The organism is Coprococcus sp. HPP0074 (assembly GCF_964238105.1).
In the GTDB taxonomy this organism is placed as follows: domain Bacteria; phylum Bacillota; class Clostridia; order Lachnospirales; family Lachnospiraceae; genus Faecalimonas; species Faecalimonas umbilicata.
In genome coordinates this window covers 57672-115342 of record NZ_CAXSKS010000009.1, presented here as the reverse complement: position 1 = coordinate 115342, position 57671 = coordinate 57672, and the positions used below count along the sequence as shown (strand labels likewise).

At 41.2% G+C, this 57671-nt stretch carries 44 protein-coding genes and 1 pseudogene (2 of these 45 cut by a window edge); 36 read left to right on the top strand and 9 right to left on the bottom strand.

Annotated features, from left to right (window positions below; translation table 11 throughout):
• The 8 genes from ACESPO_RS11910 to ACESPO_RS11875 all read left to right on the top strand — a co-directional run.
• Positions 1-246, top strand: partial view of a cation-translocating P-type ATPase gene (locus tag ACESPO_RS11910; protein WP_009263807.1) — the end only. The gene continues 2355 nt to the left of window position 1, outside the view; the window shows 246 of its 2601 coding nt (coding positions 2356-2601); its start codon lies off the left edge, out of view; its stop codon occupies positions 244-246.
• 11 nt (positions 247-257) lie between these two features.
• Entirely contained in the window at positions 258-1451 is a 1194-nt protein-coding gene (locus ACESPO_RS11905; RefSeq protein ID WP_008977641.1) for an AI-2E family transporter, read from the top strand.
• On the top strand, positions 1429-2373 hold the full coding sequence (locus tag ACESPO_RS11900) for a leucine-rich repeat domain-containing protein (RefSeq protein ID WP_270457562.1): 945 nt from the start codon (positions 1429-1431) through the stop codon (positions 2371-2373). Before ACESPO_RS11905 ends, ACESPO_RS11900 begins: the two co-directional genes overlap by 23 nt.
• A gap of 47 nt (positions 2374-2420) precedes the next feature.
• Complete coding sequence (locus ACESPO_RS11895) at positions 2421-3785, top strand: vWA domain-containing protein (RefSeq protein WP_336304499.1); 1365 nt, start codon at positions 2421-2423, stop codon at positions 3783-3785.
• Positions 3775-5289, top strand: a complete 1515-nt coding sequence (locus ACESPO_RS11890; protein WP_336304500.1) for an ATP-binding protein — start codon at positions 3775-3777, stop codon at positions 5287-5289. The genes ACESPO_RS11895 and ACESPO_RS11890 overlap by 11 nt, the downstream gene beginning before the upstream one ends.
• Before the next feature lie 62 nt (positions 5290-5351).
• Positions 5352-5939: a nucleoside recognition domain-containing protein gene (locus ACESPO_RS11885; protein ID WP_009263802.1), complete on the top strand. Its 588-nt coding sequence runs from the start codon at positions 5352-5354 to the stop codon at positions 5937-5939.
• A 115-nt stretch (positions 5940-6054) separates the two neighbouring features.
• A complete protein-coding gene (locus ACESPO_RS11880; protein WP_008977636.1) occupies positions 6055-6231 on the top strand; it encodes a ribbon-helix-helix domain-containing protein in 177 nt (58 codons plus the stop codon).
• 52 nt (positions 6232-6283) lie between these two features.
• The gene (locus ACESPO_RS11875; protein ID WP_008977635.1) at positions 6284-6817 is read left to right on the top strand and encodes a spore maturation protein; all 534 of its coding nucleotides are present in this window, start codon (positions 6284-6286) and stop codon (positions 6815-6817) included.
• Between the two features lie 128 nt (positions 6818-6945).
• Here ACESPO_RS11875 and ACESPO_RS11870 read toward each other — a convergent pair whose 3' ends face one another.
• Together ACESPO_RS11870 and ACESPO_RS11865 are read right to left on the bottom strand one after the other, a co-directional pair.
• Positions 6946-7719: a DUF4474 domain-containing protein gene (locus ACESPO_RS11870; protein ID WP_499788884.1), complete on the bottom strand. Its 774-nt coding sequence runs from the start codon at positions 7717-7719 to the stop codon at positions 6946-6948.
• Between the two features lie 161 nt (positions 7720-7880).
• The gene (locus ACESPO_RS11865; protein WP_435387663.1) at positions 7881-9650 is read right to left on the bottom strand and encodes a DUF885 domain-containing protein; all 1770 of its coding nucleotides are present in this window, start codon (positions 9648-9650) and stop codon (positions 7881-7883) included.
• Positions 9651-9727: 77 nt separating this feature from the next.
• Between ACESPO_RS11865 and ACESPO_RS11860 the strand changes: the two genes are divergently transcribed.
• From ACESPO_RS11860 to ACESPO_RS11830, 7 genes are all read left to right on the top strand, one after another.
• Positions 9728-11293 (top strand): trypsin-like peptidase domain-containing protein, encoded by a 1566-nt coding sequence (locus ACESPO_RS11860; protein WP_336304502.1) that lies wholly within the window; start codon positions 9728-9730, stop codon positions 11291-11293.
• A 21-nt stretch (positions 11294-11314) separates the two neighbouring features.
• Positions 11315-12106, top strand: coding sequence for a PP2C family protein-serine/threonine phosphatase (locus ACESPO_RS11855; protein ID WP_499788883.1), 792 nt, complete (start codon positions 11315-11317; stop codon positions 12104-12106).
• A 60-nt stretch (positions 12107-12166) separates the two neighbouring features.
• Positions 12167-13870: a serine/threonine protein kinase gene (locus tag ACESPO_RS11850; RefSeq protein WP_336304504.1), complete on the top strand. Its 1704-nt coding sequence runs from the start codon at positions 12167-12169 to the stop codon at positions 13868-13870.
• Positions 13849-14133 carry a hypothetical protein gene (locus ACESPO_RS11845; RefSeq protein ID WP_016439923.1) on the top strand — a complete coding sequence of 95 codons (285 nt, stop codon included), beginning with the start codon at positions 13849-13851 and terminating at the stop codon, positions 14131-14133. Before ACESPO_RS11850 ends, ACESPO_RS11845 begins: the two co-directional genes overlap by 22 nt.
• Complete coding sequence (locus ACESPO_RS11840) at positions 14130-19250, top strand: Ig-like domain repeat protein (RefSeq protein WP_336304505.1); 5121 nt, start codon at positions 14130-14132, stop codon at positions 19248-19250. Before ACESPO_RS11845 ends, ACESPO_RS11840 begins: the two co-directional genes overlap by 4 nt.
• Positions 19251-19767: 517 nt before the next feature.
• Positions 19768-21699, top strand: a complete 1932-nt coding sequence (metG, locus tag ACESPO_RS11835) for a methionine--tRNA ligase (protein ID WP_081636862.1) — start codon at positions 19768-19770, stop codon at positions 21697-21699.
• Positions 21700-21763: 64 nt separating this feature from the next.
• Complete coding sequence (locus ACESPO_RS11830) at positions 21764-22750, top strand: diaminopimelate dehydrogenase (RefSeq protein WP_009263792.1); 987 nt, start codon at positions 21764-21766, stop codon at positions 22748-22750.
• A gap of 150 nt (positions 22751-22900) precedes the next feature.
• Here the strand turns inward: ACESPO_RS11830 and ACESPO_RS11825 are convergent, their stop codons facing one another.
• Positions 22901-23191: a hypothetical protein gene (locus ACESPO_RS11825; protein WP_008977623.1), complete on the bottom strand. Its 291-nt coding sequence runs from the start codon at positions 23189-23191 to the stop codon at positions 22901-22903.
• A gap of 159 nt (positions 23192-23350) precedes the next feature.
• On the opposite strand from ACESPO_RS11825, the gene ACESPO_RS11820 reads away from it, so the two are divergent.
• From ACESPO_RS11820 to ACESPO_RS11800, 5 genes are all read left to right on the top strand, one after another.
• On the top strand, positions 23351-24112 hold the full coding sequence (locus ACESPO_RS11820; protein ID WP_008977622.1) for a TatD family hydrolase: 762 nt from the start codon (positions 23351-23353) through the stop codon (positions 24110-24112).
• A 10-nt stretch (positions 24113-24122) separates the two neighbouring features.
• Positions 24123-25019, top strand: coding sequence for a 16S rRNA (adenine(1518)-N(6)/adenine(1519)-N(6))-dimethyltransferase RsmA (rsmA, locus tag ACESPO_RS11815; RefSeq protein WP_117578227.1), 897 nt, complete (start codon positions 24123-24125; stop codon positions 25017-25019).
• Positions 25020-25055: 36 nt separating this feature from the next.
• On the top strand, positions 25056-25736 hold the full coding sequence (locus ACESPO_RS11810) for a TIGR00266 family protein (protein WP_336304506.1): 681 nt from the start codon (positions 25056-25058) through the stop codon (positions 25734-25736).
• A gap of 161 nt (positions 25737-25897) precedes the next feature.
• Positions 25898-27268, top strand: a complete 1371-nt coding sequence (locus ACESPO_RS11805; protein WP_009263787.1) for a citrate/2-methylcitrate synthase — start codon at positions 25898-25900, stop codon at positions 27266-27268.
• A 27-nt stretch (positions 27269-27295) separates the two neighbouring features.
• On the top strand, positions 27296-28240 hold the full coding sequence (locus ACESPO_RS11800; RefSeq protein WP_336304507.1) for an alpha/beta fold hydrolase: 945 nt from the start codon (positions 27296-27298) through the stop codon (positions 28238-28240).
• A 1083-nt stretch (positions 28241-29323) separates the two neighbouring features.
• On the opposite strand, the gene ACESPO_RS11795 is transcribed toward ACESPO_RS11800, so the two are convergent.
• Positions 29324-30217, bottom strand: a complete 894-nt coding sequence (locus ACESPO_RS11795) for an AraC family transcriptional regulator (protein ID WP_016439916.1) — start codon at positions 30215-30217, stop codon at positions 29324-29326.
• A gap of 130 nt (positions 30218-30347) precedes the next feature.
• Here ACESPO_RS11795 and ACESPO_RS11790 point away from each other — a divergent pair, with 130 nt between their 5' ends.
• The 6 genes and pseudogenes from ACESPO_RS11790 (at position 30348) to ACESPO_RS11765 (ending at position 40406) form a co-directional block, all read left to right on the top strand.
• Complete coding sequence (locus ACESPO_RS11790; protein WP_016439915.1) at positions 30348-32003, top strand: glycoside hydrolase family 13 protein; 1656 nt, start codon at positions 30348-30350, stop codon at positions 32001-32003.
• Positions 32004-32038: 35 nt separating this feature from the next.
• Positions 32039-32572 (top strand): annotated as a pseudogene (locus ACESPO_RS11785) (ABC transporter substrate-binding protein); the annotation flags it as partial.
• A gap of 637 nt (positions 32573-33209) precedes the next feature.
• Positions 33210-33905, top strand: a complete 696-nt coding sequence (locus tag ACESPO_RS11780; protein WP_009263781.1) for a response regulator transcription factor — start codon at positions 33210-33212, stop codon at positions 33903-33905.
• A gap of 65 nt (positions 33906-33970) precedes the next feature.
• Positions 33971-36580, top strand: a complete 2610-nt coding sequence (locus ACESPO_RS11775; RefSeq protein WP_270666157.1) for a sensor histidine kinase — start codon at positions 33971-33973, stop codon at positions 36578-36580.
• Between the two features lie 171 nt (positions 36581-36751).
• Positions 36752-37888 (top strand): class I SAM-dependent methyltransferase, encoded by a 1137-nt coding sequence (locus ACESPO_RS11770; RefSeq protein WP_117577812.1) that lies wholly within the window; start codon positions 36752-36754, stop codon positions 37886-37888.
• 13 nt (positions 37889-37901) lie between these two features.
• Positions 37902-40406 carry a hypothetical protein gene (locus tag ACESPO_RS11765; protein ID WP_009263778.1) on the top strand — a complete coding sequence of 835 codons (2505 nt, stop codon included), beginning with the start codon at positions 37902-37904 and terminating at the stop codon, positions 40404-40406.
• A 197-nt stretch (positions 40407-40603) separates the two neighbouring features.
• On the opposite strand, the gene ACESPO_RS11760 is transcribed toward ACESPO_RS11765, so the two are convergent.
• Positions 40604-41089 (bottom strand): QueT transporter family protein, encoded by a 486-nt coding sequence (locus ACESPO_RS11760; protein ID WP_008977612.1) that lies wholly within the window; start codon positions 41087-41089, stop codon positions 40604-40606.
• Between the two features lie 1023 nt (positions 41090-42112).
• Here ACESPO_RS11760 and asnS point away from each other — a divergent pair.
• The 5 genes from asnS to ACESPO_RS11735 all read left to right on the top strand — a co-directional run bounded on the left by asnS (position 42113) and on the right by ACESPO_RS11735 (position 48057).
• Complete coding sequence (asnS, locus tag ACESPO_RS11755; RefSeq protein WP_116440925.1) at positions 42113-43504, top strand: asparagine--tRNA ligase; 1392 nt, start codon at positions 42113-42115, stop codon at positions 43502-43504.
• Between the two features lie 84 nt (positions 43505-43588).
• The gene (vanR, locus tag ACESPO_RS11750) at positions 43589-44281 is read left to right on the top strand and encodes a VanR-ABDEGLN family response regulator transcription factor (RefSeq protein WP_320852906.1); all 693 of its coding nucleotides are present in this window, start codon (positions 43589-43591) and stop codon (positions 44279-44281) included.
• A complete protein-coding gene (locus tag ACESPO_RS11745; protein ID WP_336304509.1) occupies positions 44271-45407 on the top strand; it encodes a sensor histidine kinase in 1137 nt (378 codons plus the stop codon). Before vanR ends, ACESPO_RS11745 begins: the two co-directional genes overlap by 11 nt.
• A gap of 4 nt (positions 45408-45411) precedes the next feature.
• Positions 45412-46473: a metallophosphoesterase family protein gene (locus tag ACESPO_RS11740; protein ID WP_336304510.1), complete on the top strand. Its 1062-nt coding sequence runs from the start codon at positions 45412-45414 to the stop codon at positions 46471-46473.
• Positions 46474-48057 carry an ATP-binding protein gene (locus tag ACESPO_RS11735; RefSeq protein WP_336304511.1) on the top strand — a complete coding sequence of 528 codons (1584 nt, stop codon included), beginning with the start codon at positions 46474-46476 and terminating at the stop codon, positions 48055-48057.
• 187 nt (positions 48058-48244) lie between these two features.
• Here the strand turns inward: ACESPO_RS11735 and ACESPO_RS11730 are convergent, their stop codons facing one another.
• From ACESPO_RS11730 to murC, 4 genes are all read right to left on the bottom strand, one after another.
• A complete protein-coding gene (locus ACESPO_RS11730; RefSeq protein ID WP_008977604.1) occupies positions 48245-49429 on the bottom strand; it encodes a ribose-phosphate pyrophosphokinase in 1185 nt (394 codons plus the stop codon).
• Complete coding sequence (locus ACESPO_RS11725; RefSeq protein ID WP_009263773.1) at positions 49402-50424, bottom strand: ATP-binding protein; 1023 nt, start codon at positions 50422-50424, stop codon at positions 49402-49404. Before ACESPO_RS11725 ends, ACESPO_RS11730 begins: the two co-directional genes overlap by 28 nt.
• A gap of 16 nt (positions 50425-50440) precedes the next feature.
• Positions 50441-51547: a DnaD domain protein gene (locus ACESPO_RS11720; RefSeq protein ID WP_009263772.1), complete on the bottom strand. Its 1107-nt coding sequence runs from the start codon at positions 51545-51547 to the stop codon at positions 50441-50443.
• 147 nt (positions 51548-51694) lie between these two features.
• Positions 51695-53074 carry a UDP-N-acetylmuramate--L-alanine ligase gene (gene murC, locus ACESPO_RS11715; RefSeq protein WP_009263771.1) on the bottom strand — a complete coding sequence of 460 codons (1380 nt, stop codon included), beginning with the start codon at positions 53072-53074 and terminating at the stop codon, positions 51695-51697.
• A gap of 219 nt (positions 53075-53293) precedes the next feature.
• Between murC and ACESPO_RS11710 the strand changes: the two genes are divergently transcribed.
• The 5 genes from ACESPO_RS11710 to ACESPO_RS11690 form a co-directional block, all read left to right on the top strand.
• Entirely contained in the window at positions 53294-54562 is a 1269-nt protein-coding gene (locus ACESPO_RS11710) for a glucose-1-phosphate adenylyltransferase (protein ID WP_499788882.1), read from the top strand.
• Between the two features lie 2 nt (positions 54563-54564).
• Positions 54565-55683 carry a glucose-1-phosphate adenylyltransferase subunit GlgD gene (gene glgD / locus ACESPO_RS11705; protein ID WP_009263770.1) on the top strand — a complete coding sequence of 373 codons (1119 nt, stop codon included), beginning with the start codon at positions 54565-54567 and terminating at the stop codon, positions 55681-55683.
• 23 nt (positions 55684-55706) lie between these two features.
• Positions 55707-55985 (top strand): septation regulator SpoVG, encoded by a 279-nt coding sequence (spoVG, locus tag ACESPO_RS11700; RefSeq protein ID WP_008977598.1) that lies wholly within the window; start codon positions 55707-55709, stop codon positions 55983-55985.
• 179 nt (positions 55986-56164) lie between these two features.
• Positions 56165-56848, top strand: a complete 684-nt coding sequence (locus ACESPO_RS11695; RefSeq protein ID WP_336304512.1) for an RluA family pseudouridine synthase — start codon at positions 56165-56167, stop codon at positions 56846-56848.
• Between the two features lie 95 nt (positions 56849-56943).
• On the top strand, positions 56944-57671 hold the 5' portion of the coding sequence (locus tag ACESPO_RS11690; protein WP_270457541.1) for an AI-2E family transporter. The gene runs 325 nt beyond the window's last position; only the first 728 of its 1053 coding nucleotides appear in the window; its start codon is at positions 56944-56946; the stop codon falls past the right edge of the window.

The window sequence follows — 57671 nt, the reverse complement described above, 5'->3', positions numbered from 1 at the left end:
GTTCATGGATTTAACTGTAAATCAGACAGACCGGTTCTCTTTAAGAAAAAAATGTGGAACAATATTTATCTGATCGGGGCATTCCTTCTCGGATTAGTATTGATTACAAGTGTACTGATGATTCCGGCACTGCACTCTGTATTTAAAGTATCTACATTGACCATCCAGCAGTTACTGATCGTATATGGTCTTGCAGCTGCAAACCTTCCGATCATTCAGTTATTAAAATGCTTCCGTAAGAAATAGAAGGGGGTTCAATGAACTTAAATAACGAATCAATCAAAAAAATCCGCGGACTGATCCTTTTCACAGCGTTGATCGTGATCGGTCTGTGGAAGTATGAAATTGTTCTGGATGCGGTTCATTTTTTGTTTAGCATTGCTTTTCCATTTATTTTGGGAGGTGCGATCGCATTCATACTAAATGTTCCGATGAATTTTATGGAGAAAGTATTTTTCTCCAATCAATGGGCAAAGAATAACAAGATTGTGCAGAAAATCAAGAAACCGTGTAGTTTAGTCTTGTCGATTATGCTTGTACTTGGTATTATCTTTGTTGTAATCTTCGTTGTATTTCCGCAGCTAGGAAAAACAATTTTAATGCTGGGAGAAAGCATTCAGGTATTTATACCGAAGCTTGAGCTGTGGGCAGAAGATTTATTTCAAAATAATACGGGAATCATCGAGTGGATTGAGACGATGGAGTTTGACTGGGATAAGATGATCCAAGGCGGAATTGATTTTCTCAGAAATGGAGCAGGAAGTGTCTTAAATACAACTTTTGCAGCGGCAAAAAGTATTGTCAGTGGATTGACAACATTCTTTATTTCAGCGGTATTTGCATGTTATATCCTACTTCAGAAAAAGAAGCTGACAGTTCAGATCCAGAAGGTGCTGTATGCATTTTTGCCGGAGAAAAAGGTTAGTACTGTTCTTGATATTTGTTCACTGACTTACCGGACATTTTCCAATTTCCTTACCGGGCAGTGTATGGAAGCGGTTATTTTAGGAACAATGTTTTTTATCAGCATGAGTATTCTGAGAATGCCATATGCACTGTTGATCGGTGTGTTAATCGCATTTACAGCTTTGATCCCGATTTTTGGGGCGTTTATCGGATGTGTGATCGGTACATTTCTAATTCTGATGGTCAACCCAATGCAGGCGATCGGTTTTATAGTCTTATTCTTAGTCTTACAGCAGGTGGAGGGAAATCTGATCTATCCGCACGTTGTTGGAGGATCTGTAGGCCTTCCTTCCATGTGGGTGCTTGTTGCAGTCAGTCTTGGAGGAAGTCTGATGGGACTTGTAGGAATGCTGATCTTTATCCCGATGGTTTCTGTGATCTATACATTGTTCAGAGGATATGTGTATGAGAGATTGAGAAAGAAAAATATCACAGTGTTCGAGAAGAAAGAGGAAAAGGAACATGGAACAGAGACAGAAGAATAAGGAATTTGAAATAAAAGTCAACGGAGACAGCGCAATTATTTTGCGCTGTTTTTCGTATGGAGAGAGTGCGGTGATTCCGCGGGAAATTGATGGATACAGGGTGACGGAGATTGCACCGTATGCATTTTCGTCACATATGGACCATCCGCCGGAGGAGGAAACCGGGCAGGATGCGTTGTGTGGAGAACGGTTGGAGGAAATTGTTTTGCCGGATACGATCGAGAAAATCGGTCGGTATGCGTTTTATAATTGTAGAAATTTAAAACGATTGAAGTTTTCTACAGATATTCGAGATATTGGGGCAGGGGCATTTACCGGATGTCATCAGATTGAAAAAATGGATGTGACGGTGGTTCCCGAAAAAAGGTCGTGCTTCCGGGAACTGCTCATTGAGATCGGAGAGGAACAAGAAGTCATGTATCACTGCCCGGATGGAGATGCAAAGCTGATCTTTCCGGAATATTTTGAGGAGGCAGTGGAAAATACTCCGGCGAGGATCCTCGTCACAAAGACGCACGGAAGTGGGATGTGGTATCGAAATTGTATCGTGAAGAATGAATTGCAATTTGACCAGTATGATAAGCGGTTTGCGTGGGCGGTGGAAAATGAGCAGGAAGAAGTTGTGGTGGCACTTGCATTTGCACGACTTTTGTATCCGTACCGGCTTGCGGAGGATGCAAAGGAACAGTATGAGGGGTACTTAAAATCTCATGTGGAAAATGTGTCAGAGTATCTTTTGAAGAAAAAAGATATGAAACTTCTCACATATTATGTGGAACATTGTATTGACAATGTGGATAACCTTCGTGTATTAATAGACATGGTGGGGATAACCGGGGAGGCATCGATGATGAGCTATCTGATGGAGCAGTATCATCAGAGATTTGCTGTAACAGAGAAAAAGAAGAAGTTTGAATTATAGAAGGAAGAAAGATAAGAAAAGCAATGATAAAAAGAGAGGAGGAAGCGATGAATATTATACAGAAACAGCAGCAAAGAGAACTGGAAAAGATTGAGATCTGCATGGATATCTGGAAGCAGGCGAGAAATGAACTGTATTTGTCGATGCGATTTCTTGATGTGTCTTTGAGTCGATTTTTCTTTTTGCCGGAGACGAATATAACAGGGATGGGGACAGATGGATTTGGCATTTATTTTTATCCGGATGCATTGATCTACCTGTATAAAAAGGATCGGATCTATATTAATCGAGCCTATCTTCATATAGTATTTCATTGTCTGTTTGGACATTTGACGATTCCGAAAACTGTAGATACCGCTTTGTGGGATCTTGCGGCAGATATTGCGGTGGAGTCGATCATTGACGGACTTTCTGTACGCGCAGTCAGAAGATATGTTTCGCCATATCGGAAAAAAGTGTATCAGAGTCTGCGGGAAAAGATGAAGGTGCTGACAGTCGCAGGAATTTATCAAGTGTTGGAAGAAAAAGAGGCGGGAAGAGAAGAAGATACATGGATTGGAGAAGCTGATTTTGAAAAACTGCGAGGAGAGTTTTTTGTGGATGATCATCAGCTTTGGAATCAGGAAATTCCGCCGCAGAAAATGATGGAACGGCAGAAAGAGTGGAAAGAGGAAAACGAGAAGCTTCAGACGAAAATGGAGACGTTTGCAAAAGAAGCATCAGAAGATGCAGAGGCACTTGCAGAGCAGGTGCGCGTAGAAAATCGGACACGATATGATTATAAAAAATTTTTGAGAAAATTTTCAGTACTAAAAGAGGAAATACAGGTAGATCCAGATACCTTTGATTATATATTTTATCACTATGGAATGGAGATGTTCGGAAATGTACCATTGATCGAACCACAGGAGACGAAGGAAGTGCATAAAGTCGAGGACTTTGTCATTGCCGTTGATACATCGATGTCGTGCAAAGAAGAGCTGATCCGAAAATTTTTAGAGCAGACATACAGTGTGTTAAGTGAGTCGGAGAGCTTTTTCAGAAAAATCTGTGTGCATATCATCCAGTGTGATGATAAAGTACAGTCAGATGTAGTGATCCATAATCAGGAAGAGATGGAACGCTATATGGAGCAGTTTGAGATACATGGATTTGGCGGCACTGATTTTCGCCCTGTGTTCGGTTATGTCAATAAGTTGATTGCAAAGAAAGCGTTTCGAAGACTCCGTGGTCTGATTTATTTTACAGATGGATATGGAACATTCCCGGCGAAAAAGCCGTTGTATGAAACTGCGTTCGTATTTTTAAAAGAGGATTACAGTGATGTGGACGTGCCGGCGTGGGCGATGAAACTGATACTGGAGCCAGAACAATTAAGAAGAACAGAAGGTGAGATGGAATATGGATATTAAGAGAGCAAAGGAAGAAATCAAAGATTCAATCGAAGCATATTTGCTGAAAGATGCATATGGAGAATATGAGATCCCGGTGATGAGACAGCGACCGATATTTCTTTTAGGAGCACCGGGAATCGGAAAAACACAGATTATGGAACAGGTTGCGAGAGAATGTGGGATCGGGCTGGTGGCGTATACAATCACGCACCATACAAGACAGAGTGCGATTGGATTACCGCTGATCTCAAAAAATGAGTATGGGGGAAAAGCGTATTCGGTTACAGAATATACAATGAGTGAGATCATTGCATCGGTGTATAAAAAGATAGAAGAAACAGGGCTTTCAGAAGGAATTTTATTTATCGATGAGATCAACTGTGTGTCGGAGACACTTGCTCCGGCAATGCTTCAGTTTCTGCAGTATAAGACGTTTGGAAATCATGAAGTACCAAAAGGCTGGGTGATTGTGGCAGCGGGGAATCCGCCGGAGTATAACAAGTCCGTCAGAGAATTTGATGTGGTGACGATGGACCGCGTGAAGAAAATCGAGGTGGAAGCAGATTTTTCGGTTTGGAAAGAGTATGCTTACCATCAGGGGATTCACCCGGCAGTGATTTCTTATCTGACAAACAGACAAAATTATTTTTACAAGATGGAACATACAGTAGATGGCTCCTTCTTCGCAACACCAAGAGGATGGGAAGATCTGTCAAGGCTGATCCAAGTGTATGAAAAACTGGGGAAAAAAGTAGACAGAGATGTGGTCGGTTCCTATATTCAGTTTCCGGAGATTGCAAAGGATTTTGCAAATTATCTGGAGCTGTATTACCGCTATGAGGCAGATTATCAGGTTGAACAGGTGATGGAAGGAAAGATTCCGGAAATCTTGTTGAAAAAGATTTCCCATGCATCTTTTGATGAAAAGCTAAGTGTGATCAGCCTGCTCCTTGCGCGTGTCACAGAAGTTTTCCGCAAAGTATTTGGGCAGGAAGCTTATGTTTCTATGCTGTTTGAGAAGTTAAAACAATACAAAGATGTGCTTGGTCAGAAAAAGGAAGCAGTGGAGGCATTCCGGGAAATTTTAGAAGAAACTTGTGAGGAACAGAAGGAAAAAGAACGTGCAAAACTGCTCACAAAAACGGAAAAGATTGTTTATCGAAAAGGGATCGAGAAATTGGAACTGTATCTGAAGGTATTGGAGGAGGAGCAGATTTCTGATGGAGAGGATGCATTTGAGAAAATCCGCGGACTTTTTGCAGAAGAGCGCGGTGCTTATGAAAAGCTGGAGGAATCTGCGGGACAGAAACTGGAGTATGCATTTGACTTTATGGATATTGCCTTTGGAGCCAGTCAGGAAATGACAATCTTTATCACGGAACTAAATATGAATGCTTACAGTGTAAAGTTCCTTCAGGAATACCAGTGCGATAGATATTATCAATACAACAAGCAGCTTGTGTTTGATGAGATTGACAGAAATATCCGGAACCGGATCGAGCGGGTGGAGATGCAGCTTTAGAGAATATAAGAGTTCCCCCGGACATAGAGTATATTTATAAAATAAATATGGGGGAGAAAAAGTTGTTAAATGATCTTTGGGCAGGAATGATACTTGTAGGAATTATCTATGGAGCGTTGACAGGGAGGATGGCAGATGTCACGAACGCGGCGCTGGACTCTTCCAAGGAAGCAGTGACACTTTGTATTACAATGCTTGGAGTAATGTCTTTTTGGGTAGGGCTTATGGAAATTGCACAGCGGTCAGGGCTGATCGCTGCAGCATCGCGAAAACTACAGCCTGTGGTACATTTTCTGTTTCCAGACGTGCCAGAAGGACACGAAGCAAATAGACATATTACAACAAATATCATTGCAAACATCCTGGGGCTTGGATGGGCAGCAACGCCGGCAGGACTGATGGCGATGAAGAGTCTTCAGGAAGTCAATCCAAACAAGGACAAAAGCATTGCGAGCAGAGATATGTGTACGTTTTTGATTTTAAATATTTCTTCTTTGCAGCTCATTCCAATCAATATCATTGCCTATCGGAGTCAGTATGGAAGTGTAAATCCGGCAGGGATTGTCGGGGCGGGGATTGTGGCGACGCTGGTCAGTACGGTAGTCGGAGTAGCATTTGCAATGGCGATGAGGAAAAGGAAGCGCGTGTAGGAAAAGAGATTTTGTCATCCTGGTGTGTTTTTTGAAATACCAAAACATATTTTAGACTTGATTTTTTGTAATACATATATTATGATTATTGTAATACAAAAAAGGAGATGAGATTATGGGAAAACCAGGAAGACCAAAGGGGAGTGACAATAAGGAGAAGATCTGTTCTCTACGCCTGGATGAACAGACGTTAAAGCGCCTGAATGCTTACTGTGAGCGCCTGAAAGTGGCAAAGTCAGAGGTGATCCGGGAGGCAATCGAGCGGATTTTGGAGGAAGATCAGTATAAATAGTTTTCCGTTTTCATAAGATGATAAGAGCCTATTTATGAAAACGGAGGAGTAGATGAAGTTCTTACTATATCTGAGTGATTTTATCGTACCTTTTGTGATTTTCTATATCGTCGGTTTTGGAATTTTGATGAAGACAAATGTCTATGAGCATTTTATAAAGGGTGCGAGAAAGGGATTTTTTACTGTTATTAAGATTATGCCTACATTGATCGGGCTGATGGTTGCGGTAGGAGTATTGAGAGCTTCTGGATTTTTAGATTTTTTTGCGGAAGTGGTCAGTAGGTTTGTGGTACATATCGGATTTCCGGTACAGCTCGTACCGCTTACGATCGTCAGGATGTTTTCTTCCTCAGCAGCTACAGGGCTGGTACTGGACATCTTTAAGGAATATGGAACAGATTCGTACATTGGGCTTGTGGCATCTATCATGATGAGCTGCACGGAGACAATCTTTTATACGATGTCTGTGTATTTTATGACAGCGAATATCAAAAAGACAAGATACACACTGGCGGGAGCGCTTTTGGCGACATTTGCAGGAATTGCAGTAAGTGTACTGCTTGCATCGGGGATGTATGCCGGGTAATGATTTTCTGACAGACTGAACCGGAGAGTAGGAAAGCTCTCCGGTTCCGTAAGGAAATTCTCGTAGAATTCAGTGTATTTTGTTATCGGGTATATCGTAAAATTCAGTGTTTTCGTTATGTGGAACTGTCAGCTTCTGATGCGGCATAGATACCGGAACATAGAAGGATGAGAAGTGTGCAGATAGATTAGTTTATCTGTGGTATTGTCAAAAGGGGGCGTAAGGAAAGAATACAGATGACAGTGGAAAGCGTTTTGCCATTTGACTGCATTCTCTTTAAACTGCGAGGATCGTGTATGATAATTGGGGGATTCGTTGACGGAAGGAAAGAGGAAAGAAATCGTAAGTTTGCGAATCGTAAGCTCGCATTCGGAATAACCTGCTTCCAGTAAGCCGTGAATGAATCTTTGCAGCATGAATGTATCCGGAAAGGTAACAGATACTTTTAATTGAGAGTCTGCGGAAACAGGACATCGTCCAATTTGGAATCCGCTTAGTCGCCAGTGTCGTTTGCTGAGCTGAAAAGTGGACAGGTCTTCTTCCAGAAGCTCTAAGGAAAGAGGAAGAAATTCAGATTCTGCTATACTAAAAAATCGGGTTGTAGTTCTGTTTTGGGGAGAGACAATGTGGTCAGCACAATATAGTCCGATCTCTCCGCCAAAATAGATTCCATATTGACCTTTTTTCAACTTGATCAGACATGTTTTTTCGTTATAGTCAAAGTAGATCAGAAGAGCATCCTGAAGAGAAAGATCGCGGATGGCAGTATCAGCAGGACGGCGGCAGGTTTTTGGGAGCCACGCGTCCTCTCGATAGGTAAAGAGATCATGTAGAGGCAGATAGGACAAATCATATGGATGGAGCAAGTTCTGCAAAAGAGCCGATTTCTTTTCAGAGGGCATTCTTTGGATCTGAAGAATCAGCTTTTTCCTTTTGTGATAATTCAAAAGGAAGAGAAGAAAGAGCAGCAATAGGAATACTGGTAAGAAAGACATAAAAACCTCCTTGGAAATATCTTATTGTATTGTATGCCACAGAGGAGTCGGATGTGTGACAGGGCAGCTTATCTATCAACCGCATATTTAGAAACAATATCAAATGGGGCAGGTCCGACATCGAGAACTGCACGGTGAAAGTTTTTCTGGGAGAATTCATCTCCGTCTATTTTCATCGCTTTCTTTTTCAATTCCATAAATTCAAGATAGCCAACATAATATTTCAAGTAATTTCCCGGATCAGATAGGATCAAATTATATATTTCCTGGATAGCATCGGTATCTTTGATTCCATAATCAGAGAAAAAGCGTACAGTATCGGGTACCGACCATCCATCGTAATGGATTCCAATATCTGCGGCAGCATAGAGTCCAAGTGTCAGAGAACCATTTTTTTGAAACAGCGCAGCCTGGTCTTTTGGCAGCGGACTCAGATAGTAGGAGCACATCTCGGCATAAGTTGCCCATCCTTCCACATAACCGCTAAAATTAAAAATGCTGCGGAGAGGTTCTGTATTTTTTTCAGCAAAATAAGTTGTTTGATACAAGTGTCCGGGATAGCCTTCGTGTGCAAGTGTCGTAAATAGTTTTAGGGTATCGACATTGCGTGATTGGTTGATGTAGATTACATTTTCTGACTGGTCGTCAATGGCGGGAACCATATAAAATGCAGGGCTCAGATAAGGTTCCATAGCATTGGGAACATATTTCACTTGAGCAGTTACGTCCGGAGGAGCAGGAAAGGCAGCAGAAGATTTTTGTTCCAGCAATGTCAAAATCTGTTCTGGCTGATTCCGATCAATCTGGTTTTGCAGAAAAATATCTGACTTGTCTGGAGGTGCTTCGGCAGAGACAGGACGCGAGGCAAGTTCAGGATCTTTGGACAGCAATGTCTGAATAGACAAAAGATCAGAGGAAATCTGGTCATGGATTAATTTTTTTATTTCGGATACCGAGCGAGGTGAGCCGGTATCTCTTTCTACGACATAGCTATAGTATTCTTTTCCATTCGGAAAATAACAGACTCCCTTTTTATTTTTTCCACTGCCGCGCAGTTCTAGAAGGGCATCGATCAGTGACTCATAAGCCGGAACGACAGCATTTGCAATCATTTCTTGATTTTTCTTTTGATAATTCCTTTTTACAGTAGAAGAAAGTCCAGGTATCTTGGAAAGCCGTTCATCAAAAGTTGTGAGCAGATAATTGGAATCTTTCATGTCGACAAAGGAACTACATTGGTCGACCACAGCATCTACGGTGCTGTCCGGGATAAATAGACCACTATCTGCCTTCTCCTTTTCGAAGGAGATCAGAGAGTTGAAGTAATCCGGGGTACAGGATAAGAGTGAGAGATATGTATCGACATCTTTTATATCATGAAATGGATATTCCGCTAACAGTACCGGGAGCTGTGCCTGAATTCCGGTAATCTCTCCTAATGGTTCCTCGTATAAGAGATAGGGAGCGCCTTTTTGGGCAGTCTGCAAATAAGATTTGAGAATATCGTAGGTGAGTTTATTTTCGTCTGTGAGATCTTCATAGTGATAATGGGACAAAGCAGAAAGACTGTTTTCTAGAGATGCCATCATTCCGGTCGTATTTGTGGAAAAAGATCCGTATGTAACCGGAGCCTGGACGATATCGTAGGCAGATGGATCTTTCAATGTGTAATGTAGTCCAATAGTATTTGCAGCCACATCCTGCCGGAATAGTTCAAGAGTAAATTGACGGAAAGCGGTGTTAGTGTCGGAAGATGCTCGAATAGAAGAGCAGCCGGAGAAGAGTAAAGAGGACGATAAGAGCAGTGCAGTAAATGAAGTAAGATATTTGTTTTTCATAGATACTCCAAAGACATTTTTAACAGTTTATGAGAAAGAAGCGGGAAAAAGACATGGATTCAGAGGAGATGGTGTATATGACAAAAGAAGTGAAAAAGCTGTTGCTTGTAATCTGGATGACAGTTGTGGCAGTGTGCTGTCTTCCGACGATAACTGTGGCAGAAGAGGGAGCAGCAAAATCAGATGAAAGAGAGGAAATGATTTCGGATGCCGTTCTTCCGGTAGCAGTTGGTTATCGAAACGACAGTGGGGAAGTGTCCTATTATCTCAATGGGACTTCTTTTCTGATCAACGAGCAAGCAGTTCTTACGAATAAGCATGTGGCGGTTCCAGATGAGATACTTTTGGAAAAAATTATGGAAGAGCATGCGCTGAACGAATTGCCGGAGAAAGATGAAAGGTTGGGAATCTACGTAATGACAGGAAAAAATATGTTTGTTCCTGCAAAGATTCATGCAAGTGTGCAGAGTGATCGGATGGATTTTGCAGTTTTGCAGTTGTCGTCGAAGTTATACGACAGAGAGAGTTTGACATTAGGGGAAGGAGTGCCGCCGGAAGAAGGAAACCCTATTACGTTTGTCGGCTGTTCTGGGGAGGGATACCGGGAAAAGATTTTGGAGAAAATTCCACAGATATCAGAGCGAGGAGAGGTTATCCGTCTTAGTGAATCGGAGGAGGTACCAGATGGAGAGAATGATAAAGTCATCGAACATAATATTCCACTATATGGAGCAGGGGCTGGAAGCCCGCTTCTAAATGCCAACAGGGAAGTTGTGGGAATTAATGTGTTCCAGGAGGGGATGGTGCCATATGCAGTGCAGATCTATCATATCAGAAAGGCATTGGATACATTTGAAATTCCTTATAAAAAGCCGGAAACAATGGCGGAGGGAGAAAAGCAAACAGAGAAGCATACAGAGAAGCATACAGAGCAGGCAGAAAAAGAGCGAAAAAGATTTAGTAAAAAAATAGATTCACTGGAAAATAGAGAGAACCAAAACGGAGGAGAAACCGGGAGAACAGGGGTGATGCTGGCTGTTTTCGGAGGAATAGTAGGGATCGGAGGAATGGCAGCCATGATTTGGATGTCAGTGCATACAAATCAGAAAAAACATGCAGAGAAGAACGGAGCAAGAATGCAACATACATACCAACAGATGCAGACATCAAAAAGGCAGGTACGACAAGTGGATGGAAGGACAGAAAGCAGATATTCGCCTGGAAGAAGGAAAAGAGAAGAAGAGAGAGAATGGAATATGGAGGAATATATGATGGCAAGTGAAGGCGTGGGAGAAACAACATTGCTAAATGCAGCGGGAGGAGAAACAACAGTACTTCACAATGCAGAGTTTGCATATTTGCTTCGAAAGGATACAGGAGAGAGAATCCTGATCAATACGCAGCCATTTTTGATTGGAAAGGAGCAGAGGAAAGTCAATTACTGTATCCGGGATAATACATCGGTCAGCAGATGTCACGCAAAAATCAGCAAGCAAGGGTGGCAGTATTATATCGAGGATCAAAATTCGACAAATGGAACTTATGTAGAGGGAAAGGCATTACACCCATACCAGGAAACTGCTCTGTCAGACAATGTGACAATCCGTCTGTCGGATGAGGTGTTTGAATTTCATTTCATGTAAAAATAGAGAGGAGAAGGGTTTATGAAATTGTTGAGTGCAGCGTGCAGCGATAGAGGAATTAAAAAGAAGATCAATCAGGATTCCTTGCTAGTTCGGTCAGCAATGACAAAAGAAGGAGAAATCTTATTGGCGGCGGTCTGTGATGGAATGGGCGGACTGGAAAAAGGGGAAGTGGCAAGCGGAGAAGTGATCCGGGCGCTTGCAAGATGGTTTGAAGAAACACTTCCATTACTTCTTTCTGGGGGGCAGGAGAAAAAGGGAGTGGGAGAAAGGAGAAAAAGAGCGATTGCGAAAAGTCTGGAAAGCTTGATACAGGAGGAAAACCAGATGATTTCTGTCTACGGAAAAGAAAAGAATCTTCTGCTTGGGACGACAGTTTCGGCAGTCCTGTTGATTGCCGGATGGTATTTGATCGTACATGTTGGAGATTCTCGTGTTTATGGGCTTACAGAAGACGTGCAGCAGCTGACAAAAGACCAGACTTATGTGCAGAGAGAAATTGATGCAGGAAGACTGACAAAAGAGCAGGCAAGACAACATCCCCGGAGAAATGTACTGTTGCAGTGCGTTGGAGTGCAGGAGAAAATTACTCCGGAATGGAAGTCGGGAGTATATTATCCGGGAATGGGATTTTTAGTTTGCTCGGATGGATTTTGCAATCAATTGCTGGATGGAGAGCTTGAGGAAAGGTTTTGCAGGAATTACTTGAGAGCAGAATGGGAGATGGAAGAAAACTTGAAAGAAGTTATAGAACAGAATAAAAGACGGATGGAGACGGATAATCTTTCCGCGATTTGGATTTCTGTTCAATAGGGCATCGGTAATAGGAGAGGGAGCAGCAAAGGTAAAAAAGAAATGGAAAGGAGGAGGCAGATGCTTGAGAACGGTATGATTGTAGATGGAAAATACAAAATTTTAAATAAAATCGGCAAGGGAGGGATGAGCACAGTTTACCTTGCAATGAATGAGAGAGCAAATCGACAGTGGGCGATCAAGGAAATTCAAAAGAAAGGGAATCGATATTATCGGACGATGCGGGAGGAACTTCTGGCAGAGACGGATATTCTCAAAAGACTGGATCATCCCAATCTTCCTAAGATTGCAGATGTTCTGGAATACAAAGATATATTTCTGATCGTGATGGACTACATCGAAGGAAGACCGCTCAGCCTGACATTGCAGGAGCAAGGGGCACAATCTCAGGAAGTGGTAGTTGCATGGGCAAAACAACTCTGTGATGTACTGGAATATCTGCATTCCCGAAAACCACCGATTATTTATCGAGATATGAAGCCTGCAAATATTATGCTGCGGCCAGATGGAAGAGTGATGCTGATTGATTTTGGAACTGCGAGGGAATATAAGGAAGAACATGTGGAGGATACAATCTGCCTTGGAACGGTTGGATATGCGGCGCCGGAACAGTTTGGGGGAAATGGGCAGACAGATGCAAGAACAGACATTTTTTGTCTGGGAAGGACCTTGTATCATCTTTTAACTGGTCATAACCCATGTATGCCACCCTATGAGATATATCCGATCCGGCATTGGAATCCACAGTTGTCTTCTGGATTAGAAGAAATTATCTGGAAGTGTGTACAAAATGATCCGCAGGAACGGTACCAGTCCTGCGCAGAATTATTGTATGCATTGGAACATTATAGGGAATTTGATGTTGAATGCAAGAGACAGCAGCAGAAGAAGTGGCGGATTTTTGTCTGTTCAGCAGTTTGTACATTGGCATTTGCAGCGGGGGCTGTGGGGTTTCGCTGCGCAGAAGAGAAGACAGTCAGGAACAGTTATGAGCGAGTGATGAAAGAAGCATCGTCTTCAGTGACAAGAGAAAAACAGATTGCGAATTATCGAAAAGCAATCGCATTGAATCCGAGAAAGGCAGATGCATATGAGTTGTTATTGGAAAAGGTATTCCTGACTGATGACAATTTCTCTCAGGAGGAAGCGGCGATGATGCTGGAAATTTTGCAGCAAAGAGGAATGAATAAAAAGGACTATTTAAGTGTTCTGGAGTCGGAGCAGAATGCATATGGGAAAGTAGCTTTTCGGATTGGGATAGCCTATTTCTACTATTATGAAGGAGAGGGAAATAAACAGTTATCCGGGAGGTGGTTTGTGGATGCCGCCAAGTCAGAGACGCTGGAAGAACATCAGAGAGTGCGTGCAAAGATGCTGGGGAAAATTGCAGGATATTATGCACAATTAAATCGAAATGATCGGGCGGGGGACAGCAAGGTTACTTACCGGGAATACTGGGAAGATCTTACAGAATTGACAAAAGGAAATATCGTGGCGATTGATAATGAAAAAACTGCGCTTGTGATGTACCAGGAATTGGTGTATCAAATTGGTCAGAATGCAGATAAATTTTATGCAGAAGGAGTTAAAAGAGAAGAAATGAGCGAACAGCTTGAAAAAGTAAAAGAGAGGCTGCGGACAGATCTGACGATACAGAATAGAGGAGCGCAAAAGAAAATAGAGAAGAAAAAGGAGGAACTGGTAAAAAATATTTCATGGGCAGAAGAAGAGGTGAAGACAATATGTACGATCAGGAACAGATAATTCAGATATACCGTCAGGGCTTTTTCATCTGTGCAGGTTTATCTGTAGTTGGAGGAATCATGACAACGATATTTTTTTTGAAATTTGGGATTCGGAGAATCATCGCAGTACGCACAGGATATGAGGCGAGGAAAGAAATCAGAAGGATCGAAGAAGAAAATCGTAAAAAAGAAACAAAAACAAGTGATGTGTTTGTGTTGAAAAAGAATGTGATGATGGTTCATACGAATGAAGTGATAGAAAGGGACGGTGGAAGAAGTTGAGAGAATCTTGGGGAAGAGTCAGAAAATGGGTACAGATTATCATGATGCTTACAGGTCCGGTTGTGTTGGCGATAGCCCTGTGTAATGTTACCTCCGAGAAACTTTGGCAGGCGAGGGCGGAAGAAGTGCAGCAGATAAAAAAGGAGAAGGGATTAAATGGCGAAAATTCAGTCAGAAGGGCAGTCGCGCTTGAAAAAATTCAGTGGGAAAAGGCAGAGAAGGTCTATGATGGGAAAAGGGAAGCGGTGCTCACAGGATATTATCAGGAGAAAAAAGAAGAAAATAGAGTAACGGTCGAGGTGCAATTAGAGGGAAGCAATGTAAAAACTTACACGGAAGCGGTTATTCAGAAAGTGATCAAACAGCCTCAAAATTATGAGCTGGCAGAGTGTGAGCAAAAGAAAATATCCGGTATTCATATGAAAGTCATTCCTAAAAATTTGTATTTGCAGGTAGAAGATCATTCTGTGGATTATGGAGTGACAATGGAAACCTTGGAAGCAGATCTGAGAAAACATGGGAAAGTATTTATCAAGGAAGGTATCTTACAAGAAGATTTAGAGAAAGTAATGCTTCCAGAAGTAATTTTGCGGGATCCGTATCCGGAATTAAAAATTGGATCTTATGATAATTGTCTGATTCCGGAACTAAAAAGGGAAGATGGGAAACTTGCAAATCCTTTCGAAGGGGTTGTGCAGGGAAATTACTGTATGAAAGTGGCGCAGGAAGAAGATTATGGAACACTGGAGGTTCTTCCTCAGAAATTGGAAGAGGCAGAAGATGTGATTTCAGTGGAGCATAGAGCGGGGATATTTCAGAAGGAAGAAGGGAAGAATATATATGTCAGAGGAACTAGAGGGGATACCGGAGAACCGGTGAAAGTAAAATTGCATATCCGGGAAGAGTCATCTTTTGCACAGAGATATGACGAAGTGTGGGTGAGGATCAAAGAAGAGGGAGGAGTGTTTGTAAATGCCACGAAAGAAGGTATTGTTTTTGAAGAGCAGCAGGAGGGAGTGCAGCGAAGGACTGGAGAATGGTATTTAAAGGATAGCAGAGACGGTTCAGGGAAGACAGTCACAGAAGTGGCGGATGGTCTTGTATTTGTCATTGACAGCGAAGCACCGGAGGTTATTTTTCATAGATTATCCTTGGAAAAGAACAAGATTGGTGGGGAAGAACGGGGATTGAACTTTGGCACATATCAAAATACTTCTTATGCAGAGAAAGTTTCTGTCGAAGATCAGAACAGTCTGGATGAGAGAGGAAGCGGAGTTGACAGATGGTCTTATGCGGTCTGGAATGTGAAAAAAGATCAGAAACTTACAAAAAATCTTGTGGAGAAGCTAACCATATCAGGGGAGCTTCAGTGGAATCCAGTAGAAGAAGAGACATGTGAGATTCTTATCGGTATAGAAAACCAAGGAAAAGTAAAAGAAGGAAATTATGTCCTACTTGTGAGGGTGGAAGATCAAGTGCAGAATCAAGCGGTGTTTTTGTCGGACGGAATAGTTGTGGATCTGAAACAACCAAAAGTGACTCTTAGGGGAATCGACTCAGAGAAATATTATACAGAAGATATTCCATTTTCGATTACCGTAGAAGATTTTCATTTGAAAAATCAAAAAATTACTTCCGGAATTAAAGAAATCTGTGTCGCATTGTCGTGTGATGGGACGGAATGCTTTTGCGAGACAGAACAGATTCGGGAGAATTTTCCGAAATCCGGCACTGAGGTGGAGAAGACATTACAGGAATTGCAGACAGAGGCAAAGGTTTCCAGAGAAAAAATAATACAAGCTTCCAGGCATAACAGTAATGATGTAAAACTTTCTGTGACGGTGTCCGACCATGCGGGAAATCAGACTGTGGCAGAAGAAAGGCTGAAAATTGATACAGTCGCGCCGCAAATTATAGTGGCTTACGATAATAATGACAAAAAAAATGGAAATTATTTTCAAGAAGAAAGAACAGCACAAATTTTATATCAGGATAAAAATTTTGAACAGAAAAATGTCACATTTGATGTAGGTGTCGGCAAAAAACAACAGAAAAATGTAAGGGTACAAGATTTGGAAAAAGAGTTTGGGATCCTGGCAGAGTGGAGAAGACAAGAGGGCAAAGAGGGAGAATGCCTATATTTGAAGTTTCAAAAAGAGCAGGAATACAGAATCAGACCGCATTGCAAAGACCGCGCAGGAAATGTGGAGCAGAGAGTGGACTATGGGGATTCTGAGGCTCCAGAGCAGTTTGTAATCGACACGACGGATCCTGTGGCAGAAATTCGATATTACTGCGATGGAGAGGAGATTCTTTTATCAGAGGAAGTTGGTCGGAGAAGCTTTACAGACAAAGCAATTGAGGCGAAGATTGTAATTTGTGAGCGGAATTTTTCTTTTCCGGAAACATTTTCAGAAGAACAGAGTCAAATGGAGCTTTCTGTAAAAGCAGAAGGAATGCAGGAAGGGGAATATCCTCAGGAAGTAGAGGGCGGATACTTCCAGCAGGCAGCAAAGAGGAAAAATTGGAAAAAGATAGATACAGATACATACACTGCAACATTTTTGTTTGAAAAAGATGCAAATTATATCGCAGAGTTTACGTATATGGATCTGGCAGGAAGGAAAGTCAGCATTGCTCCGAGAAGATTCACAGTGGATCAGACGGCTCCGAAAGGAGAAATTGTTGTGGATGGGCAGAAAAATTCAGCAGAATCATGGAGAACTGTTTCTTTTAGTTTGTTCCAAAGAGATGCTTATCAGATTCAGATTACGGGAGAAGATGTTACAGCCGGGGTGGCTTCCGTAAAATATTACTGTTCGAAACGTCCGCTTTCGGAAGAAGATGTAAAGAATTTACCATCAAAAGAATGGGTGAAAGGAGATGCATTTGCAGTAAATCCGGACCAACAGTGTATCGTGTATGGAAAAGTGGAAGATCTGGCAGGAAATATCTGCTTTTTATACCCGATAAGTGGAATGATTACGGAATGCTCAGAGCCAAAGATCAAAATGACATTGGAAGGGGAAAAATCCGGTGGGGTTTATCGAGGAGATGTGACAGTAAAGATAGAAGCGGAAGATCTACAGGCAGGGGATACATATTCAGGAATTCAACAAGTTTTCTACCATGTGGCAGCAGAAGAAAATGTACAGGCAGATAAGGAGGAAATTTTATTTCAAAAAGAAGATCATCAGACACGAGGAAAGGCAAGATGGGAAGGAGCAGTTGTCATTCCGGCGGAGGTGTTCAACAGCAATGATGTGAGGGTTCAAGTAACGGTAAAGGATTTTGCCGGAAACGAGAAGACAGAGAACAAAGAAAAGATAGCAATAGACATCACACCGCCGATCCTTCACGTTCAATATGATGATCAGATGCCTGTAAACGGAAACTATTACAGGAAGGCACGGAAAGCGACCATCACTGTTCACGAGAGAAATTTTGATGAAAAGACTTTGAAAATTCAGGCAGGCAGTTCGGAAGGAAGGCAACCGATCAGTGGGGAATGGACCAGGCAGGAAGGCGGAAAAAATACGGATCAGGATACATATGTATGTACAATGCTATTTCGGGAAGATGGGGTATACAAGCTTTCGCTTAATTGCACAGACAAGGCGGGAAACCAGACTATATATGAAAATGATGATGTGTTTGTGATTGATCAGACTGCTCCTGTTATCCGGGTTTCGTATCAGGAACAGACGGAAAGGACAAAGGGATATTATCATAAACCTCGGACTGCAGTGATCTCGATTCAGGAGAAAAATTTCCGACCGGAAGATGTAGCGATCAAAATCACAGCAGTTCTTGATGGGGAGGAGCAAAAGGCGCCGGAAATAGGGATGTTTACATCAGAGGGAGTAGACAGTGAAACATCTTCCCAAAATAGAGAAAGAGAAGCAGTACACCGTGCAACCATTTTATATGACAAAGATGGGACATATACATTTAATGTTTCTTACACAGATCTTGCGGGAAATATGGCAAAAGAGTATCCGGAAGATCGATTTACCATTGATCGGACAAGTCCGTCTGTAGAAATCTTTGGAGTGGAGAACAAGTCTGCAAATAATGATATAGTTGCACCTCAGATTCGTTATCAGGACAGAAACTACGAAGAGAAGGATGTCAAAATCGAATTGACGGGATACCATCGCGGGAAACTTCCGATAGAGGGACAGAAGACGGAAATCGTAAACGGGCAGTATATAAAACTACCGGATTTTGAACGGACGAAGGAGAAGGACGACTTGTATACACTGACAGTTCAAGTGACGGATCGGGCAGGCAATGTGACAAAAAAGTCAATTACATTTTCGGTAAATCGATTTGGCTCTGTCTATACATTAAGTGACAACACAAGAAAACTTCTGCAAAAGCATTATACAAAACAGCCGCAGGAAATTGAAGTGACGGAAATCAATATAGATACATTGCAGATGAAGGAGATCAGTTATGGAAGAGATGGAGAAGTTGTCAGACTGCAAAAGGGGAAAGACTATGCGGTGGAAAAAAACGAACCCGAGCAGGGATGGAAAACATACACTTATAAGATTGGCAGACACAATTTTCAGAAAGAAGGAAATTATACGGTAACACTTTCCTCAAAAGACAGGGCAGAAAATAGAGGGAACAATAAGATCAAGGGAGAAGAAATCAATTTTGTTGTAGATCAGACAGCGCCGACAGTGGTTGTTACCGGAATAGAGAATCATGGGAAGTATAAAGAGTCCTCGAAAAAAATGACGATTTATACGGAAGATAATTTTGCGACAGAGGCAGTGGAAGTGTCTGTTTATGGTGAGAGAAAAATAAAAAAAAGATACGATGCCGAGAGATTGAAACGGCAGGGAGGAAGGGTAGAAGTTGTCCTTAGACAGGAGAATAGGTGGAAAACGGTTTGCGTATCCGGTGTGGATGCGGCAGGAAACCGATCGGAGGAAAAGGTGTTTCAAATTCTGGTCACACCGGATAGAAAGATTCAGTTTTTCTATAATCTGCCATCCATTGTGGGAGTTGCTTTGATGATCCTTCCATTGCTCTGCGGAGTAATTTTTTTCATCAGAAAGCAGAGAAGAAAGCAGACAAGAAGAAAAGATTTTAAAGCAGACTAGAAAAATTCGGAAAGAGAAAGTTCCCAAACTTGACATTCCAAAATCCGTATGTTACGATTTCTACATATTTTTAATTTGAAAAAAGAAAACGCGTTGACGAAAAGAGTAAGTTGGGGGAAACTTTACAGAGAAGTTCTGATTCATATGGAAATGTGTGGAATGTGACTTGGACACAGACAGATACAAAGAGATATGAGATGCTGAGAGGAACAAGTGGAATCTGACTGAAGATGGCTTCCGAGCGGTGTATGATACTTTCTGTTGTCTATTCGGTCTAATCTAGAAGAGAATACGAAAGAAAAGTGTGATACAAAGGGATTCGCCCTTTACAGCGAGGAGTGCAGGGCACTCGGTAAGGTTCGCGCTGTGAAGAGCGGATAAATAGAAGTGGTACCACGGGAATCTCTCGTCTTCTCTTTTGAGGAGGCGAGTTTTTTGTTTCAAGAAAAATGATGAAATAAAAAACTCTCCGGGTGAGATCCTTTTTGAAGATGCTGCTTTTGAGTGGAAAATCTAAATGCGTATATTCAAAAAAAGAGGAGGATACAAAATGGATAAGAAAAAATTTTATATGACAACAGCGATTGCTTATACATCAGGCAAACCACACATTGGAAATACTTATGAGTTTGTACTTGCTGATGCAATCGCAAGATACAAAAGAAGTCAGGGGTATGATGTATTTTTCCAGACAGGAACTGACGAACATGGACAGAAGATTGAACTGAAGGCTCAGGAAGCTGGAGTGACACCGAAAGAATTTGTAGACGGTGTGGCTGCACAGGTAAAAGAGATTGCAGATCTGATGAATACATCTTATGATAAATTTATTCGTACGACAGATGAATATCATGAGAAACAAGTTCAGAAAATCTTTAAAAAGCTGTATGAGCAGGGAGATATTTACAAAGGATATTATGAAGGAATGTACTGTACACCGTGTGAGGCATTCTTTACAGAATCACAACTGGTTGATGGAAAATGTCCGGACTGTGGGCGTGAAGTACAGCCAGCAAAGGAAGAGGCATATTTCTTCAAGATGAGTAAATATGCGGACAGGCTGATTGAACATATCAATACACATCCGGAATTTATTCAGCCGGTGTCCCGTAAAAATGAGATGATGAATAACTTCTTGCTTCCGGGACTTCAAGATCTCTGTGTTTCAAGAACTTCTTTTACATGGGGAATACCGGTAGATTTTGATCCAAAGCATGTTGTCTATGTATGGTTAGATGCGCTTACAAACTACATCACAGGAATTGGGTATGACTGTGATGGAGAGAACAGTGAGCAGTTTAAGAAAGACTGGCCGGCAGATCTTCACTTGATCGGAAAGGATATTATCCGCTTCCATACAATTTACTGGCCAATCTTTTTGATGGCGCTGGATCTTCCACTTCCGAAGCAAGTGTTTGGACATCCGTGGCTGCTTCAGGGCGATGGAAAGATGAGTAAATCAAAAGGAAATGTCATCTATGCAGATGAGCTTGTAAATATGTTCGGAGTTGATGCAGTCCGCTATTTTGTTCTGCACGAGATGCCATTTGACAATGACGGTGTCATCACATGGGAACTGATGGTAGAGCGTATGAATTCTGACCTTGCAAATACACTTGGAAATCTTGTGAATCGTACGATCTCCATGACAAATAAATATTTCGGGGGAATCGTTACAGATAAGGGAATTGCAGAAGAGGTAGATGCAGAGTTAAAAGCAGTTGTAGAGCGCACACCGGGAGCAGTAGATGAGAAGATGGACAAACTCCGGGTAGCAGATGCAATCACAGAGATATTCAACCTGTTCAAACGCTGCAATAAGTATATTGATGAGACAATGCCTTGGGCGCTTGCAAAAGAAGAGGACAAAAAGGACCGTCTGGAAACAGTGCTTTACAATCTGATTACAAGTATCTCAAAGGGGGCAGAATTATTAAGCTCATTTATGCCGGAGACATCTGAAAAGATTCTTGCTCAACTAAATGGAGGTCATGTAACAGACAAGCCGGAGATTCTATTCCAGAGACTTGATATGGAAGAGGTCATGAAGAAGGTAGAAGAATTACATCCACCAGTAGAAGAAAAGGCAGAGGAAGAGTCTGTAATTGACATTGAACCGAAAGAAGAAATCACATTTGAAGAATTTGGAAAGATGCAGTTCCAAGTCGGTGAGATTATTGCCTGCGAAGCGGTAAAAAAATCAAAGAAACTGCTTTGTTCACAAGTAAAGGTGGGAAGTCAGGTAAAACAGATCGTATCAGGAATTAAGGCACATTACACACCGGAAGAGATGGTAGGGAAAAAAGTAATGGTGCTTGTGAACTTAAAACCGGCGAAACTGGCAGGTGTTTTATCAGAGGGAATGCTTCTCTGTGCAGAAGATGCAGAAGGAAATCTTGCATTAATGACACCGGAAAAAGAGATGCCGGCGGGGGCAGAAATCTGTTAAGACTCTGCCCTACAGCCTGCAATAAAGTAACAAACAGATTATTACGAGAAAGAAGGAGAACACAATGAGTAAAATCAGAATTGGTATTGTTGGATATGGAAACATTGGACGCGGTGTAGAACTTGCAGTCGAGAGAAATGAAGATATGGAACTTGTTGCGGTAGTGACACGCCGTGATCCAAAAAGCGTTCAGATTCTGACGGAAGGTGTAAAGAAAGTACATTTTGATGATATTCTTACACTGAAAGATGAAGTCGATGTGATGATCCTCTGCGGAGGTTCTGCGACAGATCTTCCAGTGATGGGACCAGAAATTGCAAAACACTTCAATATGATCGACAGTTTTGATACACATGCAAAGATTCCAGAGTATTTTGCAGATGTAGATACAGCGGCAAACGAAGGGAAAAAAGTAGGAATCATCTCTGTGGGCTGGGATCCGGGAATGTTCTCCCTGAACCGTATTTATGCAGAATCGATCCTCGTACAAGGAAGCACTTATACCTTCTGGGGAAAGGGAGTCAGCCAGGGACACTCTGATGCGATCCGCCGTATCGAAGGGGTGAAGAATGCAATCCAGTATACTGTTCCAATTGAGGAGGCAGTGGAGAGAGTCAGAAGTGGAAGTGAGCCAGAACTTTCCACAAGAGAAAAACATCTTCGTGAGTGCTATGTCGTGGCAGAGGAAGGTGCAGATAAGGCACTGATTGAGAAGACCATCAAAGAAATGCCGAATTATTTTGCAGATTATGATACAACCGTTACTTTTGTATCGGAAGAGGAATTAAAAGCAGAACACAGCAAAATGCCGCACGGCGGTTTTGTGATCCGCACTGGAGAGACTGGAAGAGAAGGAAACAAGCATGTAATTGAATACTCTTTAAAACTGGACTCTAATCCGGAATTTACTTCTAGTGTCTTAGTTGCATATGCCCGTGCTGCATACAGACTTGCAAACAACGGTGACTGCGGTGCAAAGACAGTATTTGATATTGCACCAGGCTTATTGTCTATGAAATCAGCAGAACAGCTGAGAAAAGAAATTCTGTAAAAAGAAAAAAAGATAAGAGTTCAAGCGTAGTGAGAACGAGAAAAGCAGGTATTGCAAGAGGGTCCGTGTCATATTACCTCTTGGCAGTACCTGCTTTTTATAAAAGTCTTCTCGATTTTGTTTTCAACAGGAAGAAACGAACAGTTTCGATTAACTTAACTGTACTTCTTTTGCTTCTTCAGGTTTGAAGTCGTTTGCAAGATCGTAGATATTGTGACCAGTAGATTCACTCAATACGCGTCCTTCTAAAGAATAGCAGCGGATGAATCTCTTATTATCGATGCTTGACCAGTGTTCTACGTCCCATGTCAGATATCCGTCTGCATCTGTCTTCTTTTCATTTAAGATCAGATCTACCTGACGTCCATTTACCATAATGTCAACAAGTTCTTTTTCAGTAGCTTCCAGTTCTACTTTATTTACTGTGTCGTAAACTTTCATTTTGAAGTTCCTCCTCTTTTTTGATATATAGACAAGTATAATCTTTTTTATAGATAAATTCAAACCTTTTATAGAAGAAAGGATCGGAAAAGTTGAATTTACAAGGATTTTCACTTATAATACAAGGACAGAAGCAAAATCCGAAAGGGGTTAGTATAGATGATTTTTGAGACACATGCACATTATGATGATGAGCAGTTTGATGAGGACAGAGAACAGCTTCTTGCCGGACTGCAGGAGGCAGGAATAGAGACAGTTGTAAATGTCGGTGCAACATTGGAGGGATGCCTTTCCACGATCAGACTTGCAGAGCAATATCCATTTATCTATGCGGCAGTCGGTGTACATCCTGACGAAGTCGGCACATTGGATGAGGAAAAATTTTCATGGCTGAAAGAAAAGCTGTCCCATGAGAAGGTTGTGGCTGTCGGTGAGATTGGTCTTGATTATTACTGGGATCAGGAATCACATGAAGTTCAGAAAAAATGGTTTCTCCGTCAGCTGGAGGCTGCAAGGGAGGCGGGACTTCCGGTGATCATCCACAGCAGGGAAGCCGCAGCCGATACCTTGGAGATGATGAAAGAATATGGGCAGGATCTTAAGGGGATTATCCACTGTTATTCGTATTCTGTCGAGCATGCAAGAGAGTATGTAAAGATGGGATATCTGCTAGGAATCGGTGGGGTTGTCACATTTAAAAATGCCAGAAAACTCAAGGAGGTTGTGGAAGAGATTCCACTGGAAGCGCTTGTTTTGGAAACGGATTGTCCGTATCTTGCACCGGTTCCGAACAGAGGAAAGAGAAATTCTTCCCTGAATCTTCCTTTGATCGCGGAAGAAATTGCGGCGATCAAACAGATCAGCTGTGAAGAGGTGATTACACAGACGAGAGAAAATGCAAGGAAATTATTTGGAGTATAGGAGAAAATATATGAATCAGCCAACATTAGGCAATCCACAGAATACCATTGCGGTATTGCAAAAATACAATTTTTCATTTCAGAAGAAATTTGGTCAGAACTTTCTGATTGACACGCATGTGTTGGACAAAATTATCCGTTCGGCAGAGATTACGAAAGATGATTTTGTTCTGGAGATTGGACCGGGAATCGGTACGATGACACAATATCTCGCATGCGCGGCGAGAGAAGTCGTGGCGGTTGAGATTGATAAAGCATTGATTCCAATTCTGGAGGATACTTTGAGCAGTTATGACAATGTGACTGTCATCAATGAAGATGTGTTAAAGCTGGATATTGTAAAACTGGCTCAGGAGAGAAATGGAGGGAAACCGATCAAAGTGGTGGCAAACCTTCCGTACTATATTACGACACCGATCATTATGGGACTTTTTGAGAGTCATGTCCCGGTGCAGAGCATTACAGTTATGGTGCAAAAAGAGGTCGCAGACCGCATGCAGGTTGGACCTGGAACGAAAGACTATGGGGCACTGTCGCTCGCAGTGCAATATTATGCAAAGCCATATATTGCAGCAAATGTTCCACCGAATTGTTTTATGCCGCGACCGAAAGTAGGGTCTGCAGTGATACGGTTAGAATGCCATGAAGAGCCTCCGGTGCAGGTGAAAGATGAAAAATTGATGTTCCGTATTATCAGAGCATCTTTCAATCAGAGACGGAAGACACTGGCAAACGGACTGAAAAATTCACCTGAAATTTCCTTATCCAGAGAGGGAATTGAGCAGGCAATTGCGGAATTAGGAAAAGGGGCGAGCGTACGAGGAGAAGCCCTCAATCTGGAAGAGTTTGCAACTTTAAGCAATATTGTCGGGCGGTTGCAGCAAGAGGAGAATGGAACGAAAGCGTAGCGTTTATCATTTGAGTCAGAGAAGGGGGAAACAACTATGAGATATCAGATTTTAGGAGACACACTTCCGGTAGTTATCTGCAGACTGGACGTAGGGGAAAGAATGATCACAGAGAAGGGATCTATGGCATGGATGTCACCAAATATGCGGATGGATACTTCTACAAATGGAGGACTTGGAAAGGCATTCGGAAGAATGTTTTCCGGGGAAGCAATTTTCCAAAACATTTATACAGCGCAGGGAGGAGCGGGAGAGATTGCATTCGCATCCAGCTTTCCTGGTTCTATCCGGGCATTTCATATTCGTCCGGGAGAAGAAATAGTCGTACAGAAAGGTGGCTTTCTTGCAGCTGAGGCAGGAATACAGCTGTCCGTTCATTTTCATAAAAAACTTGCATCCGGCCTTTTTGGCGGAGAGGGATTTATACTACAGAGGATTTCCGGCGAAGGAGTCATGTTTGCCGAGTTTGACGGACATGTGATTGAGTATGAACTTCAGCCAGGGCAGCAGATTGTAATTGATACCGGACATCTTGCGGCGATGACAGCGTCATGCCAGATGGATATCCAGACTGTTCCGGGGTTAAAAAACAAATTTTTCGGGGGAGAAGGTTTTTTTAACACAGTAATTACAGGACCGGGACATGTCTGGCTGCAGACCATGCCGATCAGCAATGTGGCTGGAGCACTTCGTCCATATTTTCCGACCGGAAACTAATATAGAACAAACTAAAACAGACTTTTTGCGAAGAAGAAACAAAAAGTCTGTTTTTTGATTAATAATTATTTAATATTTTTGAATATTGCAAAAATGAATGTGTTTTAGTATAATAAGTGCTAAATTACAAACAGATTTCAGCATTCGGAAAGGAGAAGCCTATGGGAAAATCAGTTTCAGAAGCATTGTTTGATGTGACACCTCAGATCGAAGCATTAGCAAAGAAGTGTGAAGAGAATAATGAGATTGAGAAAGAATTATATATAAAGTATGAAGTAAAGAGAGGACTGCGCGATCTGAACGGAAAAGGTGTTCTGGCAGGGCTGACGAATGTATCAGATGTTCGCGCGAAGAAGATTGTCAATGGAGAGGAAGTTCCATGTGAAGGAAATTTGTATTATCGTGGATATAACGTAAAGGATCTTGTCAATGGATTTCTAAAAAAGGAACATTATGGATTTGAAGAAATTGCGTATCTCCTCTTATTCGGAGAACTGCCAAATGAGAGCGAGTTAAGAGAGTTTCACGATGTTCTTGTAGAGCGCAGAACGCTTCCGCCGACATTTGTGCGAGATGTGATCATGAAAGCACCTAGCAAGGATATGATGAACAGTCTCTCACGCTCGATTTTAAATCTATATTCTTATGATGAAAAGGCAGACGATACGTCTATCCCGAATGTACTCCGGCAGTGTCTGAATCTGATCAGCCAGTTCCCGATGCTGATGGTATATGGATATCATGCATATCATTATCGGATGGGAGAGGATTTATTTATCTATGCTCCGGATCCGGCACTCTCCACAGCAGAAAATATTTTAATGATGCTAAGGAAGGATAAGAAGTATACGAAGCTGGAGGCGAAGATACTGGATATGGCACTTGTGCTCCATATGGATCATGGCGGAGGAAATAATTCAACATTTACGACGCATGTAGTTACTTCTTCTGGAACAGATACCTATTCAACGATGGCAGCTGCTATGGCATCGCTGAAAGGGCCAAAGCATGGAGGCGCTAATATCAAAGTGACACAGATGTTTGAAGATATGAAGCAGCATCTTACAGACTGGGAAGATAGAGATGAAGTGAAGGCATATCTGGAAGCACTCCTGGATAAGAAAGCATTCGATCAGAAAGGTTTGATTTATGGAATGGGACATGCGGTCTATTCTATTTCCGATCCAAGGGCAGATATCTTCCGCGCATTTGTTGCACAGCTGGCAAGAGAAAAGCATTGTGAGAAGGAGTATGCTCTTTATGCACTGGTGGAAGAACTGGCACCAAAAGTAATCGGTGAGAAGAGAAAAATTTACAAAGGAGTCAATGCCAACGTAGATTTTTACAGCGGTCTCGTATATAGCATGCTCGGGCTGCCAAAGGAACTGTATACACCGATCTTTGCAACGGCACGTATTGTCGGATGGAGTGCACATCGATTAGAAGAGTTGAAAAATGTTGATAAGATTATCCGTCCGGCATATAAATCGCTGGCTCCGCACAGAGCATATGTTGAGATGGAAGACAGGTAAATAAAAAAGTAGGAAGGAAGAGAAACGATGGAAAAGACAGAATTTTACTATCCTTCCGGTGATGGACATACAGAGATCCACGCAATTGAGTGGAGAGGAGAGGGACAGATTAAAGCTGTCCTTCAAGTCTGTCATGGAATGGTAGAATATATTGAACGGTACGAAGCATTTGCCTCTTATCTTACTGACAGAGGATTCGTAGTAGTTGGTCATGATCATCTGGGACATGGAAAATCGGTGGCAGATGAGGAAGATTATGGATATTTCCCAAAAGAGAGCGGCAACGAATATGTAGTGGGAGATATCCATACCCTTCGCAGAAAAACGGAGAAGAAATATCCGGGGATTCCATATTTTATGCTGGGACATAGTATGGGTTCTTTTTTGCTGAGACAATATCTGCTATCCTATGCGGAAGGGCTGTCAGGCGCAGTCATTATGGGAACAGGATATCAGCCATTACCGATACTGATGCTCGGCAGAGGAGTTTGCAAGTGCATTGCCGGAATCAGGGGGTGGCGTTACCGAAGTAAGTTTGTAAATTCGATGGCATTCGGAGGATATAACAAGAAGTTTCATCCTGCAAGGACTGAGATGGACTGGTTGACAAAGGATGAAAAAATGGTAGATGCTTATTTAAAAAATCCGATGTGTACCTTTATTTTTACTGTGAGCGCTTACTATCAGATGTTCGGAGGAATGAAACAGTTACAGAAAAAAGGAGCCATTGAAAAAATACCAAAAGATCTTCCGATATTTTTTGTAGCTGGAAAGGAGGATCCTGTGGGAAACTTTGGGGATGGTGTGGAAAAAGTCTTTCAAAAATACAAAGACTGTGGATGTAAAGATGTGCAGATCAAGTTATATGAAAATGACAGACATGAAATTCTGAATGAAACGGACCGGGAAACGGTATATGCAGATTTGTATTCTTGGATGGAAAGCCGTTTCTGCCATTGTGAAGATAAATAAAAGCTGTCGATGGAAGAATATCTTTTCAATCTTTCAGGAGAGACAGCTTTGCATGCGACATCGTAGCATGCTCTGTTAAGTTCCCATTGCTCAAAGGAGCAAGGAGAAAAGGCATTTTGTTCATAGCGAGTACGAATTTCTTCTTCCGTGTAATGACCAAAAAAGCTGTCAAAAAGAAGAGCACCAAGTGTATAGACATTTGTAACTTCATCAATGGCAGCGCCGTAACAATATTCTTCCGGTGCTTTTAAACGCTTTGTTCCCCAGTAGTGTTCGCCCATGTCGTTTATGGCCGGCTTTTTTCGGAATAAGTCGATATCACAGATTGTTATTCTGTCTGTCTGAAAATCATACATTATGCTTCCTGCATAAAAATCAACCGCAACATATCCGCTTTCAGAAACAGTATTCAAAAAGGAAAACAGAACTTCCGCGGCAGCGATTCTTTTCTTTAAAGGTAATTGCCGAAAACGCTTTGCAGGAGGGATCAGCTGAGGATTGTTGTCATATTTCTCAAAATTCCAATGATCGAAGAGACAGTCACCGGATGTCCACTTAAATACAGAAATATATAAATCGTCCAGAGAACCGTGATCTATAAGTTCGATCAAATGTGGGTGTGTAATCGTTTCGTAAACAGACATCGCAGATTTGAGAGACGCAATGGCCTCTTCCTTTGTACGGATAGATTCAGCAGTGGCAATTCCGGCAACTTTTATGAAAAATTTTTCTGAACCTCGCGCGACACCGAAACTGATATTTCCGGAATCATTCTGGTCAAAGACAGCAAAAACATTTCCGATTGCTTGCAGCCATGAGAAATCATGGATTTCTTTTAGGTGAAATTTAATTGTATCTAATGTAACAGTAATCATATAGCCTCCTGATTCCGGGAGGTAACTATCGATCAGACCTCCCTGATTGTTTATGGTTTCTATTTTTGTTTTTACATGTTATTGTCATAAAAATCATCTCCTTTATCACGCAAATATCTATATGAACACAAGACAGGCTTGTGGAACATGAGCTGTTTTTGTCAGGAGAAAGTATAGCAAACAGAAGATGGATTTTCCAGCAGATTTTTTAAAAAGACTGCTCTTTGTGTTTTGAAAAATGCCGGAAATCAGAAGGAGTACAGTGCTTATAGTATTTAAATTGTCTGATGAAGTAACTCATATTTTCATAGCCAGTATTGAGGGCGATTTCTGTGATTGGAGCATTGCTTTTCAGAAGAAGGGAAGCAGCTTGATTGATACGGTATTCATTCAGGTATGTAAAAGGAGATTTGCCAATCTTCTTTTTAAAAAATTTACAGAAATAATTTTTGTTCATATGTGCGCAGCTGGACAGCTCTTCTAGATGAATTTTCCTCATATAGTTTGTTTCTATATAAGTAAATACTTCTTTTAGAGGATCGAAATTAGAAGTTCTTTTGAACAAGGTTTCTTCAGAAACTGTGAGAAATGCATTGTGTAAAAACAGAGTTTCCAATATTTGCAGCAGAAGAATTTTGATGGAAAGTGGAGTCGTGGGAGATGGAGAATCGTACAGTAAGGCAGCAGATTCTATGAGAGAGCAGAGCTTTTCGGTACATTCTTTGGGCAGAGTTTCCCCATAGGGAAATTGTAATTTTTGAGACAGAAGGGGTAGGATCAGCGCATCCTGACAGATGTCGTACTGGGTAAAGCTCAGTAGAGACATGGGAAACAAGAGTGCATAGTGATGGGATACTTTGCTGTGTCCGAAAATTCCATGTACGATTCCGGGATTGATAAAATAAACATGCCCTTCTGTCAATGCGTAAGAAGAATTTTCTGTACGAAGTGTCAGAGAACCTTTGGTAATATAGAGGAATTCTAATTCGTCGTGCCAGTGATAAGGGGCAAAGTAGGAACCGGTAAGATCTGCTTGAGAGAATGATTCAAACGGAAAATAAGGGGTTCCGTGTGGTTTTTCCTGAAGAGTTTGTTTGTTCATGAAAGAGGACCTCCTAGTTTGTTAAGTGATAAAAAGTGAATATAGCATAAATATAGAATAACATATTGCAAGAAAATACGAAACAAAGTGTTTATACTATCATTAACAATTAAAATCGGAGGAAGAAAAAATGTGGTGGAAAAATAGTGTAGTATATCAGATTTATCCAAGAAGTTTTGCAGACAGTAATGGAGACGGAATTGGGGATCTAAATGGGATTACGGCACATCTTGATTATTTGCAGAAACTTGGAGTAGATGTCGTATGGCTTTCACCGGTCTATCAGTCACCGAATGATGACAATGGGTATGATATTTCGGATTATCAGAACATTATGCAGGAATTTGGTACTATGGAAGAGTTTGACCGGATGCTTGCAGAAATGCACAAAAGAGGAATACGGCTTGTGATGGACTTAGTTGTGAATCATACTTCGGATGAACATGCATGGTTTATCGAAAGTAAAAAGTCAAAAGAAAATCCATATAGAGACTTTTATATATGGCGAGAGGGAAAGGACGGAAAAGAACCGAACAACTGGGGGGCGTGTTTCGGAGGCTCTACATGGGAGTACGACAGAGAAACAGATATGTACTATCTTCATTGTTTTTCAAAGAAACAGCCGGATCTCAACTGGGAAAATAAAGCCGTACGGAACAATATATACGAGATGATGTGCTGGTGGTGTGAGAAAGGAATCGATGGATTCCGTATGGATGTGATCAGTATGATTTCCAAGGATCAAAGTTATCCGGATGGGGAAATTCACGGTGGTAGTAGCTACGCAGATTTCGGACCATTTGTCTGCAATGGACCGAGAGTACATGAGTATCTTCAGGAGATGAATAGGGAAGTTCTCTCAAAATACAATCTGCTGACCGTTGGGGAAACAGCGGGAGTGACAATCGAAGAGGCAAAGAAATATGCAAATCTGGATGGAACAGAGCTTGGAATGGTATTTCAGTTTGAACATGTAGATTTAACTGTCGGAGAATTTGGAAAGTGGACGGATGAGAGATTCTGTTTGAAAGATTTGAGGGAAGTTCTGAACAAATGGCAGACAGAATTAGAAGGAAAAGCATGGAACAGCCTTTACTGGAGTAATCATGATCAGCCAAGAGCAGTTTCCCGCTTTGGAAATGACGGACCGATGTATCGAAAACTTTCGGCAAAAATGCTTGCGACTTGTCTTCATATGATGAAAGGAACTCCATATATTTATCAAGGGGAAGAAATTGGAATGACCAATGCATATTTTGAGAAAATAGAAGAATACCGGGATATCGAGAGTATTCATGCCTTTGAGGATGCAATGGAGAGAAATATCATGGCAGAAGAGGATATGATCAGTGCATTGAAAGCAATCAGTCGTGACAATGCAAGAACACCAATGCAATGGAATCGAAGCAGACATGCGGGATTTACGACAGGGACTCCTTGGATTGGCATCAATCAGAATTATCTTCAGATTAATGCAGAAGATGCACTTCAGGATGCAGACAGTATTTTCTACTACTATCAGAAACTAATTGCACTCAGAAAACAGTATAATATTGTCGTTGATGGTATCTTTTATGGACTGTTAGAAGATGATGACAAGATTTACGCATACGAGCGGATTTTGGGGAATCAGAAACTTGTGGTAGGATGTAATTTTACAGACAAAAAAGTGGATTGTACACTTTTTGACAATGCGGAAGAAGGAGAGGAACTGATCTCCAATTACAAACATCATAAAAAAGGTATTTTGAAGCCGTATGAGGCGAGGGTAATCTTATTTTCATAAAGGCAGGAACATGAAGATGTGGAAATGATGACAAAAATGATAATGATTCTAAAGATGGGAAAGTACAGCTTCGTTTTGCAACATGGGATGTTGCAGAAGATATGGATCATCAGCAGAAATTGGTAGATGAGTTTAACAAAGCACATGAAAATATCGAAGTGACATTAGAGGCATATGGAAGTAATTACGATACAAAAATCAGCGCAGGGATGGGTTCCAGCGATGCCCCGGATATTATGTATATGTGGAATTATCCTGCATATGCGGATGGTCTGGAACCGCTTGAGTCTTACATAGAAAAAGAAGGTGGGGCTGAGTTTAAGGAAAAATTCAGCGATACGTTGTGGAACTATAATTCTCTTGAAGAAGAAATTTATGGAGTGCCGGTTGGATTTACTTCTCATGTATTGTATTACAATAAAGATTTATTTACAGAGGCGGGGCTGGAAGAGCCGACGAATGAATGGATATGGCCTGATTTGCAGGATGCTGCAAAAACAATCACAGAAAAAACAGATGCAAAGGGATTTGCATTTCAGATGAAACCTGACCCGTATGACTTTGAGATCGGAAGTGCTGGGAGAAGTGGCGCAACAATAGAATGACAGTGAGTACAGCAAAAACCCGTCAGCTGTGGAAGCTGACGGGTTCTGCCGTTTTATAGTTATTAAAGGAATGAGAGTTAAAGTACTACACCCCGGAATCCCCGAGGTGCAGTTACTTTATGAGGGGGGGAGATAGTGAGTGTTAATCAACTATCTAAACGTAGTATAACGAATAAATGTGTCTAAAATATGTGTAATTTCTAAAAGAAAACAAAAAAATATTAAGTAAGTCTTAAGGCGGATGATATTTTAAATAATGGCTTAAAATAGCGATTGAACAACATAGAAAAACTATCCTTATATCAATGTGATATGCCCCTTGTGGGCGGTTGTTCCTTTTAATTGTATTATAGAGCAGTTGGAAATAGATTTTTTGGAGGGCGGGGAATAGTCCTCTTTTTGTTTTGAAAAGGGCAGGAAGGAAAGAGGCTACAAATATGAGCACATATTCAGAATATCGGTTGGACTCGCACGTTAGTAACAAAAATGCTTGAAAACCCACTAAAATCGTGATATGAAATTAAACATTTCTTAATAATTTCCGTAATCCCCTCTTAAAAAATCACTGTTATCCTTGTATAATACAGAGGAGGTGATAAATATGTTTAATGTATTAGTATGTGATGATGATAAAGAAATTGTAGAAGCGATTGAAATTTATTTACGGCAGGAAGGTTACAATGTATTAAAAGCCTACGATGGACAGGAGGCGATCAAGGTTCTTGATTCGACGGAGGTAGACCTTCTTATTATTGATGTGATGATGCCGAAACTGGACGGCATAAGGGCAACGTTAAAGATCAGAGAGAAAAACAGTCTGCCAATTATTATTCTCTCTGCAAAATCAGAAGATGCAGACAAAATATTAGGATTGAATGTAGGAGCAGATGATTATCTGACAAAGCCATTTAATCCGCTGGAGTTAGTGGCAAGAGTAAAATCCCAGCTTAGAAGATATACACAGCTTGGAAGCACAGTAGTTGAGAAGAAAAGTTCGGTATTTACTGTGGGAGGGCTGAAAATTGATGATGAATTAAAAGAGGTGACAGTTGACGGAGATGTTATCAGGCTGACACCTATCGAATATAACATTTTATTACTATTAGTGAAAAATCAAGGAAAAGTCTTTTCTATCAATCAAATCTATGAAAGTATATGGAACGAAGACGCAATCGGCGCGGATAATACGGTCGCAGTACATATCCGCCATATACGGGAAAAGATTGAAATCAATCCGAAGGAACCGAGATACTTGAAAGTCGTATGGGGGGTCGGATATAAGATAGAGAAACTTTAAAGAGCAGGGAATGTCATTTTGATTTAGCAAGATGGCGGACCGTAAGGCTCTGGAAAGGAGTAAGTATGAATAAATGGTATCAATCAAGATTGTGTAAAGGGTTGCTGCTCGTTCTGGTGCACGTGCTTACAGTGATTATGGTTCTCAGCCTTGCGTGGATTCTTGTTTATCCGGGGCAGGAATATCTGAGTGCATTTCAGAAAGATAAACCACTTGCATATGAGGACAGTGAGGGGTTTGAAGATACAGTACAGACAACGGTATCGAACATTTTAGACTACAATACACTTCGTCCGATTTTTGAGACTGAAGGAAAATATGATACAAACAGACTGATCGATTTGAAGAAATTTGATGAAAATGCAAGAGCGGTAGATGGAACAAACAAATCGGGAATGGCATATCAAGTTGGAGATCTGATCAAGTGGGCAGAATCCTACAATGGAATAGACTACACGGAGGAAGAAGGAGTCATTGTCTGCAAAAAGGAAGATGGCACATACCATTATTATTACAAATCTGAATTTAAGAAGTTAATTGAAGAAAAATCGTTGCAGTTCATAGAAACAGAAGAAATGAGTCTGGAAGGATATATGGCACAACTGGGATATGAAGAATATATGAATGACAGCTATTATTCTGATGAGGCAGAGAAAACGATTAGAGATAAAGAAGGAAAAGTACTCTATGTAGACTGCTGGGAATTTTCAGACGGCGTGATCAATGAAAAGTATGCACCGGAAGGATTTAAGAATCTTCTGGAACTGGTCAATACAGATGCAGAATGGAATGGAAAACTTGAGGAAGTTTACAGAATACTTGACAATACACTGGTGATCCTTCCTCATTATTATTACCAGTACAAAGATGGGCTGGAGACTGTGGAAGAAGGAAATACGAATCTGGCATATATGTATGTGGACCAGAAAGCGAAAAAAGTATACACGAACCGCAGTGCATACAAAGATTACAATAAAGTAGAAGAAAATATAAAAAAGATGACTGCACAGGGAAAATATGTAGTTGTCGCTCCGAAACTTGCAGATTTTCAGTCAAATATGGATGTTTCGGCGGAAGAATGGAAGAATATGGTGACAGGAAGTGCAAATCAGAAAGAGGAGTTTCTTTTTGCAGTTTCCGTAGATACGAATTATCCAATCCAAGACAGTTTTTATATGAAAAATAAAGAGTATGAACAGTATAGTCCGTGGGTGAAAGTAATTGTAGTGGGAAGTGCGGTTTCGGCAATTCTTTTCCTGATAAGTTTTATCTGGCTGACGGCAGTGACAGGTCATGTAAATGGAAAAGAAGGAATTACACTGAACTTTTTTGACCGGATTAAGACGGAGATCGCAGCGGCATTGATCGTTGGAGGAATGCTACTTGCAATCATGCTGCCGATTTCGGGGTTGAGTCTTCCGGGAGATCTGTCATATGGCTATACTGAAGAAGGACTTTATATATCCTCTGCTTATGGATTTGAGGAACGCTTTTTTGAGATGGTATTGATCGGAGGAATTGGGACTCTTATCACTTGTGCAGTAGGAATGTTAGGATATTTGAGTCTTGTCAAACGGATCAAGGCGAGAACTCTTTGGAAAAACAGCGTTTTACGGTGGGTGGGACACTTGTTTAGGGTGTTTTGGGAGAACCGGAGAAGTACAACAAAAATCACGTTGGGATACATGGGATTTATGTTACTGCAGTTATTGTTGGCGACCGGACATCCAGTCTTTGTTTTGTTTGTTCTTGCAATGGATGTAGCGGTGTTTGCATATCTGTTAAAGAGCGCGATCGCGAAGCAGAGAATCAAGTTTGGAATTCAGAGAATTGCATCTGGAGATGTTAATTATAAAATTCCGATTGGAAATATGGTGAAAGAGGATACAGAGATTGTACAAAATATTAATCACATTGGGGAAGGAATTCACAATGCGGTTGAGGCAAATATGAAAAATGAGCGTCTGAAGACAGATTTGATCACAAATGTCTCACACGATATTAAGACTCCTTTGACATCCATTATCAATTATGTCGGTCTTCTGAAGCAGGAGAAATTTGAAGATCCAAAGATTCAGGGATATCTGCAAATTTTAGATGCAAAATCCCAGCGGCTGAAAACACTGACGGAAGATGTGGTAGAGGCATCGAAGATCAGCAGTGGAAATATTACATTGCACTATATGAATATTGATCTGGTAGAATTGATCAACCAGACGACAGGGGAATTTGCAGAGAAATTTGAGAAGAGAAATTTAAGTATCGTTGTTAATGTGCCGAAGGAACCGGCAATGATTCGTGTGGATAGCAGAAGAATTTGGCGTGTCATTGAAAATATTTATAATAATGCTGCCAAATATGCAATGGAAGGTACAAGAATTTATGCTGATTTGAGAATGTCAGACCGCTATGTACAATTTTCTCTCAAAAATGTATCAGAACAGCCGCTAAATATTTCCGCAGATGAATTGACAGAACGTTTTATCCGCGGAGATGTATCAAGAAGTACGGAAGGAAGTGGACTGGGATTGTCGATTGCGAAAAACCTGACAGAACTTCAAGGAGGAAAATTCTTACTGTATCTGGACGGAGATCTTTTTAAAGTGACGATCGTATTCCCAAGACTGTATCAGCAGCAGGGAAATCCACAACCGCAGCCGGAAGAAAGCAAATAAGAGAGCTTATTGCAGGGAATAGATGAAGATCAAGTATGAAAAAGGTCAGACCCGAAGATAGATATCTCTAAAAAGGATGGGGAAATTATGAAATTTCCCTGTCCTTTCTTGCATTTGCAGGGGGCAGGCATTACAATACAACTACGAAAGAAAAAAAGGAGTAAAGAGCAGATGGAAGAGATTAAAAAAATACTGGAAGAAATCCTCAATATAGATCTGATCGGAGCTACACTCAGTAATCCGAGAAAAAAAGAAGAAATCGTAAAAGTGAAAGTACGTCCTGTACTGATAAAGGATGTACTTTTCTTTCAATGTGAGACACATAAAAACCGTCAAGTATTTCATGAGAATTATGAGTATGAACAGGCGCTGCACATACTTACACAGGATATGGAACTGTTTCGTCAGATGCAGATTGAGACAAAGGAGTTTCAATACACAGTGCTCGTGAGCAAAAAGGGGAAGGTAACTGTTCAGAAAAAAAGAACAAAGGGGGAGAAGCGGCAGGCAGAATTATCCCACAACCGGACGAAAAACTATATTTTGAAGGAAGGGGTTCAGGTTCCGTTTTTACAAGATCTCGGAGTTATGACGGCAGATGGGAAGGTTGTCCGGAGTAAGTTCGATAAGTTCAGACAGATCAACCGTTTTTTGGAATTTATTGAGGATATTCTGCCGCAACTTGCAAAAGACAGGGAGGTAACCATTCTTGATTTTGGATGTGGCAAATCTTATCTGACATTTGCGATGTATTATTATCTGCACGAACTGAAGCACTATGATATTCGGATCATCGGACTGGATCTGAAAAAAGATGTGATTGAAAACTGCAATCAGCTTAGCGAAAAGTATGGATATGAGAAGTTAAAATTTCTCGAGGGAAATATTGCGGATTATACCGGGGTTGAGGAAGTAGATATGGTAGTGACATTGCATGCATGCGATACTGCAACAGACTTTGCACTTGCAAAAGCAGTAGGGTGGAATGCCAAAGTAATTTTATCGGTACCATGCTGTCAGCATGAAGTCAATGGACAGATTCAAAATGAGATCCTGAGACCGGTACTGAAATATGGACTGATTAAAGAGCGGATGTCTGCATTGATTACAGACGCGCTGCGGGCGGAGTATCTTGAGGGAGAAGGATATGATGCACAGATCTTAGAGTTTATCGATATGGAGCATACGCCAAAGAATATTTTGATCAGAGCAATAAAAACAGGAAAGAAAAAGAATAATAAAGAACAGATAGAAAGATGCCGGGAGTTTTTACAGATTCACCCGACATTAGGGGAACTGTTGCAATAAAGGGGAGTTTTGCATGAAAGAAAAGGTAAAACGAGCAGGAATTCTGACGTTTGTATTTTTGATCGCTGTCATCGTCTTTAGTTTTCTGACCAATCAGGGAAATGCTGATATGACAGCAGATATGGGGGGAGCGACACTGCCGAGGATACAGATTGTATCGGGAGAATATGAGATCAATCCATTGGTAGGTTATGTTTCAGAGATGAATGTAGGGAAAATGAGAAGCACGATCACACCGGTGGATTTTCAGAGTGGAATCACACTCCGAATAGAAGAAGGAGTGTTGCCGATAAAAGCGCTGACTTATGAAGTATGTTCGTCAGATGGAAAAGAAATTCTTTATAAGGAAAAGAGAAAGGAAATCGGTGAGGAACCATCATTGACTTTTCCAGGGTTGGAGCTTGCAGATCGGGAAGCGATTTTAAAGCTGACATTGCATACGGAAAAACAGGATATTTATTATTACACGAGGATCTGCACAAAGGAAGGAACAGACAGCGATGCGTGTCTTGCATTTGCAGAACGATTCCACAATATGACATTTGGAAAAGAAAATACAGAGTCGATCGCAGCCTATCTTGAGAATGGAACGGAAGATGATGAGACAGAGAATTTACAGAAAGTTACAATCCATTCTGATGCAGAACATTTGACCTGGGGGGAACTGCGTCCGCAGATCAAAGGAGAAGTCAGCAGAAGTATTAAGGAAATTAGCGGTAATTATATGACCATTGTCTATGACTATGAAGTGGAGTGTGCCGGAGAGCAGGATGAAACGGAAGTTTATCAGATACGGGAGTATCTGAAAGTGAGATATGCAGAAGGAACCGAATACCTTCTTGATTATGAGCGGACGATGGAACAAGAATTAGATGCGTCGGGGAATGTTTTAGATAATAATGGAATTTTGCTGGGAATTGCGAAAGAAGAACTTCCCTATATGGCAAATGAGGCAGGGACGATCGTTTCCTTTGTACAGGCAGGCGAATTGTGGAATTATAATCAGAGCCAGGATGCACTGTCACTTGTATTTAGCTTTGCAGATTCCGAAGGATATGACATTCGAAATTTATGCAAGGAACATGAGATCCAGATTGTATCGGTCAATGAGCAGGGAGACACAACATTTAAAGTAATCGGGTATATGAATCGAGGAGAACATGAAGGTGAAGTCGGCACGGCAATCTACTTTTTTGATATTGAGAAAAATTTTGTGGAAGAAAAAGCATTCATTCCCGATAATATTTCCAGTGAAATTTTATTAAAAGAACAGGAGCAGCTTGTCTATTATAACGAGCAGCAAGAAGTGCTCTACGCAATGAAAGAAGGAACACTTTATAAAGTTGATCTGGAAAAAGGGAAAAAGGAAGCTTTGGTAGAGAATCTTGAAAAAGACCAGTATGTATCTTCAAAAGATGGAAGACTTCTTGCCTATCAGACCGTTTCTTCGCTTGAAAATGCGGAGGAAGTTAAAGTGCTTGATTTTGTCACTGGAAAAGAGCGGACGGTTACTTGCAGTTCTGGAGAATTTATTCGACCGCTTGGATTTATTTCTGAGGACTTCGTCTATGGGATTGGGCGCAAGGAAGATGCAGGAGCTTTTGTTACAGGAGAGCATGTCTGCCCGATGTATAAGCTGGAAATCCGTGATACAGACAATGAAGTTGTAAAGACCTATCAGGCGGATCAAGTCTATGTGACAGGAGTGACCGTAGAAGAGAAAATGTTGATATTAGACCGTGTTGTGAAAAATGAGTCTGTGTATACAGCGGTTGCAAAGGATTATATTACAAGTAATGAAGAAGTAGAAAAGAGTAATATTTCGGTAGAAACATATACTTCTGACGAAAAAGAACGGCAGGTAAGAATTAAATATGAGTCAGGAATTTCCGATAAGAAGCCGAAACTTTTGAAGCCAAAGCAAGTGTTGTTTGAGAATCCGGTTCTGATTCCATTTGAGGAAGAAGGAGAGGCCGAAGTATTTTATACCTATGGAAAAGGAAAGTTACTTGGAATCTATGCAAGTGCAGCAGATGCGATTCGGCAGGCAAATGAAAATCAAGGGCTTGTAGTATCAGAAAGTCAGAAGTATGTATGGGAACGAGGAAACAGAAGTCTTGTGTATGATATCGCAGGAGTGGATCTCAGTCCATATCAAGAAGGGAACACATTGGCAGCGGCGCTGAACCGTCTTTTCGCTTATGAAGGAAAAACAGTAGATGCCGCCGGAGAAATGGCGGCGGGGAAAAAGCCGATCGAGATTCTCCAAGAACAGTTTCTAGGAAATGTACTTGATCTCCATGGATGCAGTCCGGAAGAATTATGTTATATCCTCGGAAAAGGTACTCCGATCATCGCTATGACGGATTTAAATAATGCGGTATTGCTGATTGGATACAACGATAGTATGATCACTTATGTAAAACCGGATACCGGAGAGAAGGTCTCAGTTCCGTATGAGGAACTGGAGGCATTGACTGTGGCCAGCGGGAACACATATCTTGGCTATTTAAAGTAAAAGCAAAATCGTATCCATCACTAACTAGCAGGAAAATATGTTTTGACTGCAAAAAGAATAGCAGGATTATAAAAACGGAAAGAAAACATGAAAAAACTGAGAATAGCCTTTCGCTTAAGGCAGATTCTCAGTTTTTTTCTTTGCAAACAAGATTAATCGTTTAAAATCTCAGTGTCTAAAAAGTTTTATAGGATATATTATAAAGCAAATAGACGGTGTTTGTATTTGTTTAATGTAAAATAAAGGATCATTCCGAGTACACCGCAGGAAATCACTTCACCGATTCCGATGCTCAGCATAAGAAGCGGGATCGGGATTGCTTCCCCGTAAGCAAAACGCAGTACATATGGGATAATGACTGTATTTGCGACAATTGGTGGAAGCGGTGCTAAAAATTTATTCTGATTGCGCAGAATATAAGTGAAGACAGCACCGATTAAAGTTGCAAGTGTTCCGAAGATAATATCCGGAAGCATTGCACCTCCGAGAATATTTCCAATCAGACATCCGACAAAAAGTCCCGGAATGGCAGCCGGGGTAAATGCCGGCAGAATGGTAAGTGCTTCCGCAATTCTTACCTGCACCGATCCAAAGCTGAATGGTGCAAAAACAACTGTCAATACGACATAGATAGCAGCAATCATCGCTGCCTGCGTGGTAAATACTACACCTTTGTTTTTCATAATTCAAATCTCCTTTAGTTTTGTTTTACGTGTGGAAGGTCTCGAACACACTTTGCTGAAACCCGTCCAGACCTTATTTTATAAGGGATTCAGCGGTTGATAGTATAGCATAGAGTAGAACTAAAAATCAAGCTGTCTCCATCATTTGCTCGAAATGAAAATAAAAGTGGTGTTAGAATCTAATCCATATCTTAAAAGTATTGGCTTAGTAGTTTTTCGTTGATACGGTGTTTTGATGATTCAGGGGGCAGAGAAAACACAGAAGGTAATTGAGAGCGGGTTAAGAATATGTTATAATTCTGGCAGGGAAACCAAAGCCGGGCGGCTTACCCTCTTTTACGGAGGGGCAACCCTCCAGACGAAAGAAAGGAGGGCGATGCTAATGTATGTTACATATTCTGATTTGATTCAGTTATTAATATTCATTGTTGCCCTTGTAGGTCTTTGTTACGAGATTTTCAAGGATAAACGAAAATAGCCGCCATTACTCGCAATAATGACGGCTTAAGTAAATTAAGCATTTAATTATTGGGTAAGCCGTTTATGGTTTCCCCTTTTGTATCTTTAATATAGCACATCGCAATAGATTCTGCAAGTTTGTCCCTTCTATCAAAAGCAGATTTTCTGTCTTTTTTATCATTTCTTCTTCGGAATAGAACAGTTCATCGTTCATTGTCTCAAAAAATTCTGGAATATGAAGAGGAGTCAAGGTTCTTCGGTGTTTAAGAAGACATTTTCCTTGGATTCAAAGTGATAAAAATAGTCTCACCGTTCTTTGAAATCAATACTTTAAAAAATCACCAAAAATCACTGAGAAATCTATACTTTTGATTGCTAGAACATAGAAAATGCGTTATACTGTAACAATGAATATCAAATCAGCCATATCTGTCCGGTGTACTGTATCTTTTATTTTCAAGCAGAATGATAAAGATGGAACACAGTGAAATCTGAAATCAGTGGAAGAAGATAAATCGTGCAGGCATCGGTTGTAGATAAATATAAGAAAAGGAGTAGTGAGAGATGGAATTAGTAACTGTGAAAGAACTTTACAAGAACAGAGAGGCATACTTAGATAATCAGGTTACTGTCGGTGGATGGGTGCGCAGTATTCGTGATTCTAAGACATTTGGGTTTATCGTTGTCAATGACGGTTCATTTTTTGAGACACTTCAGGTCGTATACCACGACAGTATGGACAATTTTGCGGAGATTTCCAAGCTAAATGTAGGTGCTGCTATTATTGTAAAGGGAACATTAGTAGCTACGCCTCAGGCAAAGCAGCCATTTGAGATCCAGGCAGAAGAAGTGATCATAGAGGGGGCATCTGCACCGGATTATCCGCTGCAGAAAAAGCGTCACAGCTTTGAATATTTGAGAACAATTTCACATCTTCGTCCGAGAACAAATACATTCCAGGCAGTATTTCGTGTAAGATCTTTGATCGCATATGCAATCCACCAGTTCTTCCAAGAGAGAGGGTTTGTGTATGTGCATACACCGCTGATCACAGGAAGTGACTGCGAGGGTGCAGGAGAGATGTTCCGTGTCACAACACTGGATATGGAGAATGTCCCGAAGAATGCAGATGGAAGTGTGGACTATACGAAGGATTTCTTTAATAAGGAGACAAGTCTTACTGTAAGTGGACAGCTCAATGCAGAGACATATGCGCAGGCATTCCGTAATGTATATACATTTGGACCGACATTCCGTGCAGAGAACTCTAATACAACTCGTCATGCAGCGGAATTCTGGATGGTAGAACCGGAGATCGCATTTGCAGATCTGGATGATGATATGATCCTTGCTGAGGCAATGTTAAAGCATATCATCAACTATGTACTGGAGAACGCACCGGAAGAGATGAATTTCTTCAACTCTTTCGTAGATAAGGGACTTCTTGATCGTCTCCACAATGTTGTGTCCTCTGAATTTGCACGTGTAACTTACACAGAGGCAATTGAGATCTTAGAGAAGAACAATGATAAATTTGACTTCAAAGTGTCATGGGGAGTTGACTTGCAGACAGAACATGAGCGCTATCTTACAGAGGAAGTGTTCAAACGTCCGGTATTTGTGACAGATTATCCGAAGGATATTAAGGCATTTTACATGAAGATGAATGATGACAATAAGACAGTAGCAGCGGTAGACTGTCTTGTTCCTGGAATCGGAGAGCTCATTGGAGGAAGCCAGAGAGAGGATGATTATGACAAACTGCTGAAGCGTATGCAGGAGATGAACCTGGATCCGGAAGAGTATCAGTTCTATCTGGATCTGAGAAAATATGGCTCTACAAGACATGCAGGATTCGGACTTGGATTTGAAAGATGTGTGATGTATCTGACTGGTATGTCAAATATCAGAGATGTCATTCCGTTCCCAAGAACTGTGAATAACTGTGAACTGTAAAGAATGAAAGAAACCAAGGCGGGGCGGGTATTTGTATACTTTGCCTCGCCATTTTAAAATTGTAAGGGGAATTGAGGAGGAAATATGAATATTTTAGTTGTAGATGATGAGAAGGAGATCGCGGATGTGATTGCGCTCTATTTACAGAGTGATCAGTATACCGTGTATCCATTTTATACCGGCGAAGAAGCGTTGGAATGTATGAAGACGACAAAGATTGATCTTGCAATCCTCGATGTCATGCTTCCGGGGATTGATGGATTTGAAATTTTAAAGAAGATTCGAGAGAGGTATACATTTCCGGTTATTATGCTTACCGCAAAAACGGAGTATATTGATAAGATCACTGGGCTGACGCTTGGTGCAGATGATTATATTTTGAAGCCGTTTAATCCTCTGGAACTAATCGCAAGAGTGAAAGCGCAGCTTCGGAGATATACACAGTATAATGAAGGAACAAGGATTGACAGTGGAGATATCATTGATTTTGCAGGACTTCAGCTAAACAGAGAATCTCATGAGTGTGTCTATAATGAGAAACAGCTGACACTGACACCGATTGAATTTGATCTTTTGTGGATGCTGTGTGAGAACCGTGGAAAGGTTATCAGCTCGGAAGAATTGTTTGAAAATGTATGGAAAGAAAAGTATTACAAAAACAGTAACAATACAGTCATGGTACATATTCGGCATCTGCGTGAGAAGATGAGCGGGCCGACCGGAAAGAGCGATTTTATTAAGACGGTTTGGGGAGTAGGATATAAAGTTGAAGAGTAAAAATTATACAAGGTTAAAGATTAACATTCTGCTTCAGACAATGCTTGTGGTACTGTTTACGGCGCTTGTCGGCTATCTTTTCAAAAATCTTGTCATAGATGGGATTTATAATCATAAGTTTGCAGATGGATTTGTACATTTTTTTATGTGGTTTCATATGCCGGAGCAACAGGCGATCGATCTCTACTGGAAAGTGATTGGAAACAATAAAATTTATTTTATGGGTGCGGGATTCCTTTTATTGTTTTCCTTTTTTTTCTATTTTGTGCTGAGCAGAATCACACAGTACTTGAAGGAAATTAATCAGGGAATTGAAAATATTTTATCGGATTTTAATGAACCTGTGCGGTTTAAACCTGCGCTGCAGCCACTTGAGGATAGCTTAAATGAGATTAAGATGACGATCCGGAGGCAGGAACAGGAGGCGATTGAGAGTGAGAAAAAGAAAAATGATCTGGTTGTTTTTCTGGCACACGATTTGAAGACGCCCTTGACTTCCATTGTGGCATATTTAAGTATTCTTGAAACAAAGCCGGACATGCCGGAGGAGGAGCGGAAAAAATATACGCATATTTCTCTGGAGAAGGCAATCCGTCTGGGAGAGCTGATCAATGAATTTTTTGAGATTACAAAGTTTAATTTACAGGATATTGTTCTGGAGCCGGGAAATTTAGATTTGTCTATGATGTTGGAACAGATTGCAGATGAACTGTATGCGGTTTTGAAGGAGAAAAACTTAAGATGTGACGTGCAGATTGATGATACACTGATGATTTACGGAGATGCGGATAAGCTTGCCAGAGTATTTGATAATCTTTTGCGAAATGCGATTGCGTACTGTGACAAAGGAACTGCGATACGGATTCAGGCAAAGGAGCGGCACCAGGAGATCGAGATTGTTGTGGCAAATGAAGGAGAGAAGATTCCGGAAGAGGAATTGAGCGCAATTTTTGAGAAGTTTTACCGAGTGGATGGTTCGCGCTCCAGCAAGACAGGAGGAGCAGGACTTGGACTTGCCATTGCAAAAGAAATTGTGGAACTGCACCATGGAACGATCCGTGCGGAGAGTGACGAGTGGGAAACACGGTTTATCGTGACGCTACCGGCGATGAATGAAGGAGAATAATTTTATGAATTTTATACAGATAGCAGATGTCCATCTAGGGGCAGCGCCGGAGGCGGGAAGGCGTAATGACGGACAGCGGGAAAAGGAGATCTGGGATAGTTTTTACAAAGTCATTGACATCTGTGAGGAGAAACAGATTGACCTGTTGCTGATCGCAGGAGATTTATTTCACAGGCAGCCTCTGTCGAGAGAACTCAAAGAGATAAATTATCATTTTGGAAAATTATCTCGGACAAAGGTCGTTTTGATTGCAGGAAATCATGACTATATTCGAAAGGATTCGCGTTATCTGCAGATAGCATGGAGTGAAAATGTCTATCCACTGTTTGAAACTACATTACACAGAGCAGTGATCGAGGAGCTGGATCTTGCAGTGTATGGATTCAGCTATGACAGACGGGAAATCAGAGAGGAACGGTACGACGAGGAGTATGCCCCGCGGGACATGAAATATGAAATCCTTCTGGCTCACGGGGGGGATGAGACACATATTCCGATCAAAAAAGCAAAGTTAAAAGCACTGGGCTATGATTATGTTGCACTGGGACATATTCATAAACCACAGATGGTATTGAAAAACTATGCGGCATTTTCAGGTTCTCTTGAGCCGCTCGATCAAAATGAAACAGGAAGACATGGATTTCTTCTTGGAGAGATTACCGAGAAAGGAGCGCAGATCCGTTTTGTTCCATTTGCAAAAAGGCAGTACATACACTTGCATCTCACAGTGGATATAGAAATGACACATGGGGCGCTGCGGGGAAAGATCAAAGAGGAGATCGAAAAAAATGGCACTGCGGAGCTGTACAAAATTATTTTGGAAGGACAGAGAGATCCGGAGATTGTCTATGATATAGAAGATCTCGACTATTATGGAAATATCGTGGAGATTCTTGATCATACCGTTCCTGCATATCACTATGAACAGCTGTACGAGAGAAATAAAGAAAATCTGCTTGGAAGGTTGATCGGACATTTTATGGAATGCGAGCCGGAAAGTATCGAGTATCAGGCAATGTGCGAGGGAGTCAGTGCAATTCTTGCAGCTATGGAGGAGAGAAGTTAGGTGATTATCAGAGAATTATATCTGAAAAACTTTGGAAAATTTTCAGAGACAAAGATAGAACTGGAAGAAGGCTTCCACATTTTTTACGGAGAAAATGAGTTCGGAAAAAGTACACTGCATGCTTTTATCAGAAGTATGCTATTTGGACTGACAAAAGGGCGCGGAAGGGCAGCAAAAAATGATCTGTTTACAAAATATGAGCCGTGGGATCAGCCGTCTTACTATGCGGGAGAGATGACATTTGAGTCTGGCGACAGAACTTTTATCATCAGCCGTCGGTTTGACCGCTATGGAAAGAGCGCAAGTCTTGTCTGTCAGACAGACGGAGAGATCTTATCGGTGGAACAGGGAGATATGGATATGCTTCTGGATGGCATGTCAGAAGCTGCATTTGAAAATACCATCTCAATCGGTCAGACAAAAGCAGAGACAAGTGCCAATCTTGGTGCAGAATTGCGAAACTATGCTGCAAATTATTACTGTTCCGGGAACAGTGAGATGGATGTGGAGCGCGCGCTTGCTATTTTAAAAGAGCGACGAAAGACAGTGGAAAACCGTCAGAAAGAAATTCGCAAAAAGAAGCAGGAAAAGCGAGAGAAAGTTGAACAGCAGGCGGCATACATCAGCGAAGAAATCGAGCGAAAACAAGCGGAAGAAGAACAAATCAGCAAAAACATCGAACAGGGAAAGCAGGAAGAAAAAAGAATTGTCAGAACTCCAGAAGAAGAGCAAAGCACGGAAAAACAGAATGTATGGGATGTGGTCAAAATAAAGTTATTGCCGGTTGTATTTCTGGCAGGCGTTGCGGGTATTTCCTTGCTATTTCAGGGGATTTTGAAATGGAGTGTGCTGTCAGGAGCGATAATTCTGGAAATAGTATTCCTGTGGAAATTGATGGAAGCATTCCGACAGGCGGAGGAAAAAGTACAGCAAGAGACAGAGGAGTCCCGGGAAGCAGAAAAACGAGAAGTTTCACTCGAACATGAGCAAGAGAGGCATCGAGAGGCTTTGCGAAGGATGGTTGTCAGACGGGAGCTGCTCCGGGAAGAGATTGCAGAGAAACAGATGCAGTACGAGAATCTCTGTGAGCAAGGAGAAGAACTCATGGAAGTCAGTGAAGAATATGTTGTTCTGGAAGAGAAAGGAAGAGCGATCCAGCTTGCGGAGGACACGATCCGGCATCTGTCCACAGATGTGAGAAAGGAATTTGAAACAAGGCTGAATGAGGTGTCTTCAGAGATATTGTGTGCAATTACAGATGGAAAATATGATCGCATTTTTATAGATGAAAATACGAACATATATCTATTACAAGGGGCACAGAAAATTTCAGTGGGACAAGTCAGCAGGGGAACGATGGAACAGATTTATTTTGCGCTCCGTATGGCAGCGGCAGAGTTGATGTACGAGGAAGAGTTTCCGGTAATTCTCGATGAGACATTCGCATACTATGATGAGAGAAGACTTGAGAATACACTTCGCTGGCTTGCAGAAAACAAGAGACAGATTATTTTATTTACCTGTCAGAGAAGAGAGTTAGAGATGTTAAGGAAACTCGGTATCCCATATCATGTGAATGGGTAAAATATGGTTTCTTTTTGCAAATATCAAAATAAAAGAACCCGGAGAGAAGTTGTATCTTGTAGATATAAGTCTTCTCTCCGGGTTCTTCTTTTCTGAATTATTAAAATGTATGAAATATGAAGAAATATCTTTAAAATTTCTTTACAATGATAAATGATTCAGGATAATTAAAATTAAAAGTAAAAAACTAAATAGGTTCTCCATTTTTGTATTTCTGAACAACATGCTGGATACGTTCGTTCGGACTGAGGATACTGCTGATAGAACCATCGTGATTCAAAGTATCAATCAGAAGAGCGATGTATTTGCTGAGATCGCAGTTGATGTAGTAAGGTCTGCTCAGCAATTCAGGTGTCTGGTAAATTAAGTTTGTTGTTAGGATTCCGTGGATAATACCTTCTTCGTAAGCCTTGTCAAATTTATCAAGACCGTTTGTAAACAGACCGAAAGTAGCGGCAGCGAAGATTCTCTTTGCTTTTCTTCTCTTTAACTCTGTTGCAACGTCAATGATACTGTCACCGGAAGAAATCATATCGTCGATGATGATCACGTCTTTTCCTTCTACAGAAGAACCAAGGAATTCATGTGCAACGATCGGATTGCGTCCGTCTACAATCTGTGTATAGTCACGGCGTTTGTAGAACATACCCATATCAAGCCCAAGTACATTAGCAAGATATACGGCACGGCTTGTACCACCTTCGTCCGGGCTGATTGCCATCATGTGATCGCTGTCAATGATGAGATCAGGTACAGTGCGAAGAAGTCCTTTGATAAACTGGTAAGTTGGACGTACTGTCTCGAATCCGCTGAGCGGGATAGCGTTCTGTACACGAGGATCATGAGCATCAAATGTGATAATATTGTCAACACCCATGCTTACAAGTTCCTGAAGAGCAAGTGCGCAGTCTAAAGACTCACGGGAACTTCTCTTGTGCTGACGGCTTTCGTATAAGAATGGCATAATGACATTTAATCTACGAGCCTTTCCTCCGACAGCAGCGATAACACGCTTCAGGTTTTGGAAATGATCGTCTGGTGACATGTGATTTACATGGCCACTTAAGGAATAAGTCAGGCTGTAGTTGCAGACATCTACCATCAGATATAAGTCCTTACCACGTACAGATTCATTGATCACTCCTTTTGCTTCCCCAGAACCAAAACGAGGTACTTTGGCGTCGATTAAGTAGTTATCTTTCTCATATCCTGTGAACACGACGTCATTTTTGTGTTCGTGGGAGCTTTCCTTACGCCATTTTACAAGGTAGTCATTTACCTTGTTTCCAAGCTCCTGACATCCGTCTACTGCGATGATTCCAAGTGATCCCACAGGGATGTTTTCTAAATTTCGTTCTTCTCGATGTAACATGTTTGTTCCTCCATATTCATAAGTTTCTTTTTGATTCGTATGTCATCTCCAGTTAGTCTTAACATAGTATAGTTGCTCGTGATTCTTGAAAAAATTCTCTCAGAATAAATCTCAACAATTGATTCCAAAGACAAGTTTGTCGATATGATCGTAGAGCGCTTCTTTAAAAGACGTTCATTTAGACACAAAAACAACTGGGAAGCGATGAAAGAATTCGTCAGTTCTGTTCCCAGATCGTCAATAATGAGCAGGTCACAGTCAAAAATGTAGCCGTACATTGTGTCGGCAAGTGTATCTTTATCAAACCGGCTCTTAGCAAATATATCAAATAATTCAAATGCTGTAAAGTAGATAACGGAATAAGCGCTGTCTATTAGTTCCTTTGCAATGCAGTTTGAGAGAAAAGTCTTTCCGACTCCGGTATCTCCATATAAAAACAGATTGCGGAATTCCTGTCCGAATGTTCGGACAAATTCTTTGCTGACTACCAATGCATCTCTCATGATGGAAAGTGAAGAGCGTCCAGTCTTTGGATCTATGTGATTTTCAGAATAATATGCAAGAGAAAATGTATTAAAATTCTCTTTTGCAAGGATTTCTTTTAGATTAGACTGTGTATATAAAAGATCGATGGTCGCTTTTTTAAAGCAGTGACACTTCTGACTGCCAATATATCCGGTATCTTTGCAGTCTGCACATTCATAAGAAGGTTCCAGATAATCCTCCGGGAATCCATACGAGGACAGAAGGGCAGACTTCTTTTGACGGAGCATGGAAATCTCTTCTTTCAGAGAGGAGAGAGCAGTCTCATCTCCCTCCAGAAGATTTCGTGCTTTCTGGACAGAGAGATGGGAGATCGCATTCTCGAGATCGCGGATCTCAGGGATGCAGTCATACACTCTCTGATAGTGTGCGTTTAATACGTCCTGACTATGCAGTTGCTTCTGCTCATACTCCCGCATGATCGTGTCATATTGGGAATTTTTTAATGCCATAACTTCTGCTCCTTTGTTATCTGGTCTTTAACAGACGTTCTTCCAGAGAATCAATATCATAGGAACGACCGTTAAAGTTGTTAAATTTTGTCTTAATATTCGCTGCAGGCTTTGAAGTTACCGTTCTGCGCTTATTCTCTCTTTCCTGACGGAAAGCAGTATCCACTCGTTCGATATCTGACAGGACACGGACATGCTGTGTCAGCCATTTGGACAAAATCTTATCGGTATAATCAAAACTTGGCTGATGGATACTGCTCATTGTCCGGTCACAGGCTTCCTTGATAATATCTAAAGTGAAGCCGTATTGTTCAGTCCATTTTTTTATATAGGCAATCTCAGAAGCGGCAGGTCCGCGTCCGCGAATGCCAAAAGCATTGAGTACAGTATAACAATTCTTATTGTAAATGCTGGAAGTTGCCCGGGCTTCCTCGACTGTAGTCACATGAGCATCTGCCCATGCGAGAGCTACTTTTTTTATGTAATGCATACTCGTATGTTGATTCTCGACACAATATTCAATCAAATATTCGATCAGATCCGCAGAAAAATGAAGCTGATCAAAGAAATAAGAAATCGTATCGATATCTGTTCTAGTCAAAGGTCTTCCGATATATTGTTCTGCGACAAACAAAAGCTGCTGGAATTCCTTACGGTCACGGAAAGCCTTGATAGAAGTCGGGGCTGTTCCGCGTGAATCAGAGATCGTATCCGCACCCATAGTCACATCCGGTATCTGAACGGTCGAAGGAGCTTGCGTTTCTGATGCAGATGTGTCTTCATAAGCTGGAATTGCACAAGAGTTCCCGGATCCCTCACATGGCGGAACAGGGCAAAACGCAATACCACAGAGAGAATGATCGCTTTCCTCATATTGGAGGGAAAGCAGTCCCTCTTTCTCCCAGTAATTCAGTGCACGCAAAATATCCTTCTCTGTGTTGTCCAGACAATCTGCAATCGTAGAAATGGTGAGGGCAACAGGAGAAGAGTTCAGATGTCTGAGCAGGAATAGATAAACTTTCACAAACTCTCCATTTGCTTTTACCATATGGCAGTCGATAAAATGATTGTCGACTAATGTTGTATGATTCTGACCATGGCTGCTCAATACTAAACTCTTCATCCTTACACCGTACCTTTCTAAATAAATCCTCTTCAATGTACTGGTATTATAGCACCAGAAAGAAGTTCTAAAAAGGACTTTTTATTGGATAAATCATCATTCTTTGTGGATAAGAAACAATGTGGATAATGTGGATAATGTGGATAACTATATGGATAACAATGATTCTCCTATGTTTACAACGTCTCCAGCTCCCATAGTTATCAACATATCACCGTGGATACATTTTTCTTTTACAAAATTTTTAATTTCATCAAAGGATGAAAAATAGTAGGAATCTCCGCCTAGTTCACGAATTGCATCTGAAAGAGCCTCTGAGGACATGCCAAGCGTATCTGTTTCTCTGGCAGCATAGATGTCTGCGAGGATCACATGATCTGCAAGTGTCAGCGCCTGCGCAAATTCGTGAAAGAAAGCTTTTGTCCTTGTGTATGTGTGAGGTTGAAAAATGCACCAGATTTCTCTGTGCGGGTAGTGCTGTGCGGCAGAAAGAGTTGCCTCGATCTCTGTCGGATGGTGTGCGTAATCATCGATGATCGTGACACCGTCGAGTGTTCCTTTGTATTCAAAGCGGCGGTCAGTACCGGTAAAGGACAAGAGTCCCTTTTTGATCTTCTCAAGGTCGATGCCGAGCAGTGTTCCGGTAATGATTGCGGAAAGTGCATTGGATACATTGTGTTCTCCGTTGACAGAGAGGAAAATACGATCTTTCTTTGTTCCGTGATCGATCAGGTCGAACGAAACATTCCCCATGTTATCGTATTGAATATTTTGTGCAGTGTAATCTGCATCGTGATGAATGCCATATGTGATGACATTGCAGTTCAGGCCGGCAATAATCTGCTCGTACTGTGAAATCTCACTGTTAATGATTAGTGTGCCATCTTTCGGAAGCAGTGCGGCGAACCGATGGAAAGAATGACGGATATCATCAAGATCTTTGAAGAAATCCATATGATCTTCTTCTACATTTAAGATGATTCCAATCTTTGGAAGAAAATCTAAGAAGCTGTTCGTATATTCACAGGCTTCTGTAATGAAAACATCTGAGTGACCGACGCGGATATTTCCGCCGATGATCTTTAAAATACCTCCGACAGAGATGGTCGGATCCGTATCTCCTGCAAGAAGGATATGGGAAATCATGGAAGTCGTTGTTGTCTTGCCGTGAGTTCCGGATACTGCGATCGGTGTCTTATAGTTCGTCATCAGCTGTCCGAGCAGTTCTGCACGGGTAAGCATCGGAAGCTGATGTTCTTTTGCTGCAATAAATTCAGGATTATCTGCGTGCACGGCAGCGGTGTAGACGACAACATCAATATCATCAGTTATATTTTCAGCTTTCTGTCCGTAATGGATGACAGCTCCCAGATCTGTTAAATGTCTTGTAAGGGGCGATTCTTTGGAATCCGATCCCGTTACTGTGAAATGTTCTTTTAAGAGAATTTCGGCAAGGCCACTCATGCTGATACCGCCGATACCGATAAAATGGACATGGACCGGACATTGAAAATCTATTTTATACATAAATACACTCCCTGTTCATAGAAAAATTTAAATTAATAGTAATATTTTACGCACTTTCATTATATTATAACGGTATATGGAAAAAAAGCCAAACTATAATTTTTTGTAAAATATACATAAAAAGTTTAAAAAAAAACAATTATTTATGTAAAAAACATTCATTTTATTACCTTTTTATGCTATAATACAACTATTAAATTACTTAGAAGGAGTGACGACATGATAAAAAAAGAAATGATTGCAATGTTGTTGGCAGGTGGACAAGGCAGCAGATTAGGTGTTCTTACATCAAAAGTAGCAAAACCGGCAGTTGCATTCGGGGGGAAATACAGAATCATAGACTTTCCATTAAGTAACTGTATTAATTCAGGAATCGATACTGTCGGTGTATTGACGCAGTATCAGCCATTACGCCTGAATACACATATTGGAATCGGGATTCCGTGGGATTTGGACCGTAATGTTGGAGGAGTTACAGTGCTTCCGCCGTATGAGAAAAGCACAAGCAGTGAGTGGTATACCGGTACGGCGAACGCTATTTATCAGAATATGAACTATATGGAGATGTATAATCCGGATTATGTACTGATTCTTTCCGGGGATCATATTTATAAGATGGATTATGAAGTGATGCTGGATTTCCATAAAGAGAATCATGCAGACGTCACGATTGCTACGATGCCGGTACCTCTGGGGGAGGCAAGTAGGTTTGGTATTGTCATTACAGATGAAGAGAACCGGATCCAGGAGTTTGAAGAGAAGCCGGCACAGCCGAGAAGTAATCTGGCTTCTATGGGTATCTACATATTTAGCTGGCCGGTATTAAAGGAAGCACTCAAGGCTTTATCGGAACAGCCGGCATGTGATTTTGGAAAGCATATTATTCCTTATTGTCATGAAAAGAAACAAAGATTATTTGCATATGAGTACAATGGCTACTGGAAAGATGTCGGAACACTGGGATCTTACTGGGAAGCAAATATGGAATTAATAGATATTATTCCGGAATTTAATTTATATGAGGAATATTGGAAAATTTATACAAACAGTGGTATTTTACCGCCGCATTATATTTCAGATCAGTCTGCTGTGGAGAAGAGCATTATTGGAAATGGTTGTGATATCTATGGAGAAGTCCACAGTTCTGTCATTAGTTCTGGTGTAACGATTGGAAAAGGAAGCGTTGTGAGAGACTCCATTATCATGAAGGATGCTGTGATCGGAGATCACTGTGTGATTGACAAAGCGATCATTGCGGAGAATGTACAGATTGGAGATAACGTCACACTTGGAACGGGAAGCGATACACCGAATAAGATGAGACCGGATATCTATGGATTTGGACTTGTGACCATTGGGGAAGATTCTGTGATCCCATCCGATGTACAGATCGGCAAGAATACCGCCATTAGTGGTGTTACATCAAAAGAGGATTACATAAACGGAGAGCTTGCAAGTGGTGAAACATTAATTAAGGTAGGTGAATAGGGATGAAAGCAGTAGGAATTATTTTAGCGGGTGGAAATAGCAGCAGGATGCGGGAACTGACACATAGACGTGCAGTGGCAGCGATGCCGGTAGCAGGAAGTTACAGGAGCATTGACTTTGCACTTAGCAATATGTCAAACTCACATATTCAGAAAGTCGCGGTGCTGACACAGTACAATGCCAGATCATTGAATGAACATCTGAATTCTTCCAAATGGTGGGACTTTGGAAGAAAACAAGGTGGTCTGTATGTATTTACACCGACGATTACAATGGAGAATGGATACTGGTACAGAGGAACTGCGGATGCGATTTATCAGAATCTTGACTTTCTTAAGAAATGCCATGAGCCATATGTGATCATTACATCTGGAGATGCAGTGTACAAGCTGGATTATAATAAAGTGCTCGAATATCATATTGCCAAAAAAGCAGATATTACCGTTGTCTGCAAAGAGATGGATGAGGATGCAGATGTCAGCCGTTACGGAACGGTTAAGATGAATGATTCCTGCAGGATTGAGGAGTTTGAGGAGAAGCCGGTACTGAGCAGATCTAATATCATCTCAACAGGAATTTATGTCATCAGAAGAAGACAGCTGATCGATCTGATTGAGCGATGTGCAGAAGAGGGAAGATTTGACTTTGTGCAGGACATTCTGATCCGGTATAAGAATGTAAAGAAAATTTATGGATATAAGATTAGCAATTACTGGAGTAATATTGCTACAGTTAATGATTATTACAGAACAAATATGGATTTCCTGAAGCAAGAAGTGAGAAAATATTTCTTTAAGGAATATCCGAATGTTTATTCAAAAGTGAGCGATCTTCCACCGGCAAAATATAATCCGGGTGCATGCGTAAAGAACAGTTTGATTGCAAGTGGATGTATCGTCAATGGTACTGTGGAAAATTCAGTATTATTTAAGAAAGTATTTGTAGGGAATAATTGTGTAATTAAGAATTCCATCATCTTGAATGATGTTTATTTAGGAGATAATACCTATATTGAAAATTGTATCGTAGAGAGTAGAGATACAATTCGTGCGAACACTCGCCATGTAGGAGAAGATGGAATAAAAGTAGTTGTAGAGAAAAATGAGAGATACGCGATGTAGAAGCGGTGAAAGGGGACAAAAGTATGCAGATTACAGATGTACGAGTGCGTAAAGTAGCAAAAGAAGGAAAATTAAAGGCAGTAGTATCAATTACAATGGACGACGAATTCGTAGTACATGATATTAAGGTAATCGAAGGAGAGAAGGGACTCTTCATCGCAATGCCAAGTAAGAAAGCAATTGATGGAGAATACCGTGATATCGCACATCCGATCAACTCAAATACGAGAGAGAGGATTCAGAGAACGATTTTGGAGCGCTATGAACAGGCACTTCTTGAGGGAGATGTAGAGGAAGCGTAGAGAACGCGATGAATTAAAAGCATTGAGATCGCCGCAGAGATGGATTGAGATGACATTTTTGCGGCGGTTTTTTTGACTCTTTGTCAAGGAATGGGGTAAAATAACTTTGGCTCTTTGACAAGAGCAGGGATAAAAAATAGCAAAGCTGTGAGGCTATAGATCAAGAAAGGCAGAAAAACGTGGAAATTCAGAGTTATATTTTATATGAAGACAGAGATCTTATTGTGTGCAGAAAGCCGGCAGGTGTTCCGGTACAGACGAAGCAGATTCAGACAAAAGATATGGTCAGTCTGCTGAAAAACTATAGATACCAACAGGAAGGGGGAAAAGAAGAACCATATCTTGGGGTGATTCATCGTCTGGATCAGCCGGTGGAGGGGATTGTCGTATTTGCGAAGACGCCGCAGGCTGCAAAAGAGCTGAACCGTCAGCTTCAGGCAGGTGGTTTTGGAAAATATTATCAGGCAGTACTGTGCAAGGTTCCAGAGAAGGCGCAAGGACAGCTGACAGATTACCTTGTCAAGGATGGCAGGACAAATCTGTCAAAAATTTGCAGAAAGTCGGATGCCGGGGCGAAAGAAGCAAGGCTTTCCTATAAAATACAAGGGGAGGCAGAGGGAAAGGCACTGGCAAACATTCATCTGGACACAGGAAGACATCATCAGATCCGTGTGCAGATGTCGGGGATGGGATGTCCGATTCTCGGAGATGTAAAATACGGAGGAGAGGAAAAAGCAAGAGGGCAGATTGCTCTGTGTGCAAGCAGTCTTACTTTTGTGCATCCAAAGACAAAAAAGCAGATGCAGTTTGAGATACAGCCGCAAGCAGCGGGGTTTGATTTGTTTTTTGCTTCAAAAATTTAAAAAAGTTGTATAAAGGACGATGGGACGGCAATACTAACATCACTACCGTGTGTCGCTGACTGTTCAGGACATGCGTGGAAAAGACGGGGCTGGTGATGGGAATGCAGAGAGAACAGTGGAAGACAGTGATAGTTGTTGTGGGAGTCACAGGGGGCATGTATATTGGAATCAAGTATATACTGCCACTTGTGCTCCCCTTTTTCTGTGCATTTCTGGTAGCATATCTGTTAAGACCGCTTGTCAGGAACATCCATGCACATACAAAGCTGAATCAGGGAGCTGTTGCCGGGGGTCTGCTTTTGATCATCTTAGGTGTGGTAGGCACAGCATTGTGGTTTCTTGGGAGCACACTCGTACAGCAGTTCTGTTACTTTATTGAACACTATGGATTTTATGCCGGAAAGATGGAGCTGTTTTTAGATCAATGTTGTCGGAGCATGAGCGGAGTTTTCGGAATGGAGGCGGGAGAACTGGAGTCACTTTTTGTGACACGGATGGCAACCATTGCAGAAAATATCGAAAGGCAGTTTGTACCGAAACTGATGGCAAATTCATGGGGGTATGTCAGAACGATCATCGAAGTGGCAGGGGTTGGGATTATTATTTTTGTGTCGATCATTCTGCTCGTCAATGATTTTGACAAGCTGAAAGAGAAAGCATCACATAGTATTGGGTACAGACATTTTGTGAAGATTTTGAAACGGATTTTTCATATGGGAGGAATGTTTCTGAAAGCACAGCTGATCATTATGTCTGTGATCGCGGCACTCTGTACGGTGACGTTTCTGCTTTTGAAAAATCCGTATGCATTGCTGTTAGGAGT

Excerpts from the sequence above, each read along its gene's own strand:
- ACESPO_RS11890 (WP_336304500.1), top strand. The coding sequence starts at position 3,775 with ATGGATATTAAGAGAGCAAAGGAAGAAATCAAAGATTCAATCGAAGCA.
- ACESPO_RS11805 (WP_009263787.1), top strand. The coding sequence starts at position 25,898 with ATGGGAAAATCAGTTTCAGAAGCATTGTTTGATGTGACACCTCAGATC.
- ACESPO_RS11820 (WP_008977622.1), top strand. The coding sequence starts at position 23,351 with ATGATTTTTGAGACACATGCACATTATGATGATGAGCAGTTTGATGAG.
- ACESPO_RS11710 (WP_499788882.1), top strand. The coding sequence starts at position 53,294 with ATGATAAAAAAAGAAATGATTGCAATGTTGTTGGCAGGTGGACAAGGC.
- ACESPO_RS11860 (WP_336304502.1), top strand. The coding sequence starts at position 9,728 with ATGACAAAAGAAGTGAAAAAGCTGTTGCTTGTAATCTGGATGACAGTT.
- ACESPO_RS11810 (WP_336304506.1), top strand. The coding sequence starts at position 25,056 with ATGAGATATCAGATTTTAGGAGACACACTTCCGGTAGTTATCTGCAGA.
- ACESPO_RS11790 (WP_016439915.1), top strand. The coding sequence starts at position 30,348 with ATGTGGTGGAAAAATAGTGTAGTATATCAGATTTATCCAAGAAGTTTT.
- ACESPO_RS11830 (WP_009263792.1), top strand. The coding sequence starts at position 21,764 with ATGAGTAAAATCAGAATTGGTATTGTTGGATATGGAAACATTGGACGC.
- ACESPO_RS11845 (WP_016439923.1), top strand. The coding sequence starts at position 13,849 with ATGTACGATCAGGAACAGATAATTCAGATATACCGTCAGGGCTTTTTC.
- ACESPO_RS11895 (WP_336304499.1), top strand. The coding sequence starts at position 2,421 with ATGAATATTATACAGAAACAGCAGCAAAGAGAACTGGAAAAGATTGAG.
- metG (WP_081636862.1), top strand. The coding sequence starts at position 19,768 with ATGCGTATATTCAAAAAAAGAGGAGGATACAAAATGGATAAGAAAAAA.
- glgD (WP_009263770.1), top strand. The coding sequence starts at position 54,565 with ATGAAAGCAGTAGGAATTATTTTAGCGGGTGGAAATAGCAGCAGGATG.
- ACESPO_RS11765 (WP_009263778.1), top strand. The coding sequence starts at position 37,902 with ATGAAAGAAAAGGTAAAACGAGCAGGAATTCTGACGTTTGTATTTTTG.
- ACESPO_RS11800 (WP_336304507.1), top strand. The coding sequence starts at position 27,296 with ATGGAAAAGACAGAATTTTACTATCCTTCCGGTGATGGACATACAGAG.
- ACESPO_RS11865 (WP_435387663.1), bottom strand. The coding sequence starts at position 9,650 with ATGAAAAACAAATATCTTACTTCATTTACTGCACTGCTCTTATCGTCC.
- ACESPO_RS11780 (WP_009263781.1), top strand. The coding sequence starts at position 33,210 with ATGTTTAATGTATTAGTATGTGATGATGATAAAGAAATTGTAGAAGCG.
- ACESPO_RS11855 (WP_499788883.1), top strand. The coding sequence starts at position 11,315 with ATGAAATTGTTGAGTGCAGCGTGCAGCGATAGAGGAATTAAAAAGAAG.
- ACESPO_RS11850 (WP_336304504.1), top strand. The coding sequence starts at position 12,167 with ATGCTTGAGAACGGTATGATTGTAGATGGAAAATACAAAATTTTAAAT.
- ACESPO_RS11900 (WP_270457562.1), top strand. The coding sequence starts at position 1,429 with ATGGAACAGAGACAGAAGAATAAGGAATTTGAAATAAAAGTCAACGGA.
- rsmA (WP_117578227.1), top strand. The coding sequence starts at position 24,123 with ATGAATCAGCCAACATTAGGCAATCCACAGAATACCATTGCGGTATTG.
- ACESPO_RS11730 (WP_008977604.1), bottom strand. The coding sequence starts at position 49,429 with ATGTTACATCGAGAAGAACGAAATTTAGAAAACATCCCTGTGGGATCA.
- vanR (WP_320852906.1), top strand. The coding sequence starts at position 43,589 with ATGAATATTTTAGTTGTAGATGATGAGAAGGAGATCGCGGATGTGATT.
- asnS (WP_116440925.1), top strand. The coding sequence starts at position 42,113 with ATGGAATTAGTAACTGTGAAAGAACTTTACAAGAACAGAGAGGCATAC.
- ACESPO_RS11740 (WP_336304510.1), top strand. The coding sequence starts at position 45,412 with ATGAATTTTATACAGATAGCAGATGTCCATCTAGGGGCAGCGCCGGAG.
- ACESPO_RS11795 (WP_016439916.1), bottom strand. The coding sequence starts at position 30,217 with ATGAACAAACAAACTCTTCAGGAAAAACCACACGGAACCCCTTATTTT.
- murC (WP_009263771.1), bottom strand. The coding sequence starts at position 53,074 with ATGTATAAAATAGATTTTCAATGTCCGGTCCATGTCCATTTTATCGGT.
- ACESPO_RS11875 (WP_008977635.1), top strand. The coding sequence starts at position 6,284 with ATGAAGTTCTTACTATATCTGAGTGATTTTATCGTACCTTTTGTGATT.
- spoVG (WP_008977598.1), top strand. The coding sequence starts at position 55,707 with ATGCAGATTACAGATGTACGAGTGCGTAAAGTAGCAAAAGAAGGAAAA.
- ACESPO_RS11760 (WP_008977612.1), bottom strand. The coding sequence starts at position 41,089 with ATGAAAAACAAAGGTGTAGTATTTACCACGCAGGCAGCGATGATTGCT.
- ACESPO_RS11725 (WP_009263773.1), bottom strand. The coding sequence starts at position 50,424 with ATGGCATTAAAAAATTCCCAATATGACACGATCATGCGGGAGTATGAG.
- ACESPO_RS11905 (WP_008977641.1), top strand. The coding sequence starts at position 258 with ATGAACTTAAATAACGAATCAATCAAAAAAATCCGCGGACTGATCCTT.
- ACESPO_RS11720 (WP_009263772.1), bottom strand. The coding sequence starts at position 51,547 with ATGAAGAGTTTAGTATTGAGCAGCCATGGTCAGAATCATACAACATTA.
- ACESPO_RS11880 (WP_008977636.1), top strand. The coding sequence starts at position 6,055 with ATGGGAAAACCAGGAAGACCAAAGGGGAGTGACAATAAGGAGAAGATC.
- ACESPO_RS11775 (WP_270666157.1), top strand. The coding sequence starts at position 33,971 with ATGAATAAATGGTATCAATCAAGATTGTGTAAAGGGTTGCTGCTCGTT.
- ACESPO_RS11870 (WP_499788884.1), bottom strand. The coding sequence starts at position 7,719 with ATGCCCTCTGAAAAGAAATCGGCTCTTTTGCAGAACTTGCTCCATCCA.
- ACESPO_RS11825 (WP_008977623.1), bottom strand. The coding sequence starts at position 23,191 with ATGAAAGTTTACGACACAGTAAATAAAGTAGAACTGGAAGCTACTGAA.
- ACESPO_RS11770 (WP_117577812.1), top strand. The coding sequence starts at position 36,752 with ATGGAAGAGATTAAAAAAATACTGGAAGAAATCCTCAATATAGATCTG.